This window comes from Maribacter orientalis (assembly GCF_900109345.1).
In the GTDB taxonomy this organism is placed as follows: Bacteria; Bacteroidota; Bacteroidia; order Flavobacteriales; family Flavobacteriaceae; genus Maribacter; species Maribacter orientalis.
Genome location: NZ_FNZN01000005.1, coordinates 230,686 through 276,766 on the forward strand (window position 1 = coordinate 230,686; position 46,081 = coordinate 276,766).

At 33.9% G+C, this 46,081-nt stretch carries 34 protein-coding genes and 1 pseudogene (1 of these 35 cut by a window edge); 12 read left to right on the forward strand and 23 right to left on the reverse strand.

What is annotated here, in order from left to right:
- From ilvC to BMY56_RS13030, 5 genes are all read left to right on the forward strand, one after another.
- Positions 1 to 114, forward strand: partial view of a ketol-acid reductoisomerase gene (gene ilvC / locus BMY56_RS13010; protein ID WP_091624955.1) — the end only. Its footprint begins 1,362 nt before the window's first position; the window shows 114 of its 1,476 coding nt (coding positions 1,363-1,476); the start codon falls outside the window, past its left edge; the stop codon is at positions 112 to 114.
- Positions 115 to 284: 170 nt separating this feature from the next.
- On the forward strand, positions 285 to 1,550 hold the full coding sequence (gene ilvA, locus BMY56_RS13015; RefSeq protein ID WP_091624958.1) for a threonine ammonia-lyase: 1,266 nt from the start codon (positions 285 to 287) through the stop codon (positions 1,548 to 1,550).
- Positions 1,551 to 1,638: 88 nt separating this feature from the next.
- Positions 1,639 to 3,225, forward strand: coding sequence for an NADP-dependent glyceraldehyde-3-phosphate dehydrogenase (locus BMY56_RS13020; protein WP_091624960.1), 1,587 nt, complete (start codon positions 1,639 to 1,641; stop codon positions 3,223 to 3,225).
- A gap of 226 nt (positions 3,226 to 3,451) precedes the next feature.
- Positions 3,452 to 4,651, forward strand: coding sequence for an MFS transporter (locus BMY56_RS13025; protein WP_091624963.1), 1,200 nt, complete (start codon positions 3,452 to 3,454; stop codon positions 4,649 to 4,651).
- A gap of 204 nt (positions 4,652 to 4,855) precedes the next feature.
- Complete coding sequence (locus tag BMY56_RS13030; protein ID WP_245737218.1) at positions 4,856 to 6,124, forward strand: serine hydrolase domain-containing protein; 1,269 nt, start codon at positions 4,856 to 4,858, stop codon at positions 6,122 to 6,124.
- A gap of 94 nt (positions 6,125 to 6,218) precedes the next feature.
- Here BMY56_RS13030 and leuB read toward each other — a convergent pair whose 3' ends face one another.
- The 4 genes from leuB to leuC all read right to left on the reverse strand — a co-directional run bounded on the left by leuB (position 6,219) and on the right by leuC (position 10,986).
- Positions 6,219 to 7,274, reverse strand: a complete 1,056-nt coding sequence (gene leuB / locus BMY56_RS13035; protein ID WP_091624969.1) for a 3-isopropylmalate dehydrogenase — start codon at positions 7,272 to 7,274, stop codon at positions 6,219 to 6,221.
- A 57-nt stretch (positions 7,275 to 7,331) separates the two neighbouring features.
- Positions 7,332 to 8,846, reverse strand: a complete 1,515-nt coding sequence (locus BMY56_RS13040) for an alpha-isopropylmalate synthase regulatory domain-containing protein (RefSeq protein WP_091624972.1) — start codon at positions 8,844 to 8,846, stop codon at positions 7,332 to 7,334.
- Between the two features lie 29 nt (positions 8,847 to 8,875).
- Positions 8,876 to 9,472, reverse strand: a complete 597-nt coding sequence (gene leuD, locus BMY56_RS13045; protein ID WP_091624974.1) for a 3-isopropylmalate dehydratase small subunit — start codon at positions 9,470 to 9,472, stop codon at positions 8,876 to 8,878.
- A gap of 101 nt (positions 9,473 to 9,573) precedes the next feature.
- A complete protein-coding gene (gene leuC / locus BMY56_RS13050) occupies positions 9,574 to 10,986 on the reverse strand; it encodes a 3-isopropylmalate dehydratase large subunit (protein WP_091624977.1) in 1,413 nt (470 codons plus the stop codon).
- Between the two features lie 202 nt (positions 10,987 to 11,188).
- Here leuC and BMY56_RS13055 point away from each other — a divergent pair, with 202 nt between their 5' ends.
- Positions 11,189 to 12,382: a hypothetical protein gene (locus BMY56_RS13055; RefSeq protein WP_091624980.1), complete on the forward strand. Its 1,194-nt coding sequence runs from the start codon at positions 11,189 to 11,191 to the stop codon at positions 12,380 to 12,382.
- On the opposite strand, the gene recG is transcribed toward BMY56_RS13055, so the two are convergent.
- Complete coding sequence (gene recG, locus BMY56_RS13060) at positions 12,375 to 14,480, reverse strand: ATP-dependent DNA helicase RecG (protein WP_091624982.1); 2,106 nt, start codon at positions 14,478 to 14,480, stop codon at positions 12,375 to 12,377. The two genes, BMY56_RS13055 and recG, sit on opposite strands and share 8 nt — an antisense overlap.
- Positions 14,481 to 14,557: 77 nt before the next feature.
- Here recG and BMY56_RS13065 point away from each other — a divergent pair, with 77 nt between their 5' ends.
- Both BMY56_RS13065 and BMY56_RS13070 read left to right on the forward strand, forming a co-directional pair.
- Positions 14,558 to 16,633: a M1 family metallopeptidase gene (locus tag BMY56_RS13065; protein WP_091624985.1), complete on the forward strand. Its 2,076-nt coding sequence runs from the start codon at positions 14,558 to 14,560 to the stop codon at positions 16,631 to 16,633.
- Positions 16,630 to 17,544: a patatin-like phospholipase family protein gene (locus tag BMY56_RS13070; RefSeq protein ID WP_091624987.1), complete on the forward strand. Its 915-nt coding sequence runs from the start codon at positions 16,630 to 16,632 to the stop codon at positions 17,542 to 17,544. Before BMY56_RS13065 ends, BMY56_RS13070 begins: the two co-directional genes overlap by 4 nt.
- 104 nt (positions 17,545 to 17,648) lie before the next feature.
- On the opposite strand, the gene BMY56_RS13075 is transcribed toward BMY56_RS13070, so the two are convergent.
- From BMY56_RS13075 to BMY56_RS13090, 4 genes are all read right to left on the reverse strand, one after another.
- Positions 17,649 to 18,167, reverse strand: a complete 519-nt coding sequence (locus BMY56_RS13075; protein ID WP_091624990.1) for a DUF7935 family protein — start codon at positions 18,165 to 18,167, stop codon at positions 17,649 to 17,651.
- A gap of 82 nt (positions 18,168 to 18,249) precedes the next feature.
- The gene (locus tag BMY56_RS13080; RefSeq protein ID WP_091624992.1) at positions 18,250 to 19,020 is read right to left on the reverse strand and encodes a hypothetical protein; all 771 of its coding nucleotides are present in this window, start codon (positions 19,018 to 19,020) and stop codon (positions 18,250 to 18,252) included.
- 26 nt (positions 19,021 to 19,046) lie between these two features.
- Positions 19,047 to 20,603, reverse strand: coding sequence for an FMN-binding glutamate synthase family protein (locus BMY56_RS13085; protein WP_091625078.1), 1,557 nt, complete (start codon positions 20,601 to 20,603; stop codon positions 19,047 to 19,049).
- 5 nt (positions 20,604 to 20,608) lie between these two features.
- A complete protein-coding gene (locus BMY56_RS13090) occupies positions 20,609 to 21,919 on the reverse strand; it encodes an amidohydrolase (protein ID WP_091624995.1) in 1,311 nt (436 codons plus the stop codon).
- A gap of 208 nt (positions 21,920 to 22,127) precedes the next feature.
- Between BMY56_RS13090 and BMY56_RS13095 the strand changes: the two genes are divergently transcribed.
- Genes BMY56_RS13095 through BMY56_RS13105 form a run of 3 tightly spaced genes read left to right on the forward strand, consistent with a single transcriptional unit; the run spans position 22,128 to position 26,037 of the window.
- Complete coding sequence (locus BMY56_RS13095) at positions 22,128 to 24,455, forward strand: ATP-dependent helicase (RefSeq protein WP_091624998.1); 2,328 nt, start codon at positions 22,128 to 22,130, stop codon at positions 24,453 to 24,455.
- 54 nt (positions 24,456 to 24,509) lie between these two features.
- Positions 24,510 to 25,406 carry a glycoside hydrolase family 16 protein gene (locus tag BMY56_RS13100; protein ID WP_245737219.1) on the forward strand — a complete coding sequence of 299 codons (897 nt, stop codon included), beginning with the start codon at positions 24,510 to 24,512 and terminating at the stop codon, positions 25,404 to 25,406.
- Between the two features lie 10 nt (positions 25,407 to 25,416).
- Complete coding sequence (locus BMY56_RS13105; protein WP_091625000.1) at positions 25,417 to 26,037, forward strand: L-threonylcarbamoyladenylate synthase; 621 nt, start codon at positions 25,417 to 25,419, stop codon at positions 26,035 to 26,037.
- A gap of 76 nt (positions 26,038 to 26,113) precedes the next feature.
- On the opposite strand, the gene BMY56_RS13110 is transcribed toward BMY56_RS13105, so the two are convergent.
- The 3 genes from BMY56_RS13110 to BMY56_RS13120 all read right to left on the reverse strand — a co-directional run bounded on the left by BMY56_RS13110 (position 26,114) and on the right by BMY56_RS13120 (position 28,528).
- A complete protein-coding gene (locus tag BMY56_RS13110) occupies positions 26,114 to 26,968 on the reverse strand; it encodes an OmpA/MotB family protein (RefSeq protein WP_091625004.1) in 855 nt (284 codons plus the stop codon).
- A gap of 99 nt (positions 26,969 to 27,067) precedes the next feature.
- Positions 27,068 to 28,069, reverse strand: a complete 1,002-nt coding sequence (locus BMY56_RS13115; RefSeq protein ID WP_091625006.1) for a glycosyltransferase family 2 protein — start codon at positions 28,067 to 28,069, stop codon at positions 27,068 to 27,070.
- Between the two features lie 12 nt (positions 28,070 to 28,081).
- Positions 28,082 to 28,528, reverse strand: coding sequence for a type I restriction enzyme HsdR N-terminal domain-containing protein (locus BMY56_RS13120; RefSeq protein ID WP_091625008.1), 447 nt, complete (start codon positions 28,526 to 28,528; stop codon positions 28,082 to 28,084).
- 26 nt (positions 28,529 to 28,554) lie between these two features.
- On the opposite strand from BMY56_RS13120, the gene holA reads away from it, so the two are divergent.
- Positions 28,555 to 29,556 carry a DNA polymerase III subunit delta gene (gene holA / locus BMY56_RS13125; RefSeq protein WP_091625010.1) on the forward strand — a complete coding sequence of 334 codons (1,002 nt, stop codon included), beginning with the start codon at positions 28,555 to 28,557 and terminating at the stop codon, positions 29,554 to 29,556.
- A gap of 4 nt (positions 29,557 to 29,560) precedes the next feature.
- Here holA and BMY56_RS13130 read toward each other — a convergent pair whose 3' ends face one another.
- From BMY56_RS13130 to BMY56_RS13170, 11 genes and pseudogenes are all read right to left on the reverse strand, one after another.
- Positions 29,561 to 29,938, reverse strand: a complete 378-nt coding sequence (locus BMY56_RS13130) for a DoxX family protein (protein ID WP_091625013.1) — start codon at positions 29,936 to 29,938, stop codon at positions 29,561 to 29,563.
- Positions 29,935 to 32,232, reverse strand: coding sequence for an aminotransferase class III-fold pyridoxal phosphate-dependent enzyme (locus BMY56_RS13135; RefSeq protein ID WP_091625016.1), 2,298 nt, complete (start codon positions 32,230 to 32,232; stop codon positions 29,935 to 29,937). The genes BMY56_RS13130 and BMY56_RS13135 overlap by 4 nt, the downstream gene beginning before the upstream one ends.
- Positions 32,233 to 32,507: 275 nt before the next feature.
- Positions 32,508 to 34,919, reverse strand: coding sequence for an alpha-ketoacid dehydrogenase subunit alpha/beta (locus BMY56_RS13140; protein ID WP_091625018.1), 2,412 nt, complete (start codon positions 34,917 to 34,919; stop codon positions 32,508 to 32,510).
- Positions 34,920 to 35,076: 157 nt separating this feature from the next.
- Positions 35,077 to 37,881, reverse strand: a complete 2,805-nt coding sequence (locus tag BMY56_RS13145; protein WP_245737220.1) for a gluzincin family metallopeptidase — start codon at positions 37,879 to 37,881, stop codon at positions 35,077 to 35,079.
- 53 nt (positions 37,882 to 37,934) lie between these two features.
- Positions 37,935 to 38,621 (reverse strand): LOG family protein, encoded by a 687-nt coding sequence (locus BMY56_RS13150; RefSeq protein WP_091625021.1) that lies wholly within the window; start codon positions 38,619 to 38,621, stop codon positions 37,935 to 37,937.
- 40 nt (positions 38,622 to 38,661) lie between these two features.
- Positions 38,662 to 41,496: an excinuclease ABC subunit UvrA gene (gene uvrA / locus BMY56_RS13155; protein ID WP_091625023.1), complete on the reverse strand. Its 2,835-nt coding sequence runs from the start codon at positions 41,494 to 41,496 to the stop codon at positions 38,662 to 38,664.
- A 190-nt stretch (positions 41,497 to 41,686) separates the two neighbouring features.
- Entirely contained in the window at positions 41,687 to 41,863 is a 177-nt protein-coding gene (locus tag BMY56_RS18905) for a hypothetical protein (protein WP_245737221.1), read from the reverse strand.
- A 94-nt stretch (positions 41,864 to 41,957) separates the two neighbouring features.
- Positions 41,958 to 42,410: pseudogene (locus BMY56_RS18910) on the reverse strand (MBL fold metallo-hydrolase).
- A 57-nt stretch (positions 42,411 to 42,467) separates the two neighbouring features.
- Positions 42,468 to 42,782 (reverse strand): hypothetical protein, encoded by a 315-nt coding sequence (locus tag BMY56_RS18915; protein ID WP_245737222.1) that lies wholly within the window; start codon positions 42,780 to 42,782, stop codon positions 42,468 to 42,470.
- 1,037 nt (positions 42,783 to 43,819) lie between these two features.
- Positions 43,820 to 45,304 (reverse strand): serine hydrolase domain-containing protein, encoded by a 1,485-nt coding sequence (locus BMY56_RS13165; RefSeq protein WP_091625026.1) that lies wholly within the window; start codon positions 45,302 to 45,304, stop codon positions 43,820 to 43,822.
- A gap of 95 nt (positions 45,305 to 45,399) precedes the next feature.
- Complete coding sequence (locus tag BMY56_RS13170) at positions 45,400 to 45,939, reverse strand: helix-turn-helix domain-containing protein (RefSeq protein ID WP_091625028.1); 540 nt, start codon at positions 45,937 to 45,939, stop codon at positions 45,400 to 45,402.
- Positions 45,940 to 46,081: the final 142 nt, after the last annotated feature.

The window sequence follows — 46,081 nt, forward strand, 5'->3', positions numbered from 1 at the left end:
GGCGTTGATAATGCTAAATTAATTGCTGTTAATAAAGCATTACGTGAGCATCCGGTAGAAATCGTTGGTGCACGTTTACGTGAATCAATGACTGCTATGAAACCTATAGTTTAGATTTTTTTAATCTTACGAAGTCATTCTAATTGTCCGGTTGGGTACTTTCGAAAAGTTACAAATCATTCTTGAATTGTAGTATTGATCGAATAGTTCTTAAGCGGACAATTTAAGTTTTTGAGGTAGTCGTCGATTTATTTACAATAGCGTTTAGTAGAAAGAGCAAATATATGAAAGGGAAGAAGCCAACTTATTTTCCAAAATTAGATGATGTAAGAAATGCAGCAAAGATTATTTCTGAAATTTCAGAGATTACCCCTTTAACAGAAAGTATTAGGCTTTCAAAACAATATGAATGCCAGGTTCGTTTAAAGCGAGAAGATTTACAAAGGGTTCGTTCTTATAAAATTAGAGGAGCATTTAATAAAATAAGCTCACTTTCTAAAGAAGAAAGGGCTAAGGGTGTTATTTGTGCAAGTGCTGGGAATCATGCCCAGGGCGTAGCTTTCGCATGTTTTCACTTAAAGATAAAAGGTACTATCTATATGCCTTCGGTTACACCAAAGCAAAAAGTTGAACAAACGAAATTATTCGGTGATGAGTGGGTAGAAATAGTTTTGGAAGGCGATTCATTCGATGATGCATCACAAGCTGCTCGCAAATACGGTCATGAGACTGGAAAAATATTTGTACATCCATTCGATGACCCTAAAATAATAGAAGGTCAAGCTACTGTTGGACTTGAGTTAATACAACAAACCAAGGCGCCCATCGATTATCTTTTTGTGTGTATTGGTGGTGGTGGTTTAGCATCAGGACTTATAAGTGTTTTTAGTGAATTGTCACCAAAGACCAAAATTATTGGTGTAGAGCCTAAAGGTGCTCCTTCTATGAAAACATCTATGGAATTAGGTAAAGTTGTAACTCTCGAGCATATCGATAAGTTTATTGATGGGGCCGCTGTTAAAAAAGTGGGTGAATTGACATTTCCTATTTGTAGTTATTATTTAGACAATATGATAACTGTCGATGAGGGTAAGGTCTGCCAAACGATTCTTGATCTTTATAATAGAGATGCTATCGTTGTTGAGCCTGCAGGGGCTTTAACTATTGCAGCTTTGGATGACTATAAAGATGAAATAAAGGGAAAAAATGTGGTGTGTATTATTGGTGGTAGTAATAATGATATTACTAGAACTGCAGAAATAAAAGAGAGAGCTTTATTGTATGGTAAGCTTAAACACTATTTCATTATAAGATTTCCCCAACGACCCGGTGCACTAAAAGAATTTGTTGTTGATATTTTGGGACCAACCGATGATATTACACATTTTGAATATTCGAAAAAATCGAGCAGGGAAAATGCTCCGGCAGTGGTAGGGATTGAACTTAAATCTCCTGAAGATTTACAACCATTAATAGAACGTATGAAAACTAACAATTTCTATGGGGATTATATAAATGACAAACCTGATTTGTTTGAATATTTGGTTTAAGTTATATTTAAGTAATACGGTTAAATTTCTATGAAGATTTAGAAATCAATCAATAAGTCATCAATTCGATATTAAATAGAAGAAAATAATGAGCGATATTAAAATACCAGAAGAATATAAAATTACATCAACTATAGATCAAAGACATTATTTAGTTGATGGTGAATTAAGGGAGTGGAAAGGGGAAACAACAGATGTTTATTCAACTATTTCTTCAACCAGTGAGTATAAGCCAACATTATTGGGTAGTATTCCAGATCTGCAAGAGGCAGAAGCATTAGACGCTTTAAACGGGGCTTTAAAGGCTTATAAACGTGGCCAAGGTGTTTGGCCAACGATGCATGTTAAAGACCGTATTGAATGCATGGAAGTTTTCGTTTTAAAAATGAAAACTAAACGAGAAGAAGTTGTAAAATTATTAATGTGGGAGATTGGAAAATCATTACCCGATTCTCAAAAAGAATTTGATCGTACAGTTGAATATATCGAAGATACTATTGAAGACTATAAGCAACTAGATCGTGATGCAGCAAAGTTTAAGAAGCACGACGGAGTATATGCGCATATTAAACGAGGGCCATTAGGTGTTGTTTTATGTTTAGGGCCATATAATTATCCTTTGAATGAAACATTTGCACTTTTGATTCCTGCTATTATTATGGGTAATACTACCATATTTAAGCCAGCGAAACATGGTGTGCTATTAATTACACCTTTACTAGAAGCTTTTCAAACTAGTTTTCCAAAAGGTGTGGTCAATGTTATTTTTGGAAGAGGAAGAACAGTTGCTGCTCCTATTATGCAAACAGGAAAAGTGGATGTTCTGGCATTAATTGGTAATAGTAAATCTGCTAATGCCTTACAAGAGCAACATCCAAAGAGTAATCGTTTGCGTTTGGTTTTAGGTTTAGAAGCTAAAAATCCGGCGATTATTTTACCTGATGCAGACTTAGATTTGACAATTAATGAATGTTTAGCGGGTACCTTATCCTTTAACGGTCAACGTTGTACAGCTTTAAAAGTGGTATACGTTCATGAAGATATAAGGTCGAAGTTTAATGAAAGCTTCGCAAAAAAAGTCGATGAGTTGAAATTTGGTAACCCGTGGGATGATGGTGTTAAGTTAACACCGTTACCTGAACCAGGAAAACCAGAATATATTCAAGAGCTTATTGATGATGCACTTGCAAAAGGCGCGAAAATTTTAAACAAAAAAGGTGGTAAACGATTCGATAACTTCATATGGCCAGCAGTTTTGTATCCGGTGACTAAAGATATGCGGGTGTACCAAGAAGAACAATTCGGACCAATAATACCTATAGTGCCTTTTACTGATATTGAAGAACCTTTAGATGATATGGCCGAAAGTAATTATGGTCAGCAAGTAAGTTTATTTGGTAAGGATGTATATGCACTTTCGCCATTAATTGACACCTTGGTTAACTTGGTTTGTCGTGTGAATTTAAATAGCTCATGTCAAAGAGGTCCTGATGTCTATCCGTTTACTGGAAGAAAAGATTCAGCACAAGCTACCTTAAGTGTTCATGATGCCTTACGTTCTTTCTCTATCAGAACTTTTGTAGCTTTTAAGGATAATGAATTGAATACTGAAATTATTCAACATTTATTAGAAGCAAAACTCTCTAATTTTGTTAGTACAGATTATATTTTATAACGAAATTTGAACTTTCTTAAAAAGCATCGAAATTATATTTCGATGCTTTTTATATTAACAATATTCTTTTTTAACCTAATTTTTATTTTTTTTTAGTAAAAAGGGTAAAATTGAATACAATGTAGTTAATAACGTTGAAATTTATACAGAGACTTCAAATTAACTTTGTACTTTGAATATACTTCGTAGTTTAAAATGAAACTAGGAAGACTTAAATAATTTGGTTATGAAAATAAATCCATCAAACAAAAAAGCATTGTTTGCTTTAGCTGTCGGAGGTTTTGGAATCGGTCTTACCGAGTTTGTAATTATGGGAATATTGACAGAAGTGTCTGGCTCTTTGGGAATTACCATTCCTCAAGCTGGACATTTTATTGCGGCGTATGCATTAGGTGTAGTAGTTGGGGCTCCATTATTAACTGGGTTGGGCTCTAAACTTACTCCCAAGAAAATGCTGTTTTTGCTAATGATTTGGTTTACTGTTTTTAATACGTTATCTGGTTTAGCGTCTGGTTATAAAAGTCTCCTTTTTCTACGGTTTTTATCAGGAATACCACATGGTGCATTTTTTGGTATTGGCGCTGTAGTTGCTACAAAATTAGCAAGGAAGGGAAAATCTGCTCAAGGTATTGCAATTATGTTTTCAGGATTAACGATAGCCAATGTTATTGGAGTACCGATAGGAACTTATTTAGGTCAACAATTTAGTTGGAGTGTATCTTTTTACCTAGTTGGCTTTATAGGATTATTGGCTTTAGGTAGTATTTATATGTGGATGCCGAAAATTGAAATTGAAGCATCAGAAAAAAAAGTTAGTGTCACAAAAGGCTTGAAGAATACCGAACTTTGGGCGTTGATTGCCTTAACGACAATAGGTACTGGTGGTTTCTTTGCTTGGTATAGCTATGTTGCACCGTTAATAACAGATGTGGCAGGTTTGCCTAATCATTATGTTGGTTACGCTATGATGTTGGCTGGCTTAGGTATGGTAGTTGGAAACTTTTTAGGTGCGAAAATGGCAGACTTGTTTTCTCCTTTAAAAGCGGTAATAATTAGTCTATCGTTCATGTCGGCGATTTTAATATTGAATATGTTTATCGCTACTAATCCTTATTTATTAATGGGAATGACTTTTATAATTGGTGTCATATCTTTTACTGTTTCTACTCCTATTCAAATGGCAATAATTAACACATCTAAAGGTTCTGAAATGTTAGGTTCATCAATGAATCAAAGTGCTTTTAATATGGGTAATGCCTCAGGAGCTTATTTAGCCGGATTACCCATAGCATTTGGATATGGAATAATTTATTCTAGTTTGGTAGGAGCTTGCTTGGCATTTATTGGAGTAATTATAGCGGTCGGAATTTTAATTTACAGAAGGCGAAGAGAAATAAAGTATAGAAAAATGGCTATTAACTGTTAGACAACAATTTTCTTTTAAAAATAGAAAAGGAACTTGGTAAACAAGTTCCTTTTTTTTGCTCACAATTTAAAGTAAAGGCTTATTTCTGATTCTTTTTACTTTCTAAAAAGTAATCGATTTTCGTATTAAATTTTGTAATTTGGGTATTTCATCGCACTTAAATGTATTTTAACGCGTTATTAAAGAACCTAAACCTACTTAATCGTGCAACGTACTAAATTATTCCTAGGAACTATAGTATTAGTTCTTTTACTATTTGTCCTCACAGCTTCGTCATTTAAACCTGAACATTCAAAGGCAATTATTTCAAATTCAAATCCTGTTAAAACTTTAGCAGAAAAAAGAGAAATAAAAATATATACCATACGTCAACAAGCGTTGAAAGCGGCATTAACAATATATTTTGATAAAGCGATTAAATCAGGTGATATAGTAGGTGCAGGGGTAAGTATAGTTAGCGGTGATTCCGTTATACTTTCTAATGGATTTGGAAAAAGAAGTGTAAAGGGAGTTGAAAAGGTTGATGGAGAAACGCTTTTTAGGTTAGGTTCAATATCGAAAGGGTTTACAGGTGTACTAGCGGCCAATCTTGAAAGTGAAGGTATAATTCATTGGAATGATAAAGTCGTTGAATTCATTCCAAATTTTAAGTTTGGAAATAAAATTAATACAGATAGAGTTGAGATAGCCCATCTTTTATCTCATACTTCTGGTACTCCATATCACAGTTTCACCAACCTGGTGGAAGCTGGATTATCGATGTCCAAAATTGCCGGTCGTTTTGATGAAGTTCAACCAATTGCAGAACCTGGGCTTCAATATAGTTACCAGAATGCCATGTTTTCATTAAGTCAAGAAATTATGCTGAAAGCTACTGGTAAGGATATTCAAACTTTGTTGGCTGATAAGTTTTTTAAGCCATTGAATATGAAATCGGTATCTATGGACCATCAAACATTGATTAATTCTGATAATGTTGCTTTGCCACATACCAAAAGTAGGGGTCATTGGAGTGCTCTATCTTTAACGGATAAATACTATAATGCTATTGCAGCAGGTGGTATAAATGCCAGTTCGCTAGATATGGCAAAATGGATGCGTTTTTTACTAGGACACAATCCAGAAGTAATGGCTAAGGAAGCTGTCGAACAGGTTTTTAAACCATATATTGCTTTAAACGGACACAGTAAGTATTATCAGAGATGGCTAGGTCACGTTACTTCTTCCTATGGATTTGGATGGCGTATTCACACATTAAAGGAGAATGAAAAGTCGGCAGAAGAAACTATTTGGCATCATGGTGGTAGTGTAAATAATTTTAGAAACGAAATTGCATTATATCCAGACTCAGATTTAGGTATTTGTGTATTGTTGAACGGCAATTCGAAATTAGCAAGGACTGTTATACCAGATATTCATGCAATCGTTAAAAGTATTTACGAACAAGATATATCAACACAAGGAAGCTTATAATAATTTGAAAGAAATTCAATAACAAGAATTTAACTCATAAAAAAAGTCCCTTTAATCATATGATTAAAGGGACTTTTTATTTCAAATGTATTTATTAGATGTTGCTGGCCAACCAATCGCCAACTTCACTAGTTTTATAACTTTTACCACCATCAGCAAGATCTTCGGTAACATACCCTTCTGCTAATGATTTATTCACAACTCTCCTTATTTCCTCAGCCTCTTGTGTCATGTTCATATCTTCAAATAGCATGGCCGCTGAAAGAACGGTAGCTAAAGGATTTGCAATATCCTTACCAGCTGCTTGTGGGTAAGAACCATGAATTGGCTCATATAATGAAACTTTACTACCTACTGAAGAAGAAGGCATTAAGCCCATAGAACCTGCAATTACAGAAGCTTCATCTGTTAAGATATCTCCAAATAGATTTGCCGTAATAATTACGTCATACCCTTTTGGCCATTGAATTAATCGCATGGCTACTGCATCGATAAACTCATAAGTAACTTCAACTTCTGGATAATCTTTTTCCATCGCCTGAACTGTTTCTCTCCATAATCTAGAAGATTCTAGAACGTTGGCCTTATCTACACAACATAACTTTTTAGAACGTTTCATTGCCATGTCGAAACCTTTTTTGGCTAAACGTTCAATTTCAAAACGTTGGTAAGTCATGGTGTCAAATGCCGTATTTCCCCCATCTTTTCTACCACGTTCACCAAAATAGATTCCGCCCGTTAATTCTCTCAAGATGATTAAATCGGTACCTTCAATTCTATCTCTTTTTAAAGGGGATTTATCGATGAGAGAAGGAAAAGTGAAGGTTGGACGTACATTAGCGAACAAACCTAATTTTTGTCTCATCTTTAATAATCCTTGCTCAGGACGTACTTTCGCCGAAGGGTCATTGTCAAAGCGTGGGTGTCCAATGGCACCGAAAAGAACAGCATCTGCATTGGCACAAATTTCATGTGTTTCATCAGGATAAGGCTCACCAACGGCATCAATGGCTGCTGCACCCGTAAGGGCAGGTTTCCAATTGATGTCATGGTTGTGTTTTTTCGCAATGGCATCACATACCTTTACTGCTTGATCAATAACTTCTGGACCGATACCATCACCGGCCAATAAGGCAATATTTAATTTCATTCTGTGTATTTGTATGTTGCTTTTTATCTTGTCATTGCAAGGTAGGAAGCAATCTGTTTAAATTATATTCAACATTTTCTCTGTTGCCTTAATGGCACTAACCGTTTGGTCGGAATCTAACCCTCTTGAGGTAAATTCTTTTCCATCCATTTCCCAAGTAATTACTGTTTCACAAAGCGCATCAGAAGTACTTCCTGGCGGTATCCTCACTGCATAATCTGTTAACTTCGGTAACGTTTTATTCTTAGCAATATATACTTTTTTTAATGCATTCATAAAAGCATCATACTGTCCGTCGCCTTGAGCATGTGCTTCATAAATTTTACCATCTACTTCAACAGATAGGGTAGTAGAGGGCATTAAACCTTTTGCATGGGTCAATACATACGATTTCACAAAAACTCTTTGTTTGTAATCGGCAGTATCCAAAACATCGGATATTATAAAAGGAAGATCATCTTTAGTAACGCGCTCTTTTTTGTCTCCTAATTCTATAATTCTTGCTGTTACCTTTTTTAATTCATCATCGTTCAGTGTCAGTCCAAGTTCTTGTAAGTTTTTCTGAATGTTGGCTTTACCAGACATTTTGCCCAATGCATATTTACGTTTTCTACCAAAACGTTCGGGCATAAGGTCACTAAAGTACAAGTTCTTTTTACTGTCACCATCGGCGTGTATACCAGCAGTTTGCGTAAATACATTATCACCAACAATGGGTTTGTTTGCAGGAATTGTAAACCCTGTAAATGCTGAAACTAGTTTACTTACTTTAAATAAAGAGGTTTCGTTTACACTAATTTCTACTTCTGGTAAAAAATCATTGATAACCGCAACAGCACTTGCCATTGGGGCGTTACCAGCACGTTCACCCATCCCGTTTACAGTTAAATGTAAACCATGGCAACCCGCTTTTACAGCTTCCATAATATTAGCAACACCTAAGTCATAATCATTATGACCATGAAAATCAAAATGTAAATCAGGAAATTTTTGAACTATTTCTGAAATATAAGCATACGTCTCAGTATATGTTAGAATGCCTAACGTATCTGGTAATAATATTCTTTTTACAGGTTGTGTTGAAAGAAATTCTAAAAATTCAAAAACATATTCTTTTGAATTGCGCATTCCGTTGCTCCAATCTTCCAAATAGATATTATTAATAATACCTCTTTTCGTGGCTTGTTTAAAAATATCCGCAATCTCCGAAAAGTGTTGTTCTGGAGTTTTCTTTAACTGGTATTTTAAATGGTTTAAGGAACCTTTTGTCAATAGATTTTGAGAAATCGCACCCGATTGTTGCATCCAATGCAATGAAACACCACCATCTACAAAAGTAAGAACCTCTACACGGTCTAAATATCCTTTTGTAGCTGCCCATTCGGTGATTTTCTGAACAGCTTCAAGCTCACCATCAGAAACACGAGCAGAAGCAACCTCTATACGGTCTACCTTAAGCTCATCTAAAAGAAGTTTTGCCAAGGTTAATTTTTCCGATGCAGAAAAGGATACACCCGAGGTTTGTTCACCATCCCTTAAGGTGGTATCCATTATTTCCAATTTTCTTTTCATTAGTGTTCTTCCGTTAAATGAAAATTGAATTACAGAGGTGTGCTTTCAGCGAAAGTCTCAATATCTTTCTTAATATTTAATAAGTAATCGATATCATCAAAACCATTTAACATATTGTTTTTCTTGTAATCATTAATGTCAAAAGATTCACTTTCTCCTGTGGGAAGTAAAGTGATTTTTTGCTCTGGTAGATTAATTTCCAATTCTGTAGATGGATCCGACTCAACAGCATCGAATATTTTCTGTAAAAACTCTGCACTTACCTGTACTGGTAATACACCGATATTTAAACAGTTACCTCTAAAGATATCTGCAAAGAAACTAGAAACTACACATCTAAATCCGTAATCGTATACTGCCCAAGCAGCATGTTCACGAGAAGACCCAGAGCCAAAGTTTTTACCACCTACTAAAATTTTACCACTGAATTTATCTTGATTCAGAACAAAATCTTCTTTCAAAGTATTGTCTTGGTTGTAACGCCAATCTCTAAAAAGGTTGTCACCAAAACCTACTCGTTCAGTTGCCTTTAAAAATCGTGCAGGAATTATTTGGTCTGTATCTACATTCTCTATGGGTAAAGGGACTGCAGTTGATGTTAATATGTCGAATTTATCGTATGCCATTTCTTATAGCTTTTAGCTTCTGGGTTTTAGCCATTAGCTTTTATTATTATAATTGTTTGTTTTTGCTAAAAGCCATAGGCCATTAGCTGAAGGCGAATTCGTTATACGAGTTCTACCATTAATTCTCTTGGGTCTGTCACTTTACCGGTTACGGCTGCTGCTGCTGCAACTAGTGGACTAGCCAATAAAGTTCTTGAACCAGGACCTTGTCTTCCTTCAAAGTTTCTGTTTGAAGTACTTACGGCTAATTTACCAGCAGGTACCTTATCATCGTTCATAGCTAAACAAGCAGAACAACCAGGCTCGCGAAGTTCAAATCCAGACTCGGTTAAAATATCAAGAATACCTTCTTCTTTAATTGCCGCTTCAACTTTATGAGAACCAGGAACTAACCATGCGGTTACATTATCGGCTTTTTTTCTTCCTTTTACAATAGATGCGAAAGCTCTAAAATCTTCAATTCGTCCGTTAGTACAACTTCCTAAGAAAACAAAATCAATTGATTTTCCCATCATGCTATCACCTTCATTGAAATCCATATACTTCAAAGATTTCTGATAGGTAGTAGCACCACCTTGTACGTCACTAGCCATAGGAATGTCATTGGAAATTCCCATACCCATACCTGGGTTGGTGCCATATGTAATCATTGGTTCAATTAATGAACCATCAAAAGTTAATTCCTTATCGAAAATAGCATCTTCATCTGTATAAAGTGTTTCCCAATACTGCATTGCTTTATCCCAATCTGCACCTTTTGGAGTAAACTCGCGACCTTTTACATATTCAAATGTTTTTTCATCGGGAGCGATCATTCCACCACGGGCACCCATTTCTATGCTTAGGTTACAAACGGTCATACGACCCTCCATGCTCATATCGGTAAAGATTTCACCAGCATATTCTACAAAGTAGCCTGTAGCTCCAGAAGTGGTCAATTGAGAAATAATGAATAAGGCAACATCTTTCGGTGTAACCCCTCTACTCATTTTCCCATTAATGTTGATACGCATTCTCTTTGGCTTTGGCTGCATAATACATTGTGTAGCCAATACCATTTCAACTTCTGATGTGCCAATACCGAAAGCTATAGCACCAAAAGCACCGTGTGTAGAAGTATGGGAATCTCCACATACTATAGTAGCACCTGGTTGGGTAATACCATATTCAGGACCTACAACGTGTACGATTCCGTTTTTAGCATGTCCCAATCCCCAGTAAGAAATACCATATTCATTGGCATTTTCTTCAAGCATTTTTAACTGGTTGGCAGATAAAGGATCTGCAACCGGTAAATGTTGATTTATGGTAGGAGTATTATGGTCAGCCGTTGCAAATGTTTTCTCAGGATGCATAACAGGTATATTTCTGTTTTTTAATCCTAAAAAAGCAACTGGACTGGTTACTTCATGAACCATGTGTCTGTCTATGAACAGTACATCTGGGCCATCTTGTATTTTATGCACTACGTGGGAATCCCACACTTTGTCAAATAATGTTTTAGTTGCGCTCATATTCTTTCTAATCTAAGTTCACAAATCTATTAAAAACAAGGGTTTCTTGGAAATTAACGGACTTATAAATTACGATGTTCAACGATAAAGTTGTGATATTTTATCGGATTGATAGTGTCCAATGACAAGGATAAAATGTCTTTTTATCTAAAGTTTGTTTTTGATGTGTTTCATATTTCTTTTTTTAGGTTAAATTTCTGACATGAAAAAATTGACCTTACTAATATTTGCTTTTTTACTTATTTCTTGTGATAAGGACAGTGCAGACGATTTTGAAAATAATTCTTCTAATTCTGATTCAGGTTATACAGTTATTGGTAATTATTATGATTTGAGTATCAATGGAGGCACTCAAAGCACAGAGTTGTATGAACATGTAAATAATGGTGCGGAATATGATTCACGTAATTATGTCAATTTATTTACAGAGGCTAGTGTAGTATTACCTAATTATGAAGATTATTATGCAGATGAATATGGGATTACTATTATGGAAAATGCAATTGGTCGTAATTATTATACTTTTTATTACAAAAGTTTTATTACAAATGAAATTTTAAAATATGATGTGCCTTATTTTAATCCACATGATTGGTCTTATTGGCATTACCGGGAAAAAATTTATTTTCAATATAGCGACTTTGACTCTTTTAATTCTAACGATGGTACTACAGATTTTAAGATAAAAATATTTGATGTAAATACTAATAATGAAACAGAATTAAACATTGGTAAATTTAAATGGTCTGCAAATTCCAAATTTGAAACTCTATATAACGGCAGGTATACTTACTTTCTTTGGTATGAGGATTGGTCTAATCCTTTAGCGGAAAAGTTATTGACTGTTATTGATTTAGATAATGTAGAAGTAGTTGATATTAAAACAGTTTTAAAAGATGATAGTTATAATTTAGTAGGTGAACGAAATGGTAATTGCTATTTATTAGGTCGATATGGGGGTAACTATCAATATGATGTAGAATCTACTAATTTATTGGAAATAAATATACCGGGAGAGGCTGGTCAATTTCAGGCTAGTTTTAAAAGTAAAAGGAACCCTCAAATTGTAATTGATGATGTATTTTTTGGTTCTCGTACGGGTGCATTTCCTGGTACAGGAGCTTTATATCCTGTTATATTTAATTTAAAAACAGGTGAAAGTATTTTTATTGATGTATTTGAAGATATAACTAAATTTGAGAGTGATGAAGTAGAATGGCAGCCACTAGTTGAATGTTTTACTATTGACTATGAAAATAAAGTAGTTTTACTTGGAGTTTCTAGTTACAGCCTAGGAGGGCAGTTTAAATCACAAGGGGTATTCACAGTTGATTTTGAAGGTAACGTTTTAAATAAACAAAAGATTCCTATTTTGCCCATTCAAATTATCAACTAATATACGTCCAGATATTCTTGTGCTTTACCAGTTGGGCATACATATGTCTAATGATTAAATTCTCTGGTTTACCTAATGAAGGGTCTTCTTTAAGTAATTGAAGGGCATAATACCGAGCTGTTTTAAGGATGTCATTATCCTTAACGATATCGGCTATTTTTAAATTTAGCAATCCGCTTTGTTGGGTGCCCATTAAATCACCGGGTCCTCGAAGTTTAAGGTCAACCTCGGCAATTTCAAATCCGTCATTAGTAGCCACCATGGTTTCTAATCTAGTTTTCGCTTCAGAAGATAATTTATGGCTGGTCATAAGAATACAAAAACTTTGGTCTGCACCACGGCCTACACGACCACGTAATTGGTGTAATTGTGATAAACCAAAACGCTCTGCGCTTTCAATAATCATTACTGAAGCATTGGGTACATTAACACCTACTTCAATAACGGTTGTGGCGACCATTATTTGCGTTTCACCTTTTACAAACCGATTCATTTCAAACTCTTTGTCGGCAGGTTTCATTTGACCGTGAACAATAGAAATCTGATATTTTGGCTGTGGAAAATCACGAACAATGCTCTCATAACCATCCATTAAGTCTTTATAATCCATAGCTTCAGATTCCTGAATTAAAGGGTAGACAACATAAATCTGTCGCCCTTTCTCTATTTCATCCCGTATAAATCGAAATACCTTTAGGCGATTGGCATCATACCGATGAACAGTCTTAATAGGCTTACGACCTGGTGGTAATTCATCAATTACCGAAATATCCAAATCGCCGTACAAACTCATTGCTAGAGTTCGAGGTATCGGAGTTGCTGTCATTACCAATATGTGTGGTGGATATTCATTTTTATGCCACAGTTTAGACCGTTGCGCTACGCCAAAACGATGTTGTTCGTCTATAATCGCAATACCTAAATTTTGGTACTTAACCTTATCCTCTAAAAGCGCATGGGTGCCAATTAGTATGTTTAATTCTCCACTTTCCAGCTGTTCATGAATAGGTTTACGAGCCGATTTTTTAACAGATCCAGTTAGTAAAGCACATGTGATATTTGTTCCTTCCAACAGTTCTGAAATACCTTGGAAATGTTGATTTGCAAGAATTTCTGTCGGCGCCATTAAACACGCTTGAAATCCATTATCGATAGCTAAAAGCATGGTCATAACTGCCACAATCGTTTTTCCAGAACCTACATCGCCCTGTAACAAACGGTTCATTTGAGCATTACTGCCAAGGTCAGCTCGAATTTCCTTAATTACTCGTTTTTGAGCTCCAGTAAGTTCAAAGGGTAACTTGTTAGAATAGAAATCGTTAAAATAGTCACCTACTTCTGTAAAAGGAAATCCTTTTATTTTCTTTTTTCTTGATAGTTTTTTACCAATCAGTTGAAGTTGAATATAAAATAGTTCTTCAAATTTTAATCTATATTGTGCTTTTGCCAATAACTCCTGATTCTTTGGAAAATGAATGTTGAACAGCGCTTCACTTTTAGAAATGAGCTTTAGTTCATAAAGCAGTTTATCGGAAAGGCTTTCCGTGAATTTTCCGTTGACTTCTATAAAAAGTTGTTGCATCAGTTTATTGATGACTTTGTTGGTAATGCCTTTATTACTTAATTTTTCTGTTGAAGGATATACCGGCTGCATGTACACTTTTGTACCTTGTTCATGTTCTTTAAGTGGTTCCATTTCTGGGTGAGGCATTGAAAATGTGCCATTGAACCAGTTGCATTTTCCGAAAATAACATAGGGAGTATTCAATTTTAAATTTTCGCGAATCCATTTTTGACCTCTAAACCAAACCAGTTCTATTTCTCCTGTATCATCAATGAATCTGGCAACTAACCGAGTTCCTTTTTTTTGCTCGACCGTTTTAATATTGACCAATTTGCCTATAATTTGAACATCGGCACTACTTCGTTGTAATTGACTAATTTTATAGTATTGAGTTTTATCTATATATCGATTGGGAAAAAGATTGAGCAGATCTTGGTAAGTGTCAACCCCCAATTCTGACTTTAAAGTTTCAGCTCGGTTAGGGCCAACACCTTTTAAGTAAACAATGGGAGTCTGCAAGAAATTAGCATTCATACCACTAAAGTAGGGTTTAGGTAGAATTGCGACAAACTAAATTATTAAATTTGATTTTCCATAGTTTTTAAATTTACATGAAGAATTTTTTTCTCCAACTTATTTTTTGCATTACATGTTTCACCTACGGTCAACATCAAGATAAGGTAGATTTTACTGCGGCCATCGTATATATTAAGCTAGAACCTCTAAAACAGCAATTAAAAGGTAGTGTTGATTATCGTTTTGACGTAAAAAAAAATATAGATTCTATTTTTCTTGATGCCAAGAACATCGATTTTCTAAAAGTGGAGCTCGATGGAAAAAAAGCAAATTTCACTACTACGGAAAAGACAATTTCCATTAAGCAAAAATTCAAAAAGGGGCAATCGCATAAGCTTATTATTGATTATGTAGCCAACCCAGAGCAGACCGTTTATTTTATAGGATATGATGATAATCTAGAGGGAAATGAACAAATTTGGACGCAAGGTCAAGGTAAATATACAAGTCATTGGTTACCGAGTTTTGACGATATGGAAGAAAAGATTGAATTCGACTTAACCATTGAAACGAATACGAATTATCAGGTTATTGCGAATGGTAATTTGTTAAAGAAGTCAAATGAATCAGAAGAGTTTTCTGTTTGGTTTTTTGATATGAAAAAACCTATGAGTAGTTACTTGCTTGCTTTTGCCATAGGTAATTATCACAAGCAAGTATTGAAATCTGATAGTGGTGTTACCATTGAAAACTATTATTATCCTTCTGATAGTCTTAAAGTGGAACCTACCTATAGATACACAAAAGAGATATTCGAATTTTTAGAAAAAGAAATAGGAGTAGCGTATCCTTGGCAAAATTACAAGCAGGTTCCTGTACACGATTTTTTATATGCCGGTATGGAAAATACAAGCGCTACTTTTTTCTCTGATGCCTATGTAATTGATTCCACTTCTTTTGTGGATAGAAATTATGTGAATATAAATGCACATGAATTGGCGCACCAATGGTTCGGTAATTTGGTTACCGAAAAAAATAGTGAGCATCATTGGTTGCATGAAGGCTTTGCTACGTATTATGCTTATTTGGCTGAAAAAGAAGTATTTGGAGATGATTATTTTTATTGGAAGTTGTTTGATACGGCTAAAACATTAAATGAGATATCTGATAAAGGAGAAGGGGAGAGATTACTGAATCCGAAATCTAGTAGTCTTACGTTTTATGAAAAAGGTGCTTGGGCTTTAGCGTTTCTTAGAGAAGAGGTAGGTGATATAAATTTTATAAACGGTATAAAGGATTACTTGAATACCTATCAGTTCCAAAACGTTACTGTTACTGATTTTATTAATGTAATGGAAGAGGAGAGTGGTATGGATTTAAATAAATTTAAAGAGGTTTGGTTAGAGGGAAATGTATTTCCTATGGAGGAAGCCAAAGACTATTTAATGACGAACAGTTCTTCATTTAGCATGTATTATGGGTTAAAACATGATAACCAAAATAAATTTATAACCCGTGATTTTTTGGATGACACCGAGTTGTCAACTCAATTAAAAATAGAACTACTTAAACAAAAAGGTGAATTTCCTGGATTAGAACTTTGGTCCATAGCTTTAAATGAAGACTTGAAGATTAGACAGTTTGCAGCTGAAAAAATGGATATTATTCCCGAGGAATTAAAAGAGGTTGCAGAACCCTTGTTGTTAGATGATAGTTATATCACTAATGAATTAATGCTATATAAACTTTGGAGCAGTTTTGATTACGATAGTAGTGTTTTCTTGGATAAAACCAAAGATATTGTGGGGCTTCCAAATAAGAATGTTCGCTTGCTTTGGCTTACGCTTGCTTTGGTAACTCCCGATTACAACCCTGAAGAAAGTAGTAGTTATTACGAGGAACTTGTTGGATATACGAGTCCAATTTTTAATCCAGAGGTACGACAAACCGCTTTTCAATACCTATTTGAAATTCAGGCGCTAAAAGGTAACGGATTGGTAAATTTGATTAAGGCAACTAATCATCATTCTTGGCAATTTAGAAATTACTCAAGACAGTTATTAGATGCTTTATTGAAAGATGAAGAGCAAATAAGTGAGATTGAAAAGGTCGCAAATCAACTAAAGTCATCAGATTTGCGTTATCTTAAAACGAAATTAAATTTTAAATGAAAGCATTAGTTATTTCCGGTGGTGGTAGTAAAGGCGCCTTTGCTGGTGGTGTTGCTCAATACCTAATTCAAGCAGAAGGTAGAAAGTATGATATTTTTGTGGGCACTTCTACCGGAAGTCTTTTAATTTCACATTTGGCATTGGGTAAATTAGATAAAATCAAAGAAATCTATTCTAATGTCAATCAAAAGAGCATATTTAATAATTGCCCTTTTTTGGTGAAGAATATTCGTGGTAATGAGGAGATTTCCATTAATCATTGGAATGTTCTTAGAAATTTTCTGGTAGGGAAAAAGACCTTTGGAGAAAGTGAAAACCTTAGGAAACTTATTGAAAATAGTTTAACTATCGAAGAATTTGAAACCTTAAAGAACGGAGATTCTGATGTAATTATTACGGTTTCTAATTTATCATTAAATCAGGTTGAGTATAAATCTATTAAAGATTGTACTTACGAAGATTATTGTGATTGGATTTGGATATCAGCCAACTATACGCCGTTTATGAGTTTAGTTCGTAAAAATGGTTGTGAGTATGCAGATGGTGGTTTAGGTAGCATTGTACCCATAGAAGAGGCAATTAAAAGAGGAGCAACCGAAGTAGATGTTGTTGTATTACATACTGAGGTAAATTATTTGAATAGGGTAGCATCTAGAAATCCGTTCGAACTTATTACCACAATGATGAGCTTTATTTTAGATCGTATTGAAAATCAAAATATTAGAATAGGAAAATTGGTTGCCAACCAAAATAATGCTATTATAAATCTGTTCTATACACCAACGATATTGACGACGAATTCATTAATATTTGATAAAGCAAAAATGACATTATGGTGGAAAAGAGGTTATTTGTACGCCAAAAATAAAAATGAAGAAACAAACCCTATTGAGCCAAATGAGAAGGAATAATTCTCTTTAGCCGCATAAAAGAACTTATAATTTTAAAAAACAAATCCTTTCTATTTAGAAAGGATTTGTTTTTTATTCAAGTAAGTGTATTCCTTTGAGAACTACTACCACAAATCGCCAATTTCCCTTTTTACAAAAGACAGAGCAGTGGCGGAAGGAGAAGATTTTTCCATCGTTTCGTTAAGAATGTCTTCTCTTAATTTATCGGCAGATTCTGTTTGACTCATAGCCGCTTTTCTAATCATTTGAATTGTTGCGCTTTTTGCAGCTTTAATAATGTTCCAACATTCGTCGGTCATATAAATTTGTTGTGATAGATTATGATCAAATTCGGTCTCTATACTTTTTATCAATAAACTTTCATAAGCCCCCTTGTCATTAGATTGCGGGCCAACACGTACCACTAAACTTGGAATAGCAATTCGTTCTAAAAATAAGGCCATACGTTCATATGCTTGCAAACGAATGGGTAAGGTATCTTTTTGAGAATCTTTATGTAAAAGAAAACGTCTACGACCTTCTTCATTGTTCGTGTGCATTCTAAAGAAATAGAAAGCAATAGCACCCGTAACTACTGAGGGTAATAAATATGCAAAAAGTTGAAATATTTGGTCAGAACTCATTTTTAATTAATTATAATTTACGAAATAAGAACGTCCAAATTCTTCAATTAGTATAGTGCTTCATCGATGAAATGCAACAAATTTAATTTTTAACATCTCCCTTTGCCATATCATAGAAGCCTTTATAATCTGGTTGAAGTTTTATTTGAAGTGATTCGCGTAAGCCGCCATCTTGCGCAACTGCAATAATTCGCTCGCCATTTACACCAAATTCTTTAATTAGAATGCTCGCAATAGCTGTGGCTTGTTGTAGTGCAATATCCATTTCACCGGTAATATTTAAGCTCGCTACGGTAATTATGCTTTTAGGATTAGCATTCGCCACCTTTGCAACATTTTCTATCCATCCTCTAGATTCACTTGAAGGATTTACACCCACACCATCCGCAAAGAAAAAATCTAATTTTTCAGAAATAATTACTGATCCATCAGAGACACCAACTTTTGCATTCTCACCTAAAACTTGTTTGGTATTGGTTAAAATAACTACAGCGGTAGAATCATTACTGGCTACGGCATCCGTTATACCTTTCAATTGTTTTTCTTTCCTTTCTAAGGTCGCTAAGGTCTTATTAATGTTTTCTGAATCCTGACTTGATAATGCGGCGAAGCTATTCAGATTTTTCATCAAAGTGGCGTTAGCATCTTGTAACTCGGTAACCTGTACTTGAAGTTCATCGGCACGCTGTAAGCCTAATTTTTCATTGTGCTGTGCGGTACTAACAATTCTCGATACAGAATCTAGTTTATATTTTAGTTCCTGATTCTGATCTATTAATTCGCTTTTTTTCTGTGCTTGTACATTGCTTAATCCTACAAATAAAAGAGCTGAACATAAAAAAAATCTTATCATATTAAATATGCATTAAATAGGTTAATCTAAATTTTGCCACCAAGATACGAACAGTCTTTTAATTCTTGAACACCATTGAATGGTACTTTAGTTTTATTATATCCATAAGTAGAGGCTAAACTTCTATTAAAGTCGTGGTCGTCCACGTTTACTTGAACATCGTCCATGGTAAATTGACTAGGATGTTCATAGCCTGCAGCGTGTGTAATTTCTAAAAATTCTTTTCGAAACGTATTAAAGTATTGCGCCAACCGATCCGATTTTAAAGGAATATTAATACCTTTTTGTAACCATTGACTTTGTGTTGCAATACCGGTAGGGCATCTGTTGGTATGGCATACTTGCGCTTGTATACAACCAATACTCATCATAGCTTCTCGAGCTACATTTATAACGTCTACTCCCATAGCAAAAGCCATGGCAGCTTTTGCTGGAAAACCCAACTTTCCTGATCCTATAAATACAATACGGTCTGTAAGGTTTCTATTTAAAAATACCTTATAAAGACTTGAAAAGCCATAAACCCATGGCAAAGAAACATGATCTGCAAATGATGGGGGAGCGGCACCTGTACCACCTTCTCCACCATCAACAGTAATAAAATCTGGACCTTTACCTGTTTTTAACATAATGTCGGCCAATTCTTCCCATTGATCCAACTTTCCAATAGCTCCTTTAATACCTACAGGTAAACCGGTTTCATTTGCAATAGCTTCTATTAAAGCCATTAATTCTTCAACGTTTGAAAACGCTTTATGTGTAGCAGGTGATAATACATCTTTACCAACTTCAACACCTCTAATTTTCGCAAGTTCAGGTGTAATTTTAGCACCTGGCAATACACCACCTTTACCTGGTTTTGCTCCTTGAGATAATTTGATTTCTATGGCTTTGATACACGGATTGTCCTCAACCAGTTTTTTCATTTTTTCCATAGAGAAATTGCCATCGGCAGAACGAACACCAAAATATCCGGTTCCGAAATGAAAAACAATATCGCCCCCGTTTTGGTGGTAAGGTGAGAGTCCGCCTTCACCTGTATTATGATAAGCATGTGCTTTTTTAACACCTTTATTCATCGCTTCAACCGCCGCTGCCGAAAGTGAACCAAAACTCATAGCTGAAACATTTACTACACTACCTGGTCTATATGGTTTTTTGCGATTATTGTGTAAACCCATTATTTTGGCGCACGGTATAAATGTTGGCTCACTTGCATTAGGGTGACCACTAGGTATGGCGTATGCCATCATCCTATTCTTTACAAAAATATGCTGGTGCGCATATAAATCGCGGTCAGAACCAAAACCTTCATAATTATTCTCTTTTTTTGCCGAAGCATAAATCCAACCTCTTTCTATTCTATTAAAAGGAAGCTCTTCTCTGTTGTTTGCAACAAAATATTGACGCATTTCTGGTCCTATACTTTCTAGCCAATATCTAAGATGCCCAACTACTGGAAAATTATGCTTTATAGTGTGGCCTTTCTGAATAAAAATATCCCAGATTGCTACTAATGAAATCAACAAAAAAATCCAAGCCCACCATGGTGGACTTGGAATAGAATTTAAAAAGTGATTTATCAAAATTATCCTTTTGGTTTAATATCTAAAAGTGGTTTTTGATCACTATTTAAATAGTCTAGACTCATTTCTGTTAGGGTTCGTACGCCTAAAAGAAGACCACTATCATCAATTAAAAAATCTGGCGTATGATGTGGGTATGATTCTGTACTACCAGGTGTCATCCCTCCTAAGAAAAAGAAAAACCCTGGAGCTTCTCTTTGAAAATATGAAAAATCTTCTGCGCCTGTTATTGCTTTTTGAAATTGAACATTAGCATCACCAGCTACTCTTTTCATGGTAGGTAACATTTGTTCTACCAATTCAGGGTTGTTATAGGTAATATCTGTAGCATCATTAATCTCACAAGTAGCTTCACCACCGTATGCTTTGGCAATGGCACTCACCATTTCTATCATGCGTTTATTAAGCTTATCTTTCATGTCATAATCTAACGTTCTAATGGTACCGATCATTTCAGCAGATTCTGGTATAATATTGGAACGAACACCACTCTTGATTTTTCCAACAGTAATTACGGCTGCTTCATTGGTAAGTTCAGTTTCTCTACTTATTATAGTTTGAAGACCGTCTATTATTTTAGCACTGATTAAAATAGGGTCAACACCAGACCATGGTTGAGAACCATGAGATTGTTTTCCTTTTACGTTAATAGTGAAAGTTTGAGCCGCAGCCATTGCACCACCAGATTTATATCTAATTACTCCAACAGGTGTTTGAGAATTAATATGAAGTCCGAAAATAGCATCCACTTTTGGACTATCCATAACTCTTTCTTTCACCATTAATAAGGCACCACCTTCTTCTCCTGGTGGTGGACCTTCTTCTGCCGGTTGAAAAATAAATTTCACCGTACCTTTAATTTTAGCTTTGTTTTTAGACATTACTTCAGCAACACCCATTAAGATTGCGGTATGGGTATCATGACCACATGCATGCATAACGCCAACTTTTTCACCCATAAATTCAGAGGTGACGTTAGATTTATACGGTAAATCATTTCTTTCAGTAACGGGCAAGGCATCAATATCTGCTCTTAGTGCAACCACTTTTCCAGGTAAATCACCTTTTAAAATACCGACTACACCTGTATGGGCAACACCGGTTTCAACCTCAATTCCTAAGGATTTTAAGTGCTTCGCAATTTTTTCAGCAGTTTTAAATTCTCTGTTACCCAATTCTGGATTTTGATGAATTTCTCTACGCCATTCAATTACCTTACCTTCTATGGCAGTGTAATCTTTTTCAAGATTTGGTCCTTGTGCTTGAACGGAAAATCCGATAAGAACAATTGCCAAAAAACCTAGTTTTTTCATAATCAGTATTTATGTTAATAATATTCTTTATGTTACTATTGATGCTGAAAATTAATACAAAATCAACTTGCATTCTCAATATGAAGTTATAAAGGTTAAATATATTCAAAATGAAAAGAAATACCATCCATTGTTTATAAATCTGAATAACATCACTTTTACTATCCCTATATAATGGCTAAATTCACGCCTCTAAAAGAAAGAAAATTTGAGCTCATTTATAGATGAATTGAACGATGCCCAAAAAGCTCCTGTTTTGCACAAAGATGGGCCGCTAATGGTAATTGCTGGAGCGGGATCTGGTAAAACACGTGTATTAACGTACAGAATTGCCCACCTAATGGCACAAGGGGTCGATTCTTTTAATATTTTGGCCTTAACCTTTACCAATAAGGCGGCACGTGAAATGAAAGTGCGTATTGCTAATATTGTAGGTTCTACGGAAGCAAAAAATCTTTGGATGGGAACTTTTCATTCCGTTTTTGCCAAACTATTACGTATAGATGGTAATAAGCTGGGGTACCCAGCTAATTTCACCATTTATGATACTCAAGATTCTCAACGCTTATTATCATCGATAATAAAAGAAATGGGTTTAGATAAGGATATCTATAAATACAAACAAATTCAGAATAGAATTTCCTCATTTAAAAACAGTTTAATTACGGTTAAGGCCTATAGAAATGATCCTGATTTGGTAGAGCAAGATGCGATGGCTAAAAAGCCGAGAACAGGTGATATATATGAAAATTATGTTGATCGCTGTTTTAAGGCCGGTGCGATGGATTTTGATGATTTACTGCTGCGCACCAATGAATTACTTACTCGTTACCCAGATGTTTTGATGAAATATCAAGATCGCTTTAGGTATATTCTAGTAGATGAGTACCAAGATACTAACCATTCGCAATATCTTATCGTTAAGGCATTAGCTGATCGTTTTCAGAATATTTGTGTGGTAGGCGATGATGCACAAAGTATATACTCATTTAGAGGAGCGAATATTAGCAACATTTTGAACTTCCAAAAGGATTACGATAATGTAGGTATGTATCGATTAGAACAGAACTATAGATCAACCAGAAATATTGTAAATGCTGCCAATTCCATAATAGGGAAAAATAAAAATCAAATAGAAAAGGTTGTTTGGACCGCAAATGATGATGGGTCTGCCATTAAAATTCATAGAAGCCCAACAGATGCTGAAGAGGGGCGTTTTGTTGCTAATTCTATTTGGGAGCATCGAATGCAAGAGCAAATGAGCAATGGTCAATTTGCTGTTTTGTATAGAACAAATTCCCAATCTAGATCTATTGAAGATGCACTACGTAAACGTGATATTCCTTATAGAATTTATGGTGGATTATCATTTTATCAACGTAAAGAGATTAAAGATGTACTATCGTATTTACGTATGGTTATCAATCCGAAAGATGAAGAAGCTTTAAAAAGAATTATTAATTTTCCGGCAAGGGGAATTGGTGGTACTACTATAGATAAGCTTGTTGTTGCTGCAAATCATTATAACCGCTCCATATTTGAAGTAATGGAGAATATTGATAAAATTGATTTAAAGATAAACTCAGGTACTAAGCGAAAGCTTCAAGATTTTGTGACTATGATCAAGAGTTTTCAAGTCATGAACGAAACTACCGATGCCTTTGTGTTGTCTGAACATGTAGCCAAGAAAACCGGTATTTTATTAGAGTTCAAAAAGGATGGAACTCCAGAAGGTATTGGGAAAATGGAGAATATCGAAGAGCTTTTAAATGGTATTAAAGATTTCGTAGAAGGTCAGAAAGAAATTGATGGAGCAACAGGAAACATTGGTGAGTTTTTAGAAGATGTTGCTCTTGCTACAGATTTAGATAATGATACTGGTGATGATGATAGGGTTGCTCTTATGACAATACATTTGGCTAAAGGTCTTGAATTTCCGTATGTATATATTGTGGGAATGGAGGAAGACTTATTTCCATCAGGAATGAGTATGAGTACACGAAGCGAACTGGAAGAAGAACGTAGACTTTTTTATGTTGCACTTACACGAGCTGAGAAACAAGCATACCTAACCTACACTCAAAATAGATATAGATGGGGCAAATTGATTGATGCTGAGCCAAGCCGGTTTTTAGAGGAAATTGATGAACAATATGTTGAAAACCTTACTCCCGTTGATGGCGGTTATCGCTATAAATCTCTTATAAATGCGGATATTTTTGGAGAGGTTGATAAGAGCAGGTTACGGCAAGATAAGCCGGTAAGAGGAACACCACCAAGTATTTCACAGCCGAATTCAAATCAATTAAAAAAATTGCGTAAAATTAAGCCACAATTAGCAGAACCAGTTGGCAATACAAATACTGTAGACCCAAATTTAACCGTAGGTTCATTAGTGAACCATACTCGATTTGGTAGAGGAAAAGTAGTTCAGTTAGAGGGGTCTGGTAATGACAGAAAAGCTGAGATAATGTTTGATAAAGGGGATATTAAAAAATTGCTTCTTCGATTTGCTAAATTAGAGGTATTAGGCTAGAATATATATTTTAAGGGTTTTTACGAGAATTTGCTTAATTTGTTATAAAAAAATATGAAAATGTATCGATTAATTTCAATTTTACTAACCATTTTAATTTTTGCATGTTCGAGCTCTAATGTGACCGAATCAGAAGCAGAAATAACACAATTGCCAGACCCGAAACCCGAAGAAATTGAAAATGATATAAAAGATCCTGATGATATTGATTATTGGGATAATGCAGAGTTGGTTTGGAGTGATGAATTTGATGGGGTATCACTATCTACTGAAAACTGGGTTTTAGAGACTGGTGGAAATGGATGGGGTAATAAGGAACTTCAAAATTATCAAGCCGAAGGTAATACAGAGGTAAGTGATGGAACTTTAAAGATTACAGCTAAAAGAAATACAGATAATACTATTGAAGGCGCATTTACATCTGCGCGTTTGAATAGTAAGCAGTCTTTCAAGTTCGGTAGAATGGAAATTAGAGCAAAATTACCAGAACATAAAGGTAACGGTACATGGCCTGCATTATGGATGTTGGGTAGTAATATTCAAAATGTAGGTTGGCCTGCTTGCGGAGAAATAGACATGATGGAATATGTCAGTTTTAAACCAAATAAAACTCATTTTACGATTCATAGCACCGCCAATAATCATACGAATGGTACAGAGATTACTTCTGGTGCAGTTGATTTGGAATCTATTGAAGAGGAATTTCATAATTTCGGAATTTTGTGGTCTTCTAAATACATCAAATTTTATGTTGATGACATAGATAATATTCAATTTATGTTTAGAAGACCTACAAGTAGTACGGTAGAAAATTGGCCATTTTCAGATAATTTTTATTTCTTAATGAATATTGCCGTGGGCGGAAATTGGGGTGGACTTGAAGGTGTTGATATGTCCATTTTTCCTGCTACTATGGAAGTTGATTATATTAGAGTCTATCAAGTGAATTAAATCATAACAGGTGGCCGAATTTATAAAAATATACGAAGAGAATCCGAACCCCAAAGAAATAAAAAGGGTAGTAGACGTGCTACGTAAAGGGGGCTTAGTTATTTATCCCACCGATACTGTATATGGCTTGGGTTGTGATATTACCAACACTAAAGCATTAGAAAAAATTGCACGTATAAAAGGAATTAAATTAGCAAAGGCAAATTGGTCATTTATTTGTACAGATTTAAGTAACCTGTCTGACTATGTTCGACAAATTGATACGGCAACTTTTAAAATTTTAAAAAGAGCATTACCAGGGCCTTATACGTTTATTTTACCTGGTAATAATAATTTACCAAAAGAGTTTAAAAAGAAAAAAACAGTTGGTATTCGTGTGCCTGACAACAGTATTGTCAAAGCCTTAGTGGAAGGTTTAGGTAACCCGATTGTATCGACTTCGATTCGTGATGATGATGATGTTTTAGAATATACTACCGATCCAGAACTTATTTTTGAGAAATGGGAGAACCTTGTTGATGTTGTCATAGATGGAGGCTATGGAGGTAATATTGGATCTACGATTATAGATGTATCTACGGGTCATCCCGAAGTTATTCGTGAAGGAAAAGGCAGCTTGGATATTCTTTGAATAGTTTTAATAGGGTTTAGATATAAAAAAAGCGGCCTAATTAGGCCGCTTTAATTTTATAATGTAATCAGCATTATTATTTGTTGATAGCAGGATCTTTCATTCCTTCTTCGATCATACTATAGAACTGATCAATTTTAGGAAGAACAACAATACGAGTTCTTCTGTTTTTTGATTTTTCAGTTGTAGATACTGGAATGTACTCTGATCTACCAGCAGCTGTCATACGTTTAGGGTCTACATTGAAATCATTTTGTAAAATACGAACTACAGCAGTAGCACGTTTCACACTTAAATCCCAGTTGTCTAACAATGAACCATTACCTCTGTAAGGTACATTATCAGTATGACCTTCAACCATAAATTCGAAATCAGGCTTATTGTTAACAACCTTAGCAACCTTACCAAGAACTTCTTTTGCCCTATTAGTAATATTATAGCTACCACTGCTAAATAATAATTTATCTGATATAGATACGAATACAACACCTTTTTCAACGCTGATTTCGATATCTTCATCATCCATATTTCCTAAAACACCTTTTAAGCTCTGTACTAAAGAAAGGTTTACAGAATCTCTACGGGTAATAGCGTCATTTAATTTACGAATAGTTAAATCTTTTTCTTGAAGACTTTCTAGAGATTTCTCTAAGTTCTCAGCACCTTTGGTAGTCAAAGTTGTCAAGTTACCCATATTGTTAATCAGCTCTTGATTGTTAGCTTTTAAGAAAGCATTTTGATCTTCTAAGGTCTGTAGTCTTGAGGAAGCCGTTGCTTTCTCTTCTAAACAATCGTTTAATTTAACTGTTGCCGAATTCAATAAATCTTGTGTTCCTTTGTGCTTTGCTTCAAGATCAGCATATTTCTTCGATGATACACACGAAGACAATAAAAGCGTTACTCCAAGACATCCTAATAATATTTTCTTCATAATTTAAATCTATTATACCTATTTAGTTATTTACTTCAATTTCGCATCTAAGCGACTTCAAAATTATAGAATTACAAAGCCACTTATATACTACGTTAGTTAATCTTTTACTAAAATGTTAAAATTCCTTATCTTATGTACGAAATAAGACCATACTATGGACTTCGTAAGATAATATTTTCTTAGAAATTTAGTTTTTTCTCGCTTTTTGTACATTTTTCTAAATTGCCTATAAAAGCTTAAATGAGCTCTAAAAATAGCAAAAAAGTGTTTAAACCTTAATTGCCATATAAATCTCAAGGCCGCTATTCCATCTAGCAGTAAACGTAAAAAGATAATTATGAAGGCTTTTCTTCTTGGAAGATTTTTTGTTATCGAAAATAAGGAGTTTCTAAAGTTTAAATATGTTTTCTTCGGATTCATGTTGCTCAAAGTAGAACCTCCTAAATGATATACTTTCGAGGCACCCACGTACAGTATTTTATACCCATGATTTTTAGCTCTCCAACAAAAATCAACTTCTTCTTGATGTGCAAAGTAATCGGCGTCGAAACCATTTAGTTCTTCAAAAACATTTTTTTTTACAAACATACAGGCTCCTGTTGCCCAGAATATTTCTTTTATGTCATCATATTGTCCATTGTCACGTTCTAAGGTTTGAAAAATTCGACCTCTACAAAATGGATAACCTAATTGGTCAATGAAACCACCACCAGCACCTGCATACTCGAAATAGTCTTTTTTTAGTAAATCTAAAATTTTTGGTTGAATAATGGCAACGTCGGGAATATTGGAAAAAGCATCAATAATTGGTGTTAGCCAATTGGGAGTAACCTCTACATCTGAATTTAAAAGACAATAAATATCAGCATCAACATGTACTAAAGCATCGTTATATCCTTTAGCAAAGCCACCGTTTTCTGCATTCTTTATTATTTGTACAGTAGGGTAATTGTTCGTTACAAAAGCAATTGAATCGTCGGTCGAAGCATTATCTGCAACATAAATGTCAGCACCTTTAGAATGTTCGATAACAGAAGGTAAGTATCTCTCTAAAAGAACTTCACCATTCCAATTTAATATGACTATTGCTAACTTCAAAACGATCGCAAATTAACGGCTAAATTCAGGAATCTCTTGCATAAATTCATATTTTTCCGCTATCAAATCTGTTTGGCAGTAAAAATGTGTCAGTCCATTACTTACCATTAGGTAATTCGCATTGAGTTTGAAGTTGTATTGTGCTATTTGGTCGAAGGTAGATTGAGAGATGTTGATTTCTGGTGCTTTACACTCTACCAGGATGTGTAATTGGCCATTAGGTTTAAAGACAACCACATCATACCTTTTCTTTAAACCGTTCAATGTAATTTGTTTTTCAACATTAATATGGCTTAGCGGATAGTTCTTTTCTTGTATAAGAAATTGAACCACATGCTGTCTTACCCATTCTTCTGGAGTAAGAACCACAAACTTTTTACGTATATCGTCAAATATTAAGGTTCTATTTTCCCTATTTTTGACCCTGAAAGTGTAGCATGGAAAATTGAGTCGCTGCATTATACAAAGTTGATGAATTTTTCTGAATGGATGAAGCTGTACAAATAGTCAATGCAATTAAGAAAGGTCAAATAAGTCCTATCTATTTTCTTTTTGGGGAAGAGGCTTATTTTATTGACAAAATATCTGATTATATAGGTGATAAGGTTTTAACCGAAGAGGAAAAAGGTTTCAATCAAATGGTTCTTTATGGTAGAGATGTATCTATTGATGACATTGTAGGTAATGCAAAAAGGTACCCTATGATGGCAGAAAGACAAGTGGTCATTGTCAAAGAGGCTCAACATCTTTCAAGAACTATAGAGAATCTTTGTGCTTATGCTGAAAATCCACAAAAAAGTACAGTACTTGTTATTTGCTATAAATATAAGAAGTTAGATAAGCGTAAAAAGCTTTTCAAGATTATTAAAAAGAATGGAGTTATTTTCGAAAGTAAAAAGCTTTACGAAAATCAGGTTAGTGATTGGCTTAGAAAGCATTTATTGAGCAGGGGCTATACAATATCACATAAGGCCGCACTTTTGTTAGTGGAGTATTTGGGTACTGATTTAAGTAAAATTAGCAAGGAAATTGAAAAACTAAAATTAGCCTTACCACAACAAACAGAAATTACACCAGAGCATATAGAAGAGCATATAGGGATTAGTAAAGATTACAATAATTTTGAGTTGAAAAGAGCTATTGGTGAACGAGATATGTTGAAGGCTACTAAGATTATCACCTATTTTGCTCAAAACCCAAAAGACAATCCGTTCATACTTACCGTAACCCTATTAAATTCTTTTTTTACGCAGTTATTGCAGTATCATGGTCTAAATGACCACTCACCAAAAAGTGTTGCTAGTGCATTGCGCATTAATCCATATTTTGTAAACGAAATACAGGCTGCGGCCAGAAATTATCCGATGAAAAAAGTGAGCGGAATTATATCTAGTTTACGAGAAATGGATTTGAAAGGAAAAGGAGTAGGTGCTGTAGCAATGAGTGATGCAGATTTACTGAAAGAACTTATATATAAAATTATTTAAAAGTTTACTTTCTATCTACACCAAATTTCCCTGGTCCGACCAAAATTATGGTAATAAAAGAAATTAAATAAAGCAATGCTTTTTCTTTTGTGCCAAAATTATCTGCCCCATGAACAATAAAAGCAGCAACGGCCATAGTTATTGCAGTAGGTATAGCTGATAAACGAGTTTTGAAACCTATGATTATTAATATTGGACAAATAAACTCACCGATTACGGCTAAAAATAAAGATGGAGTTGCACCTATGCCGATAGGGTCGCCAAATTCGAAATTCCCGGAAATTAATTTTTGAAATTTTGGAAGGCCATGGGTCAACATCATTGCAGAAATGGATATTCTAAAAAATGCTAGTCCTAAATCTTTAAAAAGGGGGCTTTTCATATATTATATTTATAAGCTTTAAAAGTATTGATTTTTTTTATCTTTTTTAAAATTTCATCAATCTCATATACTAATTGATTTGCATTTTCTTTATTAAAATAAAGAGGAGGCTTGATTTTAAGGACATTGTCATATGGCCCGTCGGTACTAATTAAAATAAATTTAGAACGTAGTTCATTTTTTATAATCGATGCTAGATTGGTTCCAGGTTTTCCACCCGAATCTAAAATTTCGACACCTAGAAAAAGTCCTTCTCCACGAATATCTGCCAACTCTTTGTGCTGAGTTTGTAAAGATTTTAATTCTTGTTTTAAATATTTGCCAACTAGTTGAGCTTTTCTGGGTAATTCTTCTTCTTTTAAAACTTCCAATACAGATTCACCAATGGCACAAGAAACTGGGTTTCCCCCAAACGAACTGAAAAATTCCATGCCATTATTGAAACTTTCCGAAATTTCTTCAGTGGTGACTACTGCGGCCATCGGATGACCATTGCCTATTGGTTTACCCAAGATGACGATATCAGGTACAACATCATACATTTCATAACCCCAAAAATATGCTCCCAATCGGCCAAAACCAACTTGTACTTCATCACTAATGCATAGTCCACCTTGCTTACGAATCTCAGGATATATGTGTTTTAAATAGTTTTTTGGTAATGGAACTTGTCCGCCGCAACCCACAATGGGTTCGGCTATAAATGCAGCAATACTTCCTTTATTACTATGAATTCGTTTTTTTGTTAAGGCAACATAATGTTCGGTAATTTCTTGTTCTGATGCTAAATTTGCACCAAAAATCTTAGGCATTTCTGTTTCAATAACATCTTCTTTTTTACCCTTACCACCATTATGATTGTATTTGTAATGGCTAATATCAATAGTATTCTGGGTATTACCATGATAGCCATGCTGTAAAACCATAACCTTATTTTTGTTGGTATGTGTTTTAGCCATACGTAATGCTAAATCTGAAGCTGCACTGCCAGAATTAACTAGGAAAACTTTATTTAAATGGGAAGGAAAATTAGATAATAAATTATCGGTATAAGTTAAAAGTTCCTCATAAATATAACGGGTATTGGTATTTAATTTAGCCATGGTTCGCTGCCCAGCTCTTACTACTTTCGGATGACAATGCCCTACTTGAATTATATTATTGTATGCATCTAAAAAAGTGTTGCCCTCTGTGTCATACATATATTGAAAGGCCGCACCAGACATTTGTATTGGATATTTGTAACTTAAAGATTGTGCTTGGCTAATATTTTTATTTCGTCTAACGATTTGTGACTCTAGATTTTTGCTGGGTATTTTTAAAAAGCTACAAGCATCTCTAAATGTATTTTTAGCTTTTATAGGGTTTATGGCTATCCATTTTTGTAATAACGACCATGCAGATTTTTCGCTAATAGTAATATAAGAAGATTCTGGTTTTATTTTTTTTGAATGTGCCGAGTTTAATACGCTAGTACATAATCTAGCAGCAATTAAGTAGTATAGAGCATCTACTTCTTTTTCCTGTAGAGGTAATTTGGTATGGTAAGCTTTAATAATATGCTTGGCAATTTCTAATGGATACTCTTTGTCCATCAAGACATAGGTGAGTGCTACGGCTAATTCATTTATAAGCCAAGAATAACACATATCCCCAAAATCAATAATTCCTGTTATTGAATTATTGTGTACTAAAACATTCCAATCGTTTGCATCGTTATGAATAATACTTTGTCGAAATTCATAGCGTAGTGGTAGAACATGTTCATTGAATTGTAAACAAAAATAGTCTACCAAACTTCGGTCGCTGGCATTTGGAATGTCTGATAGATATTTCCAATTTTTTTGAAAATGTTGAAGGTCCCATTGTGTTTGCTTCGCTTTTATTGAAGTATTACTCAGTTTATATAAACTATGGTCAATATCCGCTAAGGTTCTACCAAAAGATTTCATCAACGTTGCGGTATGTTTCGATTCTGCTAGAAAGGTGCCCGATACAAAAGTCAGTAGGCGATAAATATAATTGCCATTTATTGAATTATAATCGCCCGTATTGTTCGGTATTATTTCTGAACAATGAACATCCTTATTTTTAAGCGCAAGTAAAATCTTATTTTCAGCAGTAATTAATTCTAAAATTTCAGCAGTATTTTCATAAACTTTGAGTACATATATTATGCCTTCAGCTTCTATTTTGAAATTAGTACTATCATAGCCTTCTAATTTGGTAATTAGGGGTTTACAGATATTGAAGTGTTTGTTTAATATGGAAACTAACTGTAATTTTTTGTCCATGAATTATTAGTGATATTTCTTGAAAATCTATATCAAGAGCTGATTATAGTATCTTGATGAAAGATAATGATTGTTACTAAATGTATTGAAATATTCTATTTACTTGAATCAAAAATAGTATTCATCATGAAAAAAACAATCCTTTTTATTTTACGTTCCTTTATTGTTGTAATCAAATAAAATACAGAGGACTTTGAATTTAAAATTGAAAGTAGAATTGCTACCATAAAAAAATCCCATTTTAAAATGGGATTTTTTTATCAATAAATTTTAAATTATCTAAGTTTCGGAAAATCATTAGGACTTGATTCATGCATAATTGCATAAACTTTTTCAAAAATATCTTCCCTATTTGGTTTTGAAAAATAGTCACCATCACTACTATAAGCTGGTCTATGTGCTTTTGCACTCAAAGTTTGTGGTGCACTATCTAAATATTTAAAGGCTCCTTGCTTTTCAATAATTTCATTTAGTAGATAAGCAGAACATCCGCCTGGTACATCTTCATCAATAACCAATAATCGGTTCGTTTTCTTTATGCTTTCTACAACATCTTTGTCAATATCAAAAGGCAATAAGGTTTGCGCGTCAATTATTTCTGCATCTATACCGACTTCTAATAGTTCTTTTGCCGCTTTCTCTACAATTCTTAATGTAGATCCATAAGAAACTAAAGTTATGTCACTACCTTCTTTAATTGTTTCAACTTTACCAATAGGCGTACAGAATTCACCTAGGTTGTTGGGTTTTCTTTCTTTTAATCGATATCCGTTTAAGCTTTCGATAACTAATGCAGGTTCATCACTTTTTAAAAGTGTATTATAAAATCCTGCTGCTTGTGTCATATTTCGAGGGGCCAAAATATATATACCTCTCAATAAATGTATAAGCCCGCCCATTTCAGAACCAGAATGCCAAATACCTTCTAACCGATGACCTCTTGTTCTAATAATTAATGGTGCCTTTTGCTTTCCGGCAGTTCTATATCGTAAAGATGCTAAATCGTCGGTTAAGGTAGACATGGCATAAAAAATATAATCTAAATACTGTATTTCAGCAATAGGGCGAAGACCTCTTAAAGCCATACCTATACCTTGTCCAATGATAGTTGTTTCACGTATTCCTGTATCAGCTACACGAATATTACCATATTTTTCTTGCATTCCCTCAAGACCTTGATTCACGTCACCAATGGCCCCAGTATCTTCTCCGAAGATTAATGTGTTTGGATATTTTTCAAATAATTTATCAAAATTGTCACGTAGAATAACCCTACCATCTACTTGTTCGGAGTCATCTTTAAAAATAGGCGCTACAGCATTAATGTTGGTAGCTTTATTTTCATTTTCACTATAAAGGTGTTTACTATATATATCTTGAGCTTCCTGTAGAAATTTTGAAGTCCATTCTATTAAAGCTGACTTCTCAGCTGATGATTCCCCTAAAAGAAAACGTAAAGATTTACGGGCCGATATTGCTAAATCTTTTTTAATAGGTTCTTCTGTTGCAATTAAATCGTTCTTTAATTTGTTTAAAAAATTCTTGTTCGGACTTTTACTTGAAGCTTGTTCAATTAAACCTACCAACGTTTTTTTAGCAGATAAAAGTCCTTGTAGATATTCTTCCCATGCCTGTTTCTTGGCTTCTCGAACGGATCGCTTAATTTTTTTTTCAATACTTTCCAATTCTTCACTACTGGCAATACCAGATTCAAGAATCCATTCTTTAAAACGCTTGTTGCAATCGAAATCACGTTCCCATTCTAAACGCTTATTATCTTTATAGCGTTCATGTGAGCCAGATGTTGAATGCCCTTGAGGTTGTGTTAATTCCTTTACATGAATCATTACCGGTACATGCTCTTGCCTAGCAATATCTGCGGCATTTTCGTATGCATGCATTAGAGCGGTATAATCCCATCCATTTACTTTAAAAATCTCAAATCCTTTCTCACGTTCTGTTCGTTGAAAACCTGAAAGTACCTTTGAAATATCTTCTTTTGTAGTGTGATATTTTGCAGGTACCGAAATACCATATTCATCATCCCAAATACTAATTACCATGGGTACTTGAAGAACACCCGCAGCATTGATTGTTTCGAAGAACATACCTTCGCTTGTACTTGCATTACCAATAGTTCCCCAAGCGATTTCATCACCATTTACTGAGAATTTAGCGCCATCTAGACCTTTTTGATTTCGGTATACCTTAGAAGCTTGGGCCAAACCTAAAAGTCGTGGCATTTGCCCTGCAGTACATGAAATATCTGCACTACTATTTTTTTGCTTTGTTAAGTCCTTCCAGCTGCCATCTGTGCTAAGGCTGTGAGTTAAATAATGACCTCCCATTTGCCTACCGGCGCTCATGGGTTCTTTTTCAATATCAGTTGTAGCGTAAAGTGCGTGAAAAAAGTCTTTTGGTTTTAAAAGACCTAAGGCCATCATGAATGTTTGATCTCGATAATACCCACTCCTAAAATCACCGTTTTTAAATGATCTGGCCATGGCCAATTGTGGCAATTCTTTTCCGTCTCCAAAAATGCCGAATTTAGCCTTTCCGGTAAGGACCTCTTTTCTTCCTAATAAACTGCAAGTCCTGCTTAAAAAAGCAATTTCATAATCACTTACGATTTGTTCTTTGAAAACATCAAAAGAAATGTCATTACTAGTCTTTGAAGAAACATCCATGTATAAAACGTGTTTTTACAAAATTACCGAATCATGTACTTGTTAGCAACGCTGTAACCAATTAATTTATTCCATATTTTTTAACAAATTTGGTATAATTTTGAAAATATCAGAAATTTTAGTCCAAATTTCAGTAACTGAATTAAAATTCAACAGTTTAAAACCATTTTCTTGTGAAAAGCCCAGTGAGGGTTTTAGGACTTACAGTTATAATAAATCGAATTTTTTCACCGTAGTTAGGTTGTGAAACCTCCCAACCATTGTTCGAATAAACAGGTAAATAAAGTTCGAAATAATCGGTAACCAAATTTAAACGAACACCAGAATCATAAACGAATTTCTCACTAACTCCTGTATTTTTAACTAATCCGGCATCACCATATAATTCTATCCATTTCCATAAATTAAAACTACCATTAACAGTGGCCATCCAATTATTCGAAAATCGATATTGTTGATCAAGGAAAGATTTGAAGCCACCTTCCGCTATAATTATTTGTTGACTATATATCCCAGAATCTTCAGACCTACCCAAATATCCATAATCAAAAAGATAATCTGTTGGTCTGTCTAAAGCGAAGCTGAAAAAATCGGTATTTGTTTTATTACTTAAAAACTTACCGGCAAAAAATCTAAGGTTCAATTGCCTGTTATTCTCAAACAATTTGCGGTATTCATATTCGAAAGATAATTTACTGAAATTACCGGCTAGCTGAAAATCGGCAAACCACGAATTATAGTCTAAAATCCCATTATTTCTATTGACGTAGCGAGCATTAAAAATACTATAATCAGGATTTTCTGGGTCATTGGCCAAATTCTGAAGTGATGGGTCGAAATCTCGTAAAATATTAACGTATCTAAAAGAAATGAATTCTCGCTTATTGGATAATAAATCTTCAGGTCTAAAACCGAAGCTTAAAGATGGAGTTATTGATGTATACCTTGAATTTTCATTAAAATGAGATGTTGAAGCTCCAATACCATAATTAGCGACATACAGTCCACTTTTGCTTAAATACTTTCTATAACTAAACTTACCATACCCCACGAATGCCTTTTCTTTAAAGGAGTAGGAGGGTGAGAAATCATATACAAAGGGGCGCTCTAAGAGTGTTTTATTGTAAAGACGCATGCCAGGTGCCCAACCGTCATAAATATTAAAATTAAGTACAGGAACATAAAACACTTGGTTATAATAAGGATTCTCGGCATCCTTGAAAAAAGTGAAATTTAATTTCTTATTACTCGATAAAAATCCTTTTAAAGATTTCCAGTTGTCTCTCTGATTAAATTCTGGAATTTTCTGGTCGTAATTAAGTACAAGTTTATCTTCATGGTTATTAGGAATTGTAAAAGTCTCTTCGAACTCAATATCACTAAACCAATATTCAGATACTATAGAATCCTTTTTAAGGCCAAAAACTGATATTGGTACATTCGTACCTTCTTTATTTTTAATCGTGACTAACAATGAATCTTCGGCATTCCTTACCTTTTTTATCTTAAAATCGATTTTGCGATCCGTAGAAACATAATCTCTAAAGAACCAATTGATATCTTGGGTAGTCGACCGTTTTAGGATGGATTCAAAATCAAGAACTTTGACCGTATTTAATTTATAATACTTGAAAAAGGTCTTTATGCTTTGATCGACTCGTTCTTTACCAATATAGTCTGCTAAATAAGCGAGGCCCAAACCAGCTTTATATTTATTAGCGATTTTTTGATTAAACCAAATAAGGGAATCGTTTGAGGTCTTAAGTGCTTGATCTAGATTTTTACGTGCTGTTAGGTTGTATAAAAATGAGTACTGATCATTAAAGTCCATTTTAGCCAATTCGAAACTCCTAAATCCCCAAATTTTTGAAAGCTTACCCATAAGTTTCTGGTCTGGGTAATATTCTTCAACATAAGCAATTATCAAATAATTAGTGATTGCGCTATTTAGCCATTGGTCTTTACGCGGATTTAAAAACATGGTCTCCCTCAAAATACTGTTTAATGCAGTTTTAAGGAATTTCATTTCAAATTGAAATTGTTCTTCGTATGGTCTTATAAAGGAGGGTAATTGATTCAAACCATATAAAGGGTCTTTATCATAATCTAATTCACTTACCAATATTTTTTCATGAGGATACTCTCCTAAATTGTCATAAATAAAATCAGCTACTTTGTTTATGGAAAGACCTTGACCGATTGGACTATACCGAGGAGCTTTTATATTCGTAAGAAATTTCATGTGAGGGGTTACATGGGTAATGAACTCATCTTGAGTATTTAATATAATTTCTCCTCCTTTTTGTAAATTTCCTTTCAATTGGGCAAATTGGCCATTGGGAAATGCTGATAAAGATTCAATATCAAAATTTGAAGCTAAATAAAGACTATCTGGAAACTTAAAATTAATTACCGTATTAGTAACATTGGTGTATAGGTCTTCAAGATTTTTATTTGAGTAAAGATGCCATTTGCCATCATAAACTGCTGGCGTTAAGTACCAATCTTTTAAATAATAACCACCTTTTTGATCGTACCCATATGGAGTGAATTTGTTTGGAGGTAATTTTACCTTGTAAGTAATAAAAATTTTTGTTGATGTTTTTGGAAGTAAAATATTACCTAGAGTAACTTTCAAAATATCTTTTCCTTCAGTACGGCTCCATTCTAAGCCTTTGTACGAATCGTCTACTACACTAACAATTGTAGTAGTTCCTCGCTCCTCAGCCTTTGCTAGGTGTAAAGATTTTTTAAATTCTAGTGCAAATCGTTTCGCTAACCCTGTATTTTTATCTGAATAAGCGTTAGCCCAATCGTTAAAATAAATTACACCAAGGTTGTAATTAGAGTCGTTGTAGTAAGTAAATTCTTGGCGTATATCCAATTCATTGGTATACTCATTTAAACTAACTGTTAGTTCGGTTTTATACTGAGCATACCCCTTGGTTATAAAAGAAACCAAAAGGATTAAACTTAAACAAAAATGAATATTGAATTTCCGGATCAAGGCTATGATTAAAAATTAGGACTCATCGTATGCCCTTTGTAAAAGGAATCTATAATTTGTACAACTTCTTCTTCGGTATCTACAATTTTAATAAGGTTTAAATCTTCAGGACTAATATTCCCCATTTTAAGCATGGTTGTTTTAACCCAATCCATAAGACCTGTCCAGAAATCACTACCCACTAAGATGATTGGAAATTTACCAATCTTATGAGTTTGTATTAAAGTAATTGCTTCAAATAATTCATCTAAAGTTCCAAAACCACCTGGCATCACAACAAAACCTTGAGAATATTTAACGAACATAACTTTTCTAACGAAAAAATAGTCAAAGTCTAAACTTTTATCAGTATCAATATATGGATTGTCATGTTGTTCAAAAGGAAGGTCAATATTCAAACCAACTGAAGTACCACCAGCCAAATTCGCACCTTTATTTCCAGCTTCCATGATACCTGGGCCACCACCAGTAATAATACCATAACCTGCTTCAGAAATCGATTTTGAAATGGAGACTGCCAATTTGTAAAACGGATCTTCTTCTTTAGTTCTGGCAGAGCCAAAAATAGAAACACACGGACCGATTTTACTCATGCGTTCAAAACCATTAACAAATTCGCCCATAATTTTAAAAATGGCCCAAGAGTCATTTGTTTTTATTTCATTCCAACCCTTATGGTGTTTTTCTGATCTCATATAATTTAGTACTAATCTTTATGGTTTGTGTAAACTACATTTAAAATTCTAATTCCCGCTTTAAAAAGGTTGCGGTATAACTTTTCTTGTCTTTGGCAACTTCTTCTGGGGTTCCTTTTGCTACTAATTTACCACCTAAACGTCCACCTTCATAACCAATATCTATGATGTAATCGACCATTTTAATTACATCCATATTATGTTCAATGACCAAAACGGTATTTCCTTTATCGGCTAATTTGTTTAAAACTTCCATTAATACCCTTATATCTTCAAAATGAAGACCGGTTGTGGGTTCATCTAAAATATAGAAAGTATTGCCCGTATCTCTTTTAGAAAGTTCTGTTGCCAATTTTATACGTTGGGCTTCACCACCCGATAATGTTGTCGACTGTTGACCCAAAGATATGTAACCTAAACCAACATCTTGTATCGTTTTTAACTTACGATGAATTTTAGGTATAAGTTCAAAAAATGAAACAGCTTCGTCTATGGTCATTTCTAAAACATCGGAAATTGATTTTCCTTTATATCTTATTTCTAAGGTTTCTCGGTTAAATCTTTTGCCGTTACATGTTTCGCATTCAACATACACATCAGGTAAAAAATTCATTTCAATAACCCTAAGGCCACCACCTTGACAAGTTTCACAACGACCACCTTTTACATTAAAACTAAACCTACCCGGTTTATAACCTCTGATAGATGCTTCTGTTGTTTTCGTGAATAAAGACCTGATCTCACTAAAAACACCAGTGTATGTTGCAGGGTTGGATCTAGGTGTTCTACCAATAGGAGATTGGTTAATATCAATAACTTTATCGATATGTTCTAAGCCAGTAATTTTTTTATACGGCATAGGTTTTTTTACTCCATTAAAATAATGGGCGTTCATAATCGGGTAAAGCGTTTCGTTTATTAGTGTAGACTTACCACTACCAGATACTCCTGTAACACCAATCATTTTCCCTAAGGGAAATTTGACAGTTACATTTTTTAAATTATTACCGGTACAACCAGATAAAACTATCTCGTGACCATTGCCAGCTCTTCTCTTTTTAGGGATTTCAATTCTTTTAGCGCCGGTCATATAGTCCGCTGTCAAAGTGTTGAAGTTCTTTAATTCTTCTGGAGTTCCTTGCGAGATGATTTCACCACCATTTTTACCAGCTTTTGGCCCAATATCAATAACATGGTCGGCCCGTTCTATCATATCACGGTCGTGTTCAACAACAATTACTGAGTTACCTATATCCCTTAATGATTCTAAGGATTTAATTAACCGCTCATTATCTCGTTGATGCAAACCAATGCTTGGTTCATCTAAAATATAGAGTACGCCTACAAGTTGAGAACCAATTTGCGTGGCCAAACGTATTCGTTGTGCTTCGCCACCAGAAAGTGATTTTGAGCTCCTATTTAAGGACAGGTAATCTAAACCAACATCTAAAAGAAATTGAATACGAGTATTTATTTCCTTTATAATTTCTTCGGCTATCTTCAATTGATTGCCTTTCAATTTTTTATCAAGTCCGTTGAAAAAGCTAGCCAATTCAACGATATCCAAATTCGCTAATTCTGCAATATTCTTATCTTCAATTTTAAAGTATAGGGATTCCTTTCTCAAACGAAAACCATTACATGACGGACAAATTATTTTATCCATATACTCTTTGGCCCATCGTTTTATAGAAGTAGAAGCCGCTTCTTCAAACTGATTTTTTATGAAGTTAGAAATACCCTCATAATCTATTTTGTATGTTCTCTTGACCCCCAAAGACTTTGAGTCTACCTCAAAACTTTCTTTGCCACCATTTAATAAAATTTCAATGGCTTCTTTGGGTATGTCTTTAATAGGGTCGGTTATTTGAAAATTATAGCGCTCTGCTATCGTTTCTATCTGTTTAAAAGCCCAAGATTTTTTATAGTCTCCAAGAGGAGCAATACCACCACTTTTAATAGATAGTTTATTATCTGGGAATATCTTCTTTTCATTTACCTCGTAAACATGACCCAAGCCACTACAATTGGCGCACATACCTTTCGGCGAATTAAAGGAAAAAGTATTTGGTTCAGGCGTAGGATATGAAATGCCCGTAGTTGGGCACATAAGGTCTCTACTGAAATACCTAGGTACATCGGTGCCTTCTTCTAACACCATAAGCACATTATTACCACTATACATTGCTGTATTTATGGTTTCTGATAAACGTTTATGAAAATCTTCGCTCTCAATTACCTTTAGACGGTCAATGACAATCTCGATATCGTGGGTTTTGTAACGATCTACTTTCATACCCTTTACAATATCTTTTACCTCACCATCTACTCTTACTTTTACAAAGCCTTGTTTAGCTATCTGTTCAAAAAGTTCACGGTAATGCCCTTTTCTTGATTTAATTATGGGAGCTAGTATGTTTATCTTTTTATCGTAATACGATTCGATAATCAAATTTTTAATTTGTTCATCACTATAACTAACCATTTTCTCACCTGTATTGTAACTATGTGCGTCAGCAGCGCGGGCGAAAAGCAGTCTTAAGAAATCATATACTTCTGTTATGGTACCAACGGTAGATCTAGGAGATTTAGATGTCGTTTTTTGCTCAATGGCAATAACAGGCGAGAGTCCATCAATCTTATCAACATCTGGTCGTTCTAAGCCACCTAAAAATTGTCTTGCATAGGCAGAAAACGTTTCAATATAACGTCTTTGACCTTCAGCATAAATTGTATCAAATGCCAACGAAGATTTCCCACTGCCCGATAAGCCAGTAATAACTACCAGTTTATCGCGGGGAATTGTAACATCTATATTTTTAAGGTTATGAACGCGGGCACCTTTAACCTCTATATTTTCTTCAAAATTAATCATGTATTCATAGCAAAGATGCAAAAGTACGATTTTGAGTGCGATTTACATATGTCGCGGTATTCTTTGCTTTTTGTAAAATGGTATAAATTTCTGTTAAATATATTGTTGTTTTTTAAAAGAATAATGAATACATGAGGATACCTGATACAAAACTATAACTTAAATAAATCACACAAATCCATTTTGAAATTTACAGATTCTTCCACCAGTTAGGATATGTAGTGATCGAATCCTTCAAAATAATCTCTTGCCCTATTTGTGGAGCAATAACCACTATGTTTAATTCATCAGCTTTTACCTTAATATGTAGAATTGGATCTTTCCAATCGGGTAACGCAAATTTAAATCCGGCCCAATGAATTGGCATTATTTTTTTGCTTGAACATCAATACCCGCTTGAGCAGTTTCTTCTGGCATCATATGAATATCTGATCACATTTGGTTGTACTGACCACACTCCATCAAACCAAGGTCAACGGACCGTATTTTCCTCCTATTTTCTTAAAATGTGGAGCATAACCGCTAAAGTAAATATTTTCATTTTCAGAGGTAATTACCCAAGAACTCCATAACGTACTTTGACTATTGTTTATATTTCTACCAGAGAAATGCTGAGCAGGTGTACAAACTAATTTTAAAGTTTCAAATTGAGTTTCTTGCCATCAGTACATTTCAGTAATTTTAGCATCGGGAACTCCCCATGCCTGTAACTGGTTGCCAACACTAAGTGGTGTATAGAAATGTTTTGTTTTACCCTTAATTTTCAACACAGATTCATAGTCAAAATGGTCATAATGATCATGAGAAAAAATCACGGCATCTATTTGAGGTAATTTTTCAATTTCTAATGGAAATTCTTTATTAAATCGATTTCTGCCTAAAAATGGGTGAGGGGCAGGCACTTTACCGAACATTAGGTCGATTAGAATATTCTTTCCTTCAATTTGTAATAAAAATGAAGAATGACCGAATCATATCATTCTTGCCTTACCATTATAATCGGCGACATTAATTAAATTTATTTTTTGAGCTTGCAAATCTTCTTTAGGTCGTTCATTAGGAACCTTTATAGTGAAAAATTTATAAGCTAAACTTAAGGTCTCGAAAAAGCTTAAATCTATTGGGACAGAGCTAGTATTTCTAAATTTTCGATTATTAAATTGATTGTATTGTTCATAACACAATTGCTGTTTCTTAGTGCTATTTCCACCAAAACTTGGATAGAAGTTGATAAATGCTAGTAATACTATAAAAAGTAATCCAATTAGGATTAGGGTTGTTATCATTATTTTTTAAAGTTTTTTTGAGCATTATTATTTTAATAAACTGTTTGGTGAAATTTTGAAATTTCTGACACAAAACAGTTCCTAATTCCCTGTAAATAACTTCGCATCTTAATTAAAATTTGTTTTTACTGTATTTTTTACTCTAAATTTTATAACCTATAAATTATAAGTATCTCTAACCTAAACTTATAATCGTTTGGATTGTATTTGTATATAGAGTTTTGATAAGAAACTAGATTATCTGATGTTTAATAATCATCTTTTGGAAAGATCACCCTTTGCGGTATAGATTTTTGGTGCGGAAAAATTACTTTTTGTAGGTAAATCGTGTTCTAACACGTGTTCACTTTCGTGTTTGACCGTAATTACTTCCAGAAATATAGACATAAAAAAACGGTTTAGTGAAAACTAAACCGCTGTTTTTAAAGATTTTAATCTTAGTAGCGAGAGGGGGGCACGATCCCCCGACCTCCGGGTTATGAACTCTTGGTTTAGAAAAAACGCAATGGTTTTATTGACCTCAAACGCTATTAAATTATAAAATCGTATGCAAAAACGTATGCAGTTTAAATTTTCTGATTATTAATTAATTCTACAGCAATTTATAAAATAAATATAGAAATTTTGAATTTAATTAAATTTAAAATTTCTAAATCCACTAAACCAATATTGTTAAATAAGTTAGATAAAAAATAGGAGCTAATATTTTATAAATTTTATTTAAACTTTAATTTGCACATAGAAAATTCAGTCAAGTATTTTTTCTCTCGAAATTTCAGGTTGGGGGGATTTCAAAGGGACAGGCATACGCTTGGAGTCGAACAAGAATGGGAGGATGGGCAGTAACCCAAAACCCTATACTGGGAACTACAATAACCGTAAAACGATTAAAAATGAGGGGTTATATAAGTTTAGTCGAATACCACAAAACTGCATCATTACTGAACCGCTAAGTACGAGACCCGTACGCTTAGTGGTGTGAGAGGCGTAGTGGCGGCTTTTAGGTCGTCACCCGTCTACTCGATTGGCAGTAGTTTTTATTTCATTTCAACATTCATAATTCCTTGTCCGTTTTCTCCTAAATATTTTAATATGATTTCTTGATAAGCATCAGTTCCGTTATCGCTATTGGTAAAAATAACAAGACCTTGTTTTGTTTTTGGAATTATAAATGCAATTGTATGAACACCAATATCATCACCTCCGTGAACCATTGCAAAATCATTATTTATATTTATGTTTTCGTCAATCCACCAACCAAGACCAAAGTATTTGTAGTCATTTATCGTTACTTGGCTTTTAACCATTTCCTTTTGCAATTTTTTGGATAAATCAGCACCATTTATGATATAAGTGACAAACTTACTATAATCTTCAATGGTGGTTAGTAAATCATCTGCTCCGTGAGCTTCAGTTTGTTTTTTTAAAGTATATATTTCTCCTTTTTCAGTATGCCATTTTGCAATTTTGGTTTCATATTCTTTATTCCAAACAAAACTCGTGTTATTCATTTTTAAAGGTTTGAATATAAGTTCAGATGCCAGTTGTTCTATCGTTTTATTGAATTTATATTCAATCACTTTTCTTAAATAGTCATACCCCTCTCCTGAATATTGATATTTTGTTCCTGGTTCAAATTCAAATTTTAGTATCCCATCTTTATAATTTTCTCTGTTATTTGTAAATCCTGTTTGATGACTCAAAACGATTCTTGGTGTTAATAGTTTTGCTCTTGAGTCATTTTTAATATCTGGGTCTACATAATATTTATAAACGGGTTCATCTAAACCCAATTCACCTAAATCAATTAATTTTAATACTACTAAAGCAATTATAGGTTTTGTTAGTGAGGCAACATTCCAAATGGTGTTTTCGTGTGCTTTTATTCCTTTTTCTAATTTTCCAAAAACACTAATTTGTTCAATTTTTCCGTTTTCAATATATCCAATTCCTAATGCAGGAATACTTTTTTGTTTTAACCATTTTTCAGTTTCTCTCTGGTCTTTAAACAATAATTCTTTGTTGATTGGTTTATCAAAATCTTTATGGTCATAACTTAAACCTTTGTTTAACTTCCAATTTCCATTCTCAACAATCCATAGATGATTAAATTTGGCAATGCTTGTAAGGTATTCCGTACTATCTTTTTCGATTGCGTAAAAATGATGTATTCCAGTTTCTATAGCACCATATAAAGTTCCATTATATTTTAATGGATAAACTTCTAACGAGTTTTCAATTAACATTCTTCTGGGTTTGTAATTTAATTTGCAAAGTCCATTTTGGATGCTATTGATAAAAGCAGATTTTGAATCTGTAATTCCTGTTTGGTCGTGATAAAATTCAAATTTTTCGCTGATTAAATTTTCAAACTGACTTATATCACAATTGTTAAATCCTAAATTAAAAAGTAGGCTATCCTTTTCTTTTATTATTTGGTATAATTCAGACGATTTTTCTGTTTGTCCAGATACTACTATTGAAAGTAATATCATTTGAAATAAAAGGAAATATTTTCTCATTATCAAAGTTTTTTTGTTTGATGCAAAATTCAATAATTACAATCAAAAAAATTACTTTAGTAACCCGACAAAAACCTGACAATACGTTGGCGTGTTTATAAAAAACTGAAATTCAATTTTATATGAAGCCTATCTCTTTTCTCTATTTCCATTGTATTTCGAAGAATGATATACAGATTTACTACTAATAAGGTAAGTATTGTAAAAGTAGTTACTTGATTACTTAAAGAAAACCAATTTTTTAAAAATGAACTTGCAATTACTAAAAGAATTGAAGCTAATGTCCATAATATTTGAATGGAAATAATTTGTTTCGTAATTGTGTTAATTTGTTTTTTCCAATACATAATTATTAATGGTAAAATAATACTCCCAAGAGGAATTATTAATAATGGTATTGAAGATAAATTAATATATTTTATTAGATTTTTATTGCTTTTGATTGGCTCTATTTCATCCTTTAATAATACATCTTTGCTCACTCCTAAAGCATTGGATAGAGCTTCTAATGTAAACCCTTTTGGTTTTGTTCCAGACTCAATTCTTTGAATAGTTCTTACTGAAATATTTGCTTTTTCTGCCAATTCTTCTTGGGTCAAATTTAATTTATCTCGAAGTTCTAAAAGTATTGACATTTTATAAATGTTCGTTAATATACATTGTTTACAAAAGTTATAGAAACATCGTTTACACTAAGTTAGTTTCTAACCTCACTGATTGTTCTTTTTTTCTAAACACATGTTCATCAAAGTATCCTAAAAATACGTTTCTATAAAA

What these genes read in the sequence shown, in the direction of transcription:
- BMY56_RS13020 (WP_091624960.1), top strand. Translation starts at nt 1,639, where the DNA reads ATGAGCGATATTAAAATACCAGAAGAATATAAAATTACATCAACTATA.
- leuD (WP_091624974.1), bottom strand. Translation starts at nt 9,472, where the DNA reads ATGGCATACGATAAATTCGACATATTAACATCAACTGCAGTCCCTTTA.
- BMY56_RS13075 (WP_091624990.1), bottom strand. Translation starts at nt 18,167, where the DNA reads ATGAGTTCTGACCAAATATTTCAACTTTTTGCATATTTATTACCCTCA.
- BMY56_RS13080 (WP_091624992.1), bottom strand. Translation starts at nt 19,020, where the DNA reads ATGATAAGATTTTTTTTATGTTCAGCTCTTTTATTTGTAGGATTAAGC.
- BMY56_RS13150 (WP_091625021.1), bottom strand. Translation starts at nt 38,621, where the DNA reads ATGAGATCAGAAAAACACCATAAGGGTTGGAATGAAATAAAAACAAAT.
- BMY56_RS13130 (WP_091625013.1), bottom strand. Translation starts at nt 29,938, where the DNA reads ATGAAAAGCCCCCTTTTTAAAGATTTAGGACTAGCATTTTTTAGAATA.
- leuC (WP_091624977.1), bottom strand. Translation starts at nt 10,986, where the DNA reads ATGAGCGCAACTAAAACATTATTTGACAAAGTGTGGGATTCCCACGTA.
- BMY56_RS13120 (WP_091625008.1), bottom strand. Translation starts at nt 28,528, where the DNA reads ATGCAGCGACTCAATTTTCCATGCTACACTTTCAGGGTCAAAAATAGG.
- BMY56_RS13100 (WP_245737219.1), top strand. Translation starts at nt 24,510, where the DNA reads ATGAAAATGTATCGATTAATTTCAATTTTACTAACCATTTTAATTTTT.
- BMY56_RS18915 (WP_245737222.1), bottom strand. Translation starts at nt 42,782, where the DNA reads ATGATAACAACCCTAATCCTAATTGGATTACTTTTTATAGTATTACTA.
- recG (WP_091624982.1), bottom strand. Translation starts at nt 14,480, where the DNA reads ATGAATGCTAATTTCTTGCAGACTCCCATTGTTTACTTAAAAGGTGTT.
- BMY56_RS13170 (WP_091625028.1), bottom strand. Translation starts at nt 45,939, where the DNA reads ATGTCAATACTTTTAGAACTTCGAGATAAATTAAATTTGACCCAAGAA.
- BMY56_RS13025 (WP_091624963.1), top strand. Translation starts at nt 3,452, where the DNA reads ATGAAAATAAATCCATCAAACAAAAAAGCATTGTTTGCTTTAGCTGTC.
- BMY56_RS13140 (WP_091625018.1), bottom strand. Translation starts at nt 34,919, where the DNA reads ATGGATGTTTCTTCAAAGACTAGTAATGACATTTCTTTTGATGTTTTC.
- BMY56_RS13135 (WP_091625016.1), bottom strand. Translation starts at nt 32,232, where the DNA reads ATGGACAAAAAATTACAGTTAGTTTCCATATTAAACAAACACTTCAAT.
- BMY56_RS13110 (WP_091625004.1), bottom strand. Translation starts at nt 26,968, where the DNA reads ATGAAGAAAATATTATTAGGATGTCTTGGAGTAACGCTTTTATTGTCT.
- BMY56_RS13055 (WP_091624980.1), top strand. Translation starts at nt 11,189, where the DNA reads ATGAAAAAATTGACCTTACTAATATTTGCTTTTTTACTTATTTCTTGT.
- BMY56_RS13040 (WP_091624972.1), bottom strand. Translation starts at nt 8,846, where the DNA reads ATGAAAAGAAAATTGGAAATAATGGATACCACCTTAAGGGATGGTGAA.
- BMY56_RS18905 (WP_245737221.1), bottom strand. Translation starts at nt 41,863, where the DNA reads ATGCCAATTCATTGGGCCGGATTTAAATTTGCGTTACCCGATTGGAAA.
- BMY56_RS13070 (WP_091624987.1), top strand. Translation starts at nt 16,630, where the DNA reads ATGAAAGCATTAGTTATTTCCGGTGGTGGTAGTAAAGGCGCCTTTGCT.
- BMY56_RS13065 (WP_091624985.1), top strand. Translation starts at nt 14,558, where the DNA reads ATGAAGAATTTTTTTCTCCAACTTATTTTTTGCATTACATGTTTCACC.
- BMY56_RS13090 (WP_091624995.1), bottom strand. Translation starts at nt 21,919, where the DNA reads ATGAAAAAACTAGGTTTTTTGGCAATTGTTCTTATCGGATTTTCCGTT.
- ilvA (WP_091624958.1), top strand. Translation starts at nt 285, where the DNA reads ATGAAAGGGAAGAAGCCAACTTATTTTCCAAAATTAGATGATGTAAGA.
- leuB (WP_091624969.1), bottom strand. Translation starts at nt 7,274, where the DNA reads ATGAAATTAAATATTGCCTTATTGGCCGGTGATGGTATCGGTCCAGAA.
- holA (WP_091625010.1), top strand. Translation starts at nt 28,555, where the DNA reads ATGGATGAAGCTGTACAAATAGTCAATGCAATTAAGAAAGGTCAAATA.
- BMY56_RS13165 (WP_091625026.1), bottom strand. Translation starts at nt 45,304, where the DNA reads ATGAGAAAATATTTCCTTTTATTTCAAATGATATTACTTTCAATAGTA.
- uvrA (WP_091625023.1), bottom strand. Translation starts at nt 41,496, where the DNA reads ATGATTAATTTTGAAGAAAATATAGAGGTTAAAGGTGCCCGCGTTCAT.